50 protein-coding genes and 1 tRNA gene (1 of these 51 only partly in view) are annotated in these 56,712 nt (G+C 64.5%); 33 read left to right on the top strand and 18 right to left on the bottom strand.

The window, feature by feature from the left end:
- From ASE39_RS07175 to ASE39_RS07150, 6 genes are all read right to left on the bottom strand, one after another.
- On the bottom strand, positions 1–3 hold the start of the coding sequence (locus ASE39_RS07175) for an ABC transporter ATP-binding protein (protein ID WP_057270672.1). The gene continues 711 nt to the left of window position 1, outside the view; only the first 3 of its 714 coding nucleotides appear in the window; it begins with the start codon at positions 1–3; the stop codon falls past the left edge of the window.
- Between the two features lies 1 nt (position 4).
- A complete protein-coding gene (locus ASE39_RS07170) occupies positions 5–778 on the bottom strand; it encodes an ABC transporter ATP-binding protein (RefSeq protein ID WP_057270671.1) in 774 nt (257 codons plus the stop codon).
- Positions 771–1,769, bottom strand: a complete 999-nt coding sequence (locus tag ASE39_RS07165) for a branched-chain amino acid ABC transporter permease (protein ID WP_057270670.1) — start codon at positions 1,767–1,769, stop codon at positions 771–773. Before ASE39_RS07165 ends, ASE39_RS07170 begins: the two co-directional genes overlap by 8 nt.
- 58 nt (positions 1,770–1,827) lie before the next feature.
- Positions 1,828–2,691 carry a branched-chain amino acid ABC transporter permease gene (locus ASE39_RS07160; RefSeq protein ID WP_010465652.1) on the bottom strand — a complete coding sequence of 288 codons (864 nt, stop codon included), beginning with the start codon at positions 2,689–2,691 and terminating at the stop codon, positions 1,828–1,830.
- A 21-nt stretch (positions 2,692–2,712) separates the two neighbouring features.
- On the bottom strand, positions 2,713–3,354 hold the full coding sequence (locus ASE39_RS07155) for a LysE family translocator (protein WP_010465650.1): 642 nt from the start codon (positions 3,352–3,354) through the stop codon (positions 2,713–2,715).
- A 157-nt stretch (positions 3,355–3,511) separates the two neighbouring features.
- The gene (locus ASE39_RS07150) at positions 3,512–4,699 is read right to left on the bottom strand and encodes an ABC transporter substrate-binding protein (protein WP_057224798.1); all 1,188 of its coding nucleotides are present in this window, start codon (positions 4,697–4,699) and stop codon (positions 3,512–3,514) included.
- Positions 4,700–5,424: 725 nt separating this feature from the next.
- Between ASE39_RS07150 and ASE39_RS07145 the strand changes: the two genes are divergently transcribed.
- The 4 genes from ASE39_RS07145 to ASE39_RS07130 all read left to right on the top strand — a co-directional run bounded on the left by ASE39_RS07145 (position 5,425) and on the right by ASE39_RS07130 (position 8,185).
- A complete protein-coding gene (locus tag ASE39_RS07145; protein WP_140426709.1) occupies positions 5,425–6,450 on the top strand; it encodes an HPP family protein in 1,026 nt (341 codons plus the stop codon).
- 228 nt (positions 6,451–6,678) lie between these two features.
- Positions 6,679–6,930: a translation initiation factor IF-1 gene (gene infA, locus ASE39_RS07140; protein ID WP_010465645.1), complete on the top strand. Its 252-nt coding sequence runs from the start codon at positions 6,679–6,681 to the stop codon at positions 6,928–6,930.
- A gap of 208 nt (positions 6,931–7,138) precedes the next feature.
- Positions 7,139–7,215 (top strand) — tRNA-Pro (locus ASE39_RS07135).
- A gap of 175 nt (positions 7,216–7,390) precedes the next feature.
- On the top strand, positions 7,391–8,185 hold the full coding sequence (locus tag ASE39_RS07130) for a heparan-alpha-glucosaminide N-acetyltransferase (protein ID WP_057270708.1): 795 nt from the start codon (positions 7,391–7,393) through the stop codon (positions 8,183–8,185).
- 146 nt (positions 8,186–8,331) lie between these two features.
- Here the strand turns inward: ASE39_RS07130 and ASE39_RS07125 are convergent, their stop codons facing one another.
- The 6 genes from ASE39_RS07125 to ASE39_RS07100 form a co-directional block, all read right to left on the bottom strand.
- Positions 8,332–9,117: a peptidylprolyl isomerase gene (locus ASE39_RS07125; RefSeq protein WP_029414250.1), complete on the bottom strand. Its 786-nt coding sequence runs from the start codon at positions 9,115–9,117 to the stop codon at positions 8,332–8,334.
- A 67-nt stretch (positions 9,118–9,184) separates the two neighbouring features.
- Positions 9,185–9,445 (bottom strand): BolA family protein, encoded by a 261-nt coding sequence (locus ASE39_RS07120; protein ID WP_057224794.1) that lies wholly within the window; start codon positions 9,443–9,445, stop codon positions 9,185–9,187.
- Between the two features lie 13 nt (positions 9,446–9,458).
- Positions 9,459–10,007, bottom strand: a complete 549-nt coding sequence (locus ASE39_RS07115) for a septation protein A (RefSeq protein WP_010465636.1) — start codon at positions 10,005–10,007, stop codon at positions 9,459–9,461.
- 24 nt (positions 10,008–10,031) lie between these two features.
- The gene (msrB, locus tag ASE39_RS07110; protein WP_010465633.1) at positions 10,032–10,445 is read right to left on the bottom strand and encodes a peptide-methionine (R)-S-oxide reductase MsrB; all 414 of its coding nucleotides are present in this window, start codon (positions 10,443–10,445) and stop codon (positions 10,032–10,034) included.
- On the bottom strand, positions 10,442–11,926 hold the full coding sequence (locus ASE39_RS07105; RefSeq protein WP_057270668.1) for a protein adenylyltransferase SelO: 1,485 nt from the start codon (positions 11,924–11,926) through the stop codon (positions 10,442–10,444). The genes msrB and ASE39_RS07105 overlap by 4 nt, the downstream gene beginning before the upstream one ends.
- A gap of 62 nt (positions 11,927–11,988) precedes the next feature.
- Positions 11,989–13,038 (bottom strand): AraC family transcriptional regulator, encoded by a 1,050-nt coding sequence (locus ASE39_RS07100; RefSeq protein WP_057270667.1) that lies wholly within the window; start codon positions 13,036–13,038, stop codon positions 11,989–11,991.
- A gap of 183 nt (positions 13,039–13,221) precedes the next feature.
- Here ASE39_RS07100 and ASE39_RS07095 point away from each other — a divergent pair, with 183 nt between their 5' ends.
- Positions 13,222–14,928, top strand: coding sequence for a carboxylesterase family protein (locus ASE39_RS07095; protein WP_057270666.1), 1,707 nt, complete (start codon positions 13,222–13,224; stop codon positions 14,926–14,928).
- Between the two features lie 40 nt (positions 14,929–14,968).
- Here the strand turns inward: ASE39_RS07095 and ASE39_RS07090 are convergent, their stop codons facing one another.
- Positions 14,969–15,655 (bottom strand): Crp/Fnr family transcriptional regulator, encoded by a 687-nt coding sequence (locus tag ASE39_RS07090; protein ID WP_010465625.1) that lies wholly within the window; start codon positions 15,653–15,655, stop codon positions 14,969–14,971.
- A gap of 222 nt (positions 15,656–15,877) precedes the next feature.
- On the opposite strand from ASE39_RS07090, the gene ASE39_RS07085 reads away from it, so the two are divergent.
- The 20 genes from ASE39_RS07085 to ASE39_RS06990 all read left to right on the top strand — a co-directional run bounded on the left by ASE39_RS07085 (position 15,878) and on the right by ASE39_RS06990 (position 37,478).
- Positions 15,878–17,521 carry a 3-(methylthio)propionyl-CoA ligase gene (locus ASE39_RS07085; protein ID WP_057270665.1) on the top strand — a complete coding sequence of 548 codons (1,644 nt, stop codon included), beginning with the start codon at positions 15,878–15,880 and terminating at the stop codon, positions 17,519–17,521.
- 268 nt (positions 17,522–17,789) lie between these two features.
- Positions 17,790–19,022 carry a branched-chain amino acid ABC transporter substrate-binding protein gene (locus ASE39_RS07080; protein ID WP_010465621.1) on the top strand — a complete coding sequence of 411 codons (1,233 nt, stop codon included), beginning with the start codon at positions 17,790–17,792 and terminating at the stop codon, positions 19,020–19,022.
- 74 nt (positions 19,023–19,096) lie between these two features.
- Positions 19,097–20,050, top strand: coding sequence for a branched-chain amino acid ABC transporter permease (locus tag ASE39_RS07075; protein ID WP_010465619.1), 954 nt, complete (start codon positions 19,097–19,099; stop codon positions 20,048–20,050).
- A 4-nt stretch (positions 20,051–20,054) separates the two neighbouring features.
- Positions 20,055–21,383 carry a branched-chain amino acid ABC transporter permease gene (locus ASE39_RS07070; protein ID WP_057224784.1) on the top strand — a complete coding sequence of 443 codons (1,329 nt, stop codon included), beginning with the start codon at positions 20,055–20,057 and terminating at the stop codon, positions 21,381–21,383.
- 2 nt (positions 21,384–21,385) lie between these two features.
- Positions 21,386–22,177, top strand: coding sequence for an ABC transporter ATP-binding protein (locus tag ASE39_RS07065; RefSeq protein WP_057224782.1), 792 nt, complete (start codon positions 21,386–21,388; stop codon positions 22,175–22,177).
- Between the two features lies 1 nt (position 22,178).
- A complete protein-coding gene (locus ASE39_RS07060) occupies positions 22,179–22,874 on the top strand; it encodes an ABC transporter ATP-binding protein (RefSeq protein ID WP_010465614.1) in 696 nt (231 codons plus the stop codon).
- Between the two features lie 440 nt (positions 22,875–23,314).
- A complete protein-coding gene (locus ASE39_RS07055; protein WP_057224779.1) occupies positions 23,315–25,414 on the top strand; it encodes a 3-hydroxyacyl-CoA dehydrogenase NAD-binding domain-containing protein in 2,100 nt (699 codons plus the stop codon).
- 77 nt (positions 25,415–25,491) lie between these two features.
- Positions 25,492–26,667: an acetyl-CoA C-acyltransferase gene (locus tag ASE39_RS07050; RefSeq protein WP_057270664.1), complete on the top strand. Its 1,176-nt coding sequence runs from the start codon at positions 25,492–25,494 to the stop codon at positions 26,665–26,667.
- A 27-nt stretch (positions 26,668–26,694) separates the two neighbouring features.
- Entirely contained in the window at positions 26,695–27,162 is a 468-nt protein-coding gene (locus ASE39_RS07045; RefSeq protein WP_010465608.1) for a PaaI family thioesterase, read from the top strand.
- Between the two features lie 184 nt (positions 27,163–27,346).
- Positions 27,347–27,829 (top strand): hypothetical protein, encoded by a 483-nt coding sequence (locus tag ASE39_RS07040; RefSeq protein ID WP_010465606.1) that lies wholly within the window; start codon positions 27,347–27,349, stop codon positions 27,827–27,829.
- Between the two features lie 55 nt (positions 27,830–27,884).
- Entirely contained in the window at positions 27,885–29,750 is a 1,866-nt protein-coding gene (locus tag ASE39_RS07035; RefSeq protein WP_057270663.1) for an acyl-CoA dehydrogenase, read from the top strand.
- Positions 29,750–29,959, top strand: coding sequence for a hypothetical protein (locus ASE39_RS07030; protein ID WP_010465603.1), 210 nt, complete (start codon positions 29,750–29,752; stop codon positions 29,957–29,959). Before ASE39_RS07035 ends, ASE39_RS07030 begins: the two co-directional genes overlap by 1 nt.
- 114 nt (positions 29,960–30,073) lie before the next feature.
- Entirely contained in the window at positions 30,074–30,865 is a 792-nt protein-coding gene (locus tag ASE39_RS07025; protein ID WP_057270662.1) for an SDR family oxidoreductase, read from the top strand.
- Between the two features lie 153 nt (positions 30,866–31,018).
- Entirely contained in the window at positions 31,019–31,450 is a 432-nt protein-coding gene (locus tag ASE39_RS07020) for a PaaI family thioesterase (protein ID WP_057270661.1), read from the top strand.
- Positions 31,451–31,545: 95 nt separating this feature from the next.
- Positions 31,546–32,562 (top strand): NADP-dependent oxidoreductase, encoded by a 1,017-nt coding sequence (locus ASE39_RS07015; RefSeq protein WP_057270660.1) that lies wholly within the window; start codon positions 31,546–31,548, stop codon positions 32,560–32,562.
- Positions 32,563–32,830: 268 nt separating this feature from the next.
- Positions 32,831–33,277: a GNAT family N-acetyltransferase gene (locus ASE39_RS07010; protein WP_010465597.1), complete on the top strand. Its 447-nt coding sequence runs from the start codon at positions 32,831–32,833 to the stop codon at positions 33,275–33,277.
- Positions 33,274–34,965, top strand: a complete 1,692-nt coding sequence (locus tag ASE39_RS07005; protein ID WP_057270659.1) for an isovaleryl-CoA dehydrogenase — start codon at positions 33,274–33,276, stop codon at positions 34,963–34,965. The genes ASE39_RS07010 and ASE39_RS07005 overlap by 4 nt, the downstream gene beginning before the upstream one ends.
- Before the next feature lie 30 nt (positions 34,966–34,995).
- Complete coding sequence (locus ASE39_RS07000) at positions 34,996–35,931, top strand: glutathione S-transferase family protein (RefSeq protein WP_057224773.1); 936 nt, start codon at positions 34,996–34,998, stop codon at positions 35,929–35,931.
- On the top strand, positions 35,932–36,837 hold the full coding sequence (locus ASE39_RS06995) for an SDR family oxidoreductase (protein WP_010465594.1): 906 nt from the start codon (positions 35,932–35,934) through the stop codon (positions 36,835–36,837). It abuts the gene before it with no gap.
- Positions 36,838–36,887: 50 nt separating this feature from the next.
- Positions 36,888–37,478: a methylated-DNA--[protein]-cysteine S-methyltransferase gene (locus ASE39_RS06990; RefSeq protein ID WP_057270658.1), complete on the top strand. Its 591-nt coding sequence runs from the start codon at positions 36,888–36,890 to the stop codon at positions 37,476–37,478.
- 5 nt (positions 37,479–37,483) lie between these two features.
- Here the strand turns inward: ASE39_RS06990 and ASE39_RS06985 are convergent, their stop codons facing one another.
- On the bottom strand, positions 37,484–38,266 hold the full coding sequence (locus ASE39_RS06985) for an IclR family transcriptional regulator (RefSeq protein WP_057270657.1): 783 nt from the start codon (positions 38,264–38,266) through the stop codon (positions 37,484–37,486).
- A gap of 242 nt (positions 38,267–38,508) precedes the next feature.
- Here ASE39_RS06985 and ASE39_RS06980 point away from each other — a divergent pair, with 242 nt between their 5' ends.
- The 6 genes from ASE39_RS06980 to ASE39_RS06955 all read left to right on the top strand — a co-directional run bounded on the left by ASE39_RS06980 (position 38,509) and on the right by ASE39_RS06955 (position 51,015).
- Entirely contained in the window at positions 38,509–39,462 is a 954-nt protein-coding gene (locus tag ASE39_RS06980) for a TRAP transporter substrate-binding protein (protein ID WP_050812563.1), read from the top strand.
- A gap of 19 nt (positions 39,463–39,481) precedes the next feature.
- Positions 39,482–39,931, top strand: coding sequence for a type II 3-dehydroquinate dehydratase (locus ASE39_RS06975; protein ID WP_057270656.1), 450 nt, complete (start codon positions 39,482–39,484; stop codon positions 39,929–39,931).
- A gap of 383 nt (positions 39,932–40,314) precedes the next feature.
- Positions 40,315–40,557, top strand: coding sequence for a hypothetical protein (locus ASE39_RS06970; RefSeq protein WP_010465589.1), 243 nt, complete (start codon positions 40,315–40,317; stop codon positions 40,555–40,557).
- 59 nt (positions 40,558–40,616) lie between these two features.
- On the top strand, positions 40,617–49,301 hold the full coding sequence (locus ASE39_RS06965) for a glucoamylase family protein (RefSeq protein WP_057270707.1): 8,685 nt from the start codon (positions 40,617–40,619) through the stop codon (positions 49,299–49,301).
- A 165-nt stretch (positions 49,302–49,466) separates the two neighbouring features.
- Positions 49,467–50,141 (top strand): Crp/Fnr family transcriptional regulator, encoded by a 675-nt coding sequence (locus ASE39_RS06960; protein WP_010465587.1) that lies wholly within the window; start codon positions 49,467–49,469, stop codon positions 50,139–50,141.
- Between the two features lie 172 nt (positions 50,142–50,313).
- The gene (locus ASE39_RS06955) at positions 50,314–51,015 is read left to right on the top strand and encodes a Crp/Fnr family transcriptional regulator (RefSeq protein ID WP_057224766.1); all 702 of its coding nucleotides are present in this window, start codon (positions 50,314–50,316) and stop codon (positions 51,013–51,015) included.
- A gap of 56 nt (positions 51,016–51,071) precedes the next feature.
- Here ASE39_RS06955 and ASE39_RS06950 read toward each other — a convergent pair whose 3' ends face one another.
- Positions 51,072–51,689 carry a BON domain-containing protein gene (locus ASE39_RS06950; RefSeq protein WP_241776935.1) on the bottom strand — a complete coding sequence of 206 codons (618 nt, stop codon included), beginning with the start codon at positions 51,687–51,689 and terminating at the stop codon, positions 51,072–51,074.
- 132 nt (positions 51,690–51,821) lie between these two features.
- Positions 51,822–52,676: a GGDEF domain-containing protein gene (locus ASE39_RS06945; RefSeq protein ID WP_057224763.1), complete on the bottom strand. Its 855-nt coding sequence runs from the start codon at positions 52,674–52,676 to the stop codon at positions 51,822–51,824.
- Between the two features lie 364 nt (positions 52,677–53,040).
- On the opposite strand from ASE39_RS06945, the gene ASE39_RS06940 reads away from it, so the two are divergent.
- Together ASE39_RS06940 and ASE39_RS06935 are read left to right on the top strand one after the other, a co-directional pair.
- Positions 53,041–54,063: a diguanylate cyclase gene (locus ASE39_RS06940; protein ID WP_057224762.1), complete on the top strand. Its 1,023-nt coding sequence runs from the start codon at positions 53,041–53,043 to the stop codon at positions 54,061–54,063.
- A gap of 111 nt (positions 54,064–54,174) precedes the next feature.
- Positions 54,175–55,377: a multidrug effflux MFS transporter gene (locus tag ASE39_RS06935; RefSeq protein WP_057270655.1), complete on the top strand. Its 1,203-nt coding sequence runs from the start codon at positions 54,175–54,177 to the stop codon at positions 55,375–55,377.
- 67 nt (positions 55,378–55,444) lie between these two features.
- On the opposite strand, the gene ASE39_RS06930 is transcribed toward ASE39_RS06935, so the two are convergent.
- Positions 55,445–55,828, bottom strand: coding sequence for a sugar-binding protein (locus ASE39_RS06930; RefSeq protein WP_242421375.1), 384 nt, complete (start codon positions 55,826–55,828; stop codon positions 55,445–55,447).
- Positions 55,829–56,011: 183 nt separating this feature from the next.
- Positions 56,012–56,338, bottom strand: a complete 327-nt coding sequence (locus ASE39_RS06925; protein WP_198928066.1) for a hypothetical protein — start codon at positions 56,336–56,338, stop codon at positions 56,012–56,014.
- Between the last annotated feature and the right edge of the window lie 374 nt (positions 56,339–56,712).

Raw genomic sequence — 56,712 nt, 5'->3', positions numbered from 1 at the left:
CATCTCAGTGATCCTCCCCCAGGTAGGCGGCTTGCACCGTGGCATCGGCGCGCACCTCGGGCGGTGTGCCATGGGCGATCACTTCACCATTGACCATCACGGTGAGGAGGTCGGCCAGTGCAAACACGGCGTCCATGTCGTGCTCCACCAGCATGATGGCGTGGGCGGGCTTGAGGCGCTGCAGCAGCTCCACCATGCGTTCCGCCTCAGCCACGCCCATGCCGGCCAGTGGCTCGTCGAGCAGCAACACCTGCGGCTCGGTGGCCAGGGTCATCGCAATTTCGAGCTGGCGCTGCTCGCCGTGGCTCATGGCGCCGGCAATGGCTGTGCGCCGGTCTTTCAAGCCGGAAAGCTCGATAGCGCTTTCCAGTCTTGCGTTGGTAGCTCTGTTTTTGATAGTGTTTGCACGCGTGTCCTGCCACCAGCGCAGCGGGTTCCAGGGCTGCTGTGGGTCTCGGGACTGCGCGGCCAGGCGCACGTTTTCATGCACGGTAAGCGGCAAGAAGATGTTGGTCTTCTGGTAGCTGCGGCCCAGTCCCTGGCGCGAGATGCGTTCGGGTGCCAAGCCGGTCACGTCGGAGCTCCCAAGCTGCACCTGCCCCGAACTGGGTGGAAGGTCGCCCGATAGCAGGTTGGTCAGCGTGGACTTGCCCGCGCCGTTGGGGCCGATCACGGCATGGATCTGACCACGCCACAGGTCCAGCGATACGCCGTTGACGGCGGCCAGGCCTCCGAAGCGTTTGGTGAGCTGGCGGGCCGAGAGCAGGGCGTCAGCCATGGTGTGGGTCCTCCTGCGCCTTGGCGGCCCGGCGCTGCCCCAGCATGCCCAGCAGCCCGCGCGGCGCGGCCACCACCACTAGCACGATGAAGCTGCCCATCAGCAGTTGCCAGTGTTTGGTGATGTCCTTGAATACATGCAACAGATACTCGAAGGCAAAGGCGCCCACGATCGCCCCGGCAAAATTGCCCATGCCGCCCAGGATGATCATCATGATGGCGTGGGCGCTCATGTGAAAGCCCATCAGCTCCGGGTTCACATAGCCCGTCTGCGCGCCCCACAGGTAGCCCGCCAGCCCCGCGAGCGCACCCGCCACGGTGAAGGCGGTGAGCTTGTAGCCGCGTGTGCCAAAGCCCATGGCCCGCATGCGGTGCTCGTTGATGCGGATGCCTGACAGTGCGCGGCCCAGCGGGCTCCAGAGCAGGCGGCGCAGCAGCACATAGACGATCACCACCAGCGCAAGCGTGAAGTAGTAGAAGGTCTTGCGGCCTTCCAGGTCGAACGGTAGCCAGCCGAAGATGGACGCATCGGGCCGGAAGTTGATGTACAGACCGTCCGAGCCGCCCAGCACCTTGTTGTCGAAGAACAGATAGAACACCATCTGCGCGAACGCCATGGTGACCATGATGAAGTAGATGCCGTGCGTGCGCACCACGAAGAAACCGATGATCAGCGCCACCAGCCCGGCGCCTGCCACCGCCAGGGGCAGCGACCACCAAAGGCTGACCGGCGTATCGGCGGGCGTGAGAAAGGCCAGCGCATAGCCCGCCACGCCAAAGTAAGCGGCATGGCCCAGCGAAACCAGGCCGGTCACGCCCTGCAGCAGATCGAGGCTCATCGCGAAGATGGCCATGATCATCATGCGCGTGACCATCTGCACGTAGAAGTCGCTGCCGACCACCGGGAACAGCAGCAGCGCCGCCAGCCCCAGTGCCAGGGAAAACTGCACGCTGCGCGGCAGCACCTCGATATTGGCGCGCGGGGTGCTCATAGGTGGCCGCCGGGCTGCGAAGCGTGTGGTGCGCGCGAAGTGACAAGCATCGGGGTCATCATTGTTTAAAAAGGCCTTCGGGTTTCCACAGCAGCACGGCCGCCATCAGCATATAGACCAGCATCCCGGCCATCGATGGCAGCAACACCTTGCCAAAGGTATCCACCAGCCCCACGAGCAGGGCGGAGATCAGCGCACCACGCACGGAACCGATGCCCCCGATCACCACCACCACAAAACACATGATGAGCACGGACGACCCCATGTTGGGATAGACGCTGGACACCGGCGCGGCCACCATGCCTGCGACGGCCGCCAAGCCCACGCCCAGGGCAAAGACAATGGCGTGGATCAGCTTGATGTTCACCCCCAGCGACTCGGCCATGTCGCGGTTGAAGGCTCCGGCACGGATCTTCATGCCCAGCCGTGTTTTGGAGATCAGCAGATACAGGCCCAGCGCCAGTGCCATGCACACGCCTGAGATGAACAGCCGGTAGACCGGGTAGGAGAGGGTGTCGGTAAGCGGAATGGACCAGTCCAGCATCGCGGGGATCGGGACGCCGTGCACGTCGTCGCCCCAGAGGATGGAGCGCAGTTCCTCGAAGATGTAGATGAGACCGAAGGTCAGCAGCACCTGATCCAGGTGGTCACGATGGTAGAAGTGGCGAAACAGCAGCCATTCCAGCGCGAGGCCAAACACCACTGCCAGCACAGCCCCGCCCAGGATGGCGAGCGTGAGGCTGCCAAAGTGGCCCGACAGCGAATAGCCCAGGTAGGCCCCCAGCATATAGAAGCTGCCGTGTGCCAGGTTCACCACGCCCATGATCCCGAAGATCAGCGTAAGGCCGGCAGCCAGCATGAACAACAGCAGCCCGTATTGCACGCTGTTGAGCAGCTGGATCAGGAATGTGGCGAAGTCCATGGTGGGCAAACAGACAGTGGATCAGGTGGCGCGGCGCGTGGCCAGCAGCAGGGTGCCCATCAGCGTGAACAGGCCGCCCGAGATGCGGTTGAACCAGCGCATGCGTGCGCCGGAGCGCAGCACGGGTGCCAAGCGCGCCACGCCCAGCGCACACAGCGTGAGCACCGTGAATTCAAAGGCCACGAAGGTGCTTGCCAGCACGGCAAACTGCGGCGCCCATGCGGCGGTCGGGTCCAGAAACTGGGGAAAAAATGCCGTGAAGAACAGCAGAGCCTTGGGGTTGCTGCCGCCCACGATCAGACCCTGGATGTAGAGCTTGCGTGCGGGCACCACGGCCTTGGCTGGCGTGCCGCTGGCGGGCATCTCGTCAAACACTGTGGTCTTGCTGCGAAACGTCTTGATGCCAAGCCAGATCAGATACGCTGCGCCCGCCGCCTTGAGTACCCAGAAGGCAGTTTCCGATGCCGCCAGCAGCGCCCCCAGGCCCAGGGCCGAGAGCAGCATGGTACCGAGGACTGCTGTCACGCTGCCCGCAGCAGCGGCCAGGGCCTTGCGCGGGCCGTGCTGGAGGGAATTGGTCATGCACATGAGCATCGTCGGGCCGGGCGAAAGAACCAGCAGGGCCACTGCGGCGAGGTAGAGCAGGTAGGTACTGAGCGACATAGGAGGGGATGGGGAAAGCAAGGTGGCCGCAAAGTCCGGGCGCACAGCAGACAGGCCTGCCGTGGCGGCAGTCCATCAGTGCATTGTGTCAAAACCGCGGAGCGAACCGGACCCAAGGTCCAGTGCACGCCGTGGCCCGGTCAGTGGGGTGGGCGCGTCAGCCCATGCGGCACCCGGCACCGCTGTCGGCCAGGGCCTTGGCGGCAATGCCGATCACCTTGTTTTCCTTGTTTTCTACACGGCGCAGGTAGATGTCCTGCACGGGGTTGTGGGCCTTGCTCATGGTCCACTTGCCGCGTGGGCTGTCGATGGTGGCGCTCTCCATGGCCTTGATGATGGCGGGCTTGGCGGACAGGTCGCCCTTGACGGCGTTGGCCCCTTGCACCAGCAGCAGGCCCGTGTCGTAGCCCTGCACCGCATAGACATCGGGCTGGCTGCGGAAAGCCTTGGCGTACTCGAGGCGGAACTGCTTGTTGCGTGGCGTGTCGAGCGAGTCGCTGTAGTGCATCGTCGTGATGATCCCGTCGGCGGCGGGGCCTGCAGCGTCCAGCACGCCTTCGGTGAGGAAGCCCGAGCCATACAGCGGAATCTTGTCCTTGAGGCCTGCGGCTGCATAGTCGCGGATGAATTTGGCAGCCCCCCCGCCCGCGAAGAAGCAGGCGACGGCGTCAGGCTTGAGGGCGGCGATTTCGGTCAGCAGCGCCTGGAACTCCACGTTGGGGAAGGGCAGGCCCAGTTCCTTCACGATGGTACCGCCCGCTGCGGTGTAGCTTTGCTTGAAGCCTTCGAAGGCCTCGTCCCCTGCTGCGTATTTCCAGGTGATCCACACCGCCTTCTTGTGGCCCTTTTCGACCATGGCCTTGCCCAGGGCCAGCGTGGGCTGGGAATTGCTGAACGAGGTGCGGAACACGTTGGGGGCACACAGTGCGCGCGTGGCGGCATGCACGCCGGCGTTGGGAATCAGATTGAGCACGCCGGTGTCGCGCGCCACCTTCTGGATGCCCATCTGCACGCCCGAATGTACGGTGCCAATCAGCACATCCACCTTGTCGCGCTGCACCAGCTTGCTGGCATTCTCGACCCCCTTGCTGGGCTCGGATTCGTCATCCACCTTGAACCACTCGATCTCGCGTCCCCCGAGTTTTCCACCCTGCTGGTCGATGGCCAGGCGTACGCCGTTCTCGATGGCTACGCCCAGTTGGGCAAAGGTGCCGGTGTAGGGCAGCATGAAGCCCACGCGCACCTTGCCGCTTTGCGCACGCACGATGGAGGGCAGCAACAGCCCTGTGGATGCGGCGCCCACAAGGGCGGCGCTGCGGCTGATGACGAGGCGGCGGGTGGTCATTGGGCTTGTCTCCTTTGTTTAGGCTTAAAGTAATTTACTGCAAGCATTCGGTGGTGAATACCTATGGGTTACCCGTACCGCAAGGAACGGAGCCCCTGCGTTGAGCGCTGGTTCAAGGCTGCAACCGCGACCTCGTGTGCAGGCGGGTCTGCGAAGACCGGCTCAGACGCAACCGGGCGGGTGCGAAGCTTCGGCAGCGGGTTTTGCAAAAGCGTGTGCATGGATGAGTGTTTTATGAATTAAAGTGCATTTTTTGTATTTTTGTGCAGTATAGATCATGCATTTTTGGCTGTGGGAAGCTATTTAAGCCTTCGATATAAGTAGTTTCGAGCATAGACCGCACCTTGACGGGACAGCGAATGCCATCCGAGCTGAGGGTTTTATTGGGGGAATAGGAGATGTTGCTCCAGGAAAAATGGTGGCTTGGGTGACACTGGAGGCCTGTGGTGCCCCCGGGGAGTCTGCGTATCGCCCTGTTCCAGAGCTGGCGGGCCGCCATGGCCCGTTGCCTCATGCCCCTTTCATCGTCCTCTTCCTCATCGACTCCGTCGTCTTCCCCGTCCGTGCGCGTGCGCCTAGCCCGATGGTTGCGTCATTTTTGGCCGGCACCACTGGGTATTGATGGTCGCGAAAGGCTGCGTTTCATCGTAGGTGCGGTGACCGGTGTGTTGCTGACCGCATTGCTTAGCCGTTGGTGGGCTGGGGGGAGTGACTCGGGTCCCTGGATGGTGGCATCGCTGGGTGCCAGTGCGGTGCTGGTATTTGGCATGCCGTCCAGTCCACTGGCCCAGCCTTGGCCGGTGCTAGGGGGGAGTACCTTGTCGGCGCTGGTGGGCGCCGTCTGCTCCGCCATCATTCCTGATCCGGCGCTTGCAGGGGCGGTGGCTGTGGGGCTGGCCATTGCGCTGATGGTGCCCTTGCGCTGCCTGCATCCACCGGGAGGGGCAATGGCGCTGTATGTGGTGCTGACGGCGGGCGATGGCTGGCACCTTGCAGCGTTTCCCATCCTGTTCAATGTGGTCGTTCTTTTGGTCGCCGCCATGGTCTACAACGGCCTGACGGGGCGCCGGTACCCCCATCCACAACGTGTGGCCGCCAGGACCGACGTCGTCCAGGGAGCTTTTACCGCCTCGGACGTGGATGCAGCGCTCGCACACTACAACCAGGTGCTGGACGTGAGCCGTGCCGATCTGGAGGGGCTGTTGCATCTCGCAGGTCGTGCCGCCTTTCAGAGGACGCTGGGGGACGTGCGCTGCTCGGACATCATGTCCAAGCCGCCGTTTGCGGTGGAGGCCGGGGTTTCTCTCAAAGATGCCTGGGCGCTCATGCGGGCCCAGCAGATCAAGGCACTGCCTGTGGTGGATGCTCAACGCTTGGTGGTTGGCATTGTGACAGTGGCGGATTTCATGCGGCTGGCCAACCTGGATATGCACGAAGGTCTGGGGCAGCGCCTGCGCACGCTGGTCATGGGGCGCGCTGGCCAGCCCCAGGCGGTGGGTGAAATCATGTCGCATCCAGTCCAGGTGGCCCACATGGCGCAGCACGCCATGGATCTCGTGCCCCTGTTTTCTCAAGGTGGACACCACCATATCCCCATCGTGGACGGCGAGGACCGTCTGGTGGGGGTGATCACTCAGACAGATCTCGTGCGGACCTTGGCCGCAGCCGTTCAAGGGCGTGATGAGCGCGATTCTGCGGGTGCTGCTTTGGTGCAAGGGCGCGCGCCGTCGGACACCGCCGCCATCCCATAGGCAAGACCGGGTACATCGCGGTACAATCGACAGGCTTTGCACAGTGCTTATGCCTGTCCATTGTGAAGCCGTCTCCCCCGGCCCTCTGCCTGATCTGCGCCCCGGGTGCAGCGACTCCCACCGCCCGCAATGCACCGTGTGTCGAGCACCGACCGCGCCGTAGCTGCCGTGGTGGATGCACAAGCGTCAGGCGCCGATCACAGAATATTTGTTTTGAAAAGATAGAACATGGCCAAAGAAGAACTCATTGAAATGCAAGGCTCCGTGACGGAAGTCTTGCCTGACTCACGCTTTCGCGTGACGCTGGACAACGGTCACCAACTGATCGCCTACACCGGCGGCAAGATGCGCAAGCATCACATCCGCATTCTGGCGGGTGACAAGGTGTCGCTGGAAATGTCGCCCTATGACTTGTCCAAAGGACGCATCACCTTCCGCCATCTGGCCGGTCGCGGCCCAGGCCCCTCGGGCAACCGCTGATCTTCGGACCTGAGGGATTTCCGGGCTGGCGCGTGCTTGTTCCGGCTCTTGGGTCCAACTGTTTCTTGTGTTCTTTCATTCGCGCACTGTTTCCCCCTGAGGTGGTGCTTTCCTGGTTCTGGGCTTCGCAAATCGCTTTGTGAAAAAATCATAAAAAGCGTGTGTTGAGCCAAAAACAGGGAAATTGTCGGGTTAGAATACGAGCTGTCGGAGCGTAGCGCAGCCTGGTAGCGCATCTGCTTTGGGAGCAGAGGGTCGCGAGTTCGAATCCCGCCGCTCCGACCAATGTTTGAAGGCCTTGCAGCATATGCTGCAAGGCCTTTTTTCTTGCCTCTTCTTCTTCTTTCCCTCTGTGGGGATTTGAGGTTCGACCTGCGTGGCGAGACGGAGCTGGATTTCCGTACCATCGGGTCTGGATGGCGGGCCAATGCCCGCGCTGACACCTTCCGCTGGTATTGCCATGAACCGTGCGCTTCCCTTGCCGCCTGTACCGTTCGCCTCGCCCGCGCCACTGCAGCGCTATGACAGCGTGGATGCCCTGCGCGGCCTGGCGATGGTGTGGATGACAGTCTTTCACTTCTGCTTCGACCTCAGCCATCTGGGCTTCTGGCCGCAAAATTTTCGCGTGGATCCGTTCTGGACCTCGCAGCGCACGGTCATCGTGAGCCTGTTTCTGTTTTGCGCGGGACTGGGGCAGGCCATTGCACTGCACCAAGGGCAGGGGTGGCCACGGTTTGGTCGGCGGTGGTTGCAGATCGCTGGCTGCGCGTTGCTGGTGTCCGCGGGGTCGTTCGTGATGTTTCCCCACAGCTTTATCCATTTTGGCGTGCTGCATGGCATGGCCGTAATGCTGCTCATCGCCCGTTGTACGGCTGGCTGGGGGCGGTGGTTATGGCTGGCAGGGCTGGTGGCGGTGGCGCTTCCACCGGTGGCGCACCAGCTTCTGGCGGGCGCCTGGGCGGAGGCTGCGCCCTGGTTCAACGGGCGCGCGCTCAACTGGCTGGGCCTGGTATCGCGCAAGCCTTTTACCGAAGACTACGTGCCGGTGCTGCCCTGGCTGGGCGTGTTGTGGTGGGGGCTGGCTGCCGGCCAATGGGCCATGGCCGCGGGGCGGGAGCGGTGGGTGCAATGGCCGCTTCCGCGCGGCCTGCGGCCCCTGGCTCTGCTGGGGCAATGGAGCCTGAGCTACTACATGCTCCATCAGCCGGTGATGATCGGGGTGCTCACGGCGGTGGCTTGGGTGTCGAAGGGTTAGTCAGATCGTTGTTGGGCCTGCGCCCGCTGATTTCGCTGCCAGGGTCAGCTGTTGTGGCGTGGGGCGCTTTTCATCCGTCCATAAAAAAACGCGGCCTGGGCCGCGTTTTTTTGGGTGCATCGCCGGGGCGGATGCGGGTTCGCTAGTTATTCGACCTTGGCCTTTGCACGCAGGTCTTCCTGGAACTTGGCCAGTTTTTGCTGTTGCAGCTGTTGGGCCACCTGGGGCTTCACTTCTTCCAGCTTGGGCAGTTCTGCCTGGCGCACATCGTCCAGGCGGATGACGTGCCAGCCGAACTGGCTCTTCACCGGAGCGTCGGTCATCTTGCCCTTCTCGAGCTTCACCAGGGCTGTCGTGAACTCGCTCACATAGCTGGAGGGGTTGGCCCAATCGAGATCGCCACCCTTGGCACCAGAACCTGGGTCCTTGGATTGCTTCTTGGCGATGTCTTCAAACTTGGCGCCCTTCTTGATGGAGGCGATGATGGCCTTGGCATCCGCTTCCTTTTCCACCAGGATGTGGCTGGCCTTGTATTCCTTGCCGCCGTTGGCTGCCACGAACTTGTCGTACTCGGCCTTGATCTCGGCGTCAGTCACGGGGTTGTTCTTCTGGTAGTCGGCGAACAGTTCGCGGATCAGGATGGTCTGGCGGGCCAGATCCATTTGCGCCTTGTAGTCTGCCGAGCCTTCCAGGCCGCGCTTTTGCGCTTCCTGCATGAAGATTTCGCGGGTGATGACTTCGTCCTTGATCTGGCCTTCGATGTCAGGCGTCACGGGGCGGCCCGAGCGTTCCACTTGCTGCTTGAGCGCTTCAACGCGCTCTTTTGGCACGGCCTTGCCGTTGACGATGGCAACGTTTTGGGCGGAAACGGGCAGGGCCAACGTGCCCAGCACGGCAGCGGCTACGAGGCCGGACAGGAGCTGTTTCTTCATGCGGAATCCAAAAAATGAGAGGTTGTTTGCCAGCTGAGTTCCGGCAACAAAGGACATGGGGGCCGGTTCAGAGAACTTCAATGGCGAGGGCGTGAACGCCTTGGTCAATAAATTCTTGCAGCGCATCATACACAAGGCGGTGCTGTGCGACGCGGGGCTTGCCTGTAAACAAAGGTGACGAAATGCGGACCCGGAAATGGGTGCCAAAACCGGTGCCGTTGGCCCCGGCATGCCCTGCATGGGCGGCGCTTTCGTCAAGCACTTCCAATGCCGTGGGCGTAAGCCGGTCCGCCAAGGTCTGGTGCATTTGCTGAGCGAGGGTGGTCATGGCAGGTGGTCCTTCAGGCGGCGGGCTCGTCGCCTTCGTCGCCCTTGATGTGGGGCGCCACATAGATGCCCTGGCCGACCAGGAAGACCAGCGGGAAGGCGTAGCCCCAGAGCTTGAAATCCACCCAGGCTTCGGTGCTGAAATTGACGACCACGTATGCGTTGATGGCCGACATGAAAGCGCAGTACACGATCCAGGCGACGTTCAGGCGGTGCCACACGCCCTCCGGCAGGGTCAGCTGGCTGCCGAGCAGCATCTTGAGGAAGTTCTTCTTCATGCCCCACACCGCCACTGCGAGGGCGATGGACATGGCACCGTACAGCACCGTGGGCTTCCACTTGATGAAGCGATCGTCCTGCAGCACCAGCGTGAGCGTGCCGAACAGCAGGATCAGCACCAGGGTGACCTTGTGCATGGTCTGCAGGCGCCGGTCGATGGCGTAGATCAGCGCCATCTGCGCGACGGTGGCGCCCATGAGCACGGCCGTGCCGACATAGATGCCATAGAACTTGTAGGCCCCGAAGAACAGCAGGATGGGGAAGAAGTCGATCAGAATTTTCATGGAGTCAAGGGCAGGTCTCGGGGCTCAGTCCTTGCCGGATTCGAAATCCAGCGAGGCCGAGTTCATGCAGTAGCGCAGGCCGGTGGGGGTGGGGCCATCTTCAAAGACGTGGCCCAGGTGGGCCCCGCATTGTGCACATACCGTCTCTGTGCGGACCATGCCATGGCTGCGGTCCACGATCTCGGTGATGGCGCCTGGGATCGCTTCTGCGAAGCTGGGCCAGCCACAGCCGGCGTCGAACTTGGTCACGGAATCGAACAATTTCGCACCACAGCAGATGCAGTGGTAGCTGCCATCGGCCCAGTGGGCTTCGTATTTGCCGGTAAAAGGGCGCTCGGTGGCGGCATGGCGCGTCACCTGCAGGGCGACGGGCTCCGCTCCCTTGTCCTTCAGGATGGCTTGCCATTCGGCATCGGATTTCTGGACGGGGTAGGTCATGATGAACAGCTGATCTCGATGGAAGAGGCCCAGTCGGGCGGGAAGGCTGCGTAGGCGTCGTGCCCGGGGTGCTCGTCGAAGGGGTGCTCCAGCAGCCGCTGCAGGGTTTGGAGTTCGCTGAAGTCGCCAAGTTTCGCGGCACGTATGGCCTGCTCGCCCAGGTGGTTGCGCAAAACGAACTTGGGATTGGTTTTTAGCATCAAATTGGCCGCTAGCGCTTTATTATCAAGCGCCAATAGCTCTGAATATGATAGCAACCAGTTGCCAAAGGCGGTACGGTCGGCGAACAGGTCGCGCACCGGCTCAGAATCGTCCTGTTGCACCGCATGCGACAAGCGGCGCCAGAAGATCGTGTAGTCCACCCCGTTCTGGGCCAGCAGCATCAAGATGCCGTCAATCAGCTCGCCATCGCCTTCGCGGGCGCTCGCAAGACCGAGTTTGGCGCGCATGCGGGCCATGAACGCTTCCGGGAACACGGTCTTGTAGGACTCCAGGGCCCCCTTTGCCAGTTCCTGGTCGCCGATCAGTGGCAGCAAGGCCTGCGCCAGGCAGAACAGGTTCCAGTACGCCACGTTGGGCTGGCGGTTGTAGGCATAGCGACCCTGGTTGTCGCTGTGGTTGCACACGTGGCCGGGCACGAAGGCATCCAGAAACTGGAAAGGGCCGTAGTCGATGGTCAGGCCCAGGATGCTCATGTTGTCGGTGTTCATCACCCCGTGGCAAAAACCCACGGCCTGCCACTGGGCCATGAGGCGTGCCGTGCGTTCACTCACAGCCTGCAGCAGCGCGGCATACGGATTGCCGCCGAAGTCGTGGTTGTCCCGGCATTCAGGGTAGTAGCGGTCGATGACGTAGTCGGCCAGGGTCTTGAGCTGCGGTTGCAGATCGTTGGCCGCAAAGTGCTCGAAATGGCCAAAACGCACAAAGCTGGGGGCCACCCGCGTCACCACGGATGCTGTCTCGACCTCTTCGCGGCGCACGGGCGCGGGCGAACCGGTGATGCACAGCGCGCGCGAGGTCGGAATGCCCAGGCCATGCATGGCCTCGCTGCACAGGAATTCGCGGATGCTGGAGCGCAGCACGGCCCGCCCGTCACCCATGCGGGAGTAGGGGGTGCGACCGGCACCTTTGAGCTGGATTTCCAGGCCCTCTGCCGTCTCTCCCAGCAAGATGGCGCGGCCGTCGCCCAGTTGGCCGGCCCACACGCCGAATTGGTGGCCGCTGTAGACGCTGGCCAGGGGCCGCGAGCCAGCGAGCAGCGTGTTGCCCGTGAAGGCTTGCAGGGCTTCATCGCGCTGCAGCCAGTCTGTGTCCAGGCCGATCAGCTGCGCGACGGCGGTGCTGGTGCCCACCCAGTGGGGGGCGGGCAGCGGGGTGGGGCGCAGTTCGGTGAAAAAATCTGGCCCCAAGGCGGCGAATCCGTGGTTCCAGGCCAGGCCGATGTCGGCGGTGGGGGTCTCGCTTTCGGCGGGCAGGTTCATGGGCCGATTGTCTCGCACCAGGGATGCCCCGGCGCTTGCAGGGCCTTGAAGCGTGGCGCGGCCTATGCGGCCTGGGTAGAGCCTTGGCCTTCGGCCTCCGGGTGCAATACCTGCGCGCGGTACTGGCCCGGTGGCAGGCCAAACCAGCGCTTGCAAGCCCGAAACAGATTGCTCTGGTCGGCAAAGCCCAGCAGGTCCGCCACCTCGGCCAGGCTGCGGCGCTCGTCGCTGAGGTACTGGCGTGCCAGTTCGCAGCGGGTGTCGTCGAGCAACTGCTGGTAGCTCACGGATTCGGCCTGCAGGCGCCGCTGCAGCGTGCGGTCGGTCAGGTGCAGGCGCGCGGCCACGTCCTCGCGGCGGGGTTCGCCCCGATGCAGGATGCGGGCTACCTCGGTGCGCACACGGGTGCTGATCAGAGACTGGCCCAGTTGGTCCAGCTCGGTCTCTACCAGCCGCTCGTGCAGGGCCCACAGGCTGGGGTTGTGGGTGGGGATATCGGCGAGCAGGTCGGCCTCGGCCAGCAGAAACCGGTTGGCTGCCTGCCCGAAGCGGGGCAACATGCCAAACGCCACGTGGTAGGGCGCCTCGTTGGTGGTGGCGGGCTGCGGCGTGACCAGCTCCACCGCCAGAGGCCGGAGCTCGCGGCGCGTGAGCCAGCAGCACAGCGTGAACAGCGTGAGCAGGGCGTATTCGACACGCTGGCGCGGAATGGGGCGGGTGGCGCCGATATGGGCGATGGAGATCCAGTACCCGCGTGCATCGCGCTCCAGCGTGAAAGTGGTGCAGTCCGAGATCACCGCCATGTGGCGCGTGAGGTGCTGAAAACCGGTCAGCAGATTGGTGCCCGATGCCAGCGCATAGCCCACCACGTCCACATTGCCATAGCGGGCGGTGAGTTTCGGGCACAGCCCCAGCGCCACCTTGCCCGAGCGCGCTACCGCCAGCTCCCACAGCCGGCTTATCTTGTCTACGTCCACGCGGGTTTGCGGCAGCTGGAGCGCCGCCAGATCGATGCCCGCTTCAGCACACAACTCGGCAGCGGGCAAGCCTTCCGCAGCCATCATGTCGGTGATTCCGCGTACCCAGGCGGCAGAGCTTGTGCGGGGTGTCATGGGGTGGCCATTCGATTCAGGGTTTACGCGGGGTGGTGGTCTGAAGTCAGTGTTTTGGCAAGGTTGCGATAGTAGCCAAAGGCCACCCAGTTCACACAATCGCTTTCGAGGTTGAGCCCTGGCGGTAGTGTGACTCCAGACAGAGGTTCGACCCATTCCTGAAAACCCCCAAGGAGACAAGACATGGTCGATTCGCGCTGGCGTTTGCAATGGTTGGGAGCAGTGTTTTCCGTGGCGGCGATGGCGGGCTGCGGCGGTGGCGCGGGTTCGTCGCCCGAAGTGCGCGAGACCGCGTACGGCACCTTGCGCGGCGTGGACGACAGCGCAGTGACCGGCACCTACGCGTGGAAGGGGATTCCGTTCGCCAAACCGCCTGTGGGGGAGCTGCGCTGGCAGCCGCCCGTGGCCCCTGCCGCCTGGTCTGGCCAGCGCGACGCCACGCGTTTTGGCAGTGCCTGCCTGCAAATGGGGCGCATCTACGGCCCCGGTGCCAACAACCGTTTTGACAACACCATCGGCGAGACCCTGGGCACGCCGGTGGGCAGCGAGGACTGCCTGACCCTCAACATCTGGCGCCCTGCCACAGCACAGGACAACCTTCCGGTGCTCCTGTTTCTGCATGGCGGCAGTGCCATCTCGGGCTACACGGCCGACCCGGTCTACGACGGTGCAGCTTTGGCGCGGTCTGCCAACGCGGTGGTGGTGACGGCCAACTACCGGCTCGATGTCCTGGGCTATTTCCAGATGCCACCACTGCACGCCGGCACGCAGCCCTACACCGGCAACTACGCGCTGCTCGACAACGTGCAGGCACTTCGCTTCATCCAGAACAATATCGCCAGCTTTGGCGGCAATGTGGGCAATGTCACGCTGATGGGGCAGTCCGCTGGCGCCATCAATGCGCTGGCGCTGCTGGTGGCGCCTCAGGCCGCAGGGCTGTTTCACAAGCTCTTGCCGGTGAGCGGCGGCATTTCGCTGGCGACCAACTTGCCGCCGGGTTCGATTCCCACGCTCAACCCGGCATCGCGGTATGCCACCCAGTCCGGCATGCTGCTGGCGCACCTGGCGCTGGCCGACGGCCTGGCGCCTGCCTTGCCCGCTGCCCAGGCATTGGTGGCGGGCTGGCCTGCCGCGCAGGCGGCCAGCTACCTGCGCGGCAAGGATGCACGGGTGGTTCTGCAGACGGTGCTCAAAAACGGGCTCACGGGCTCCGGCCCCATCCCCGACGGTGTGGTGGTGCCCGCAGACCCGATTGCAGAAATCGGTGCGGGCCGCTATCACAAGGTACCCGTGCTGTCCGGATATACGGCCGAGGAGGGCAAGCTGTTTGCGCCGTTCCTGGCACTGCTGGGCGGAAAGCCGGGCATGAAGATCTCCGATGCCGAGCGCTTTGTGATGATGCAGAACTTCAACCCCGATGCGCCCACCACCCTCACGGCCGGCGACATCCTGGATGCCTCCTACCTGCCGGTCACGGCGCCCAGCACGGGCTACAACGCGCGCACCCGGTTGCTGGGCAGCGTGTTCATCGACCCGAGCCGCGACAGCCTGCTCAATACCCTGCGCAGCCAGCAATCCACGGTATGGAGCTACCAGTTCAACTGGGCCCAGCAACCCGCACCCTGGAACGATGTGTACGGTGCAGCGCATGCGTTTGACCTGCCGTTCGTGTTTGGCAATTTCGGGCCTTCGGTCTTTGCCAAGGCCACCAACAACACGGCCAATCAGCCCGGCCGCCTGGCGCTGTCGCGCGCCATGATGGACAGCGTGCGGGCCTTTGTGCACACGGGCAACCCGAACAACGCAACGGTCAACCAAAGCTGGACACCGTGGCCCAGCCGGCTTGTATTCGACGCAGACCAGAAGGCCGTGCGCCTGAGCGTGCAGTGAGGCGGGTGTTGGTGAACGTGCCTGTGCAATCTGCAGAGTGTCAGCGTGCCGCCGTGGCGGCGAGGTACGCGTTCAACGCCTCGTCGTCCACGATGGCCACACGCCCGAAGTCCAGCGAAACGATGCCCCTGTCTTCCAGCACGCGCAACACCTTGTTCACCGTCTGGCGCGACAGGCCCACCAATTGGCCCAGCTCGTCCTGCGTGAGATTCAACCGCCGTGTGCTGCGCCAGAACAGGCGGCTCAGATACAGCGCCACACGGTGCTCGGGGGATTGTGTGCGCCCGGCCTCGATGATCGTCATGGCCTGGCCCAGGCGCATGTTGAGATGTAGCACCAGAAACTGGTTGAACGCCAAGTGCGTCTCGCGCAGCACATCAAACAGCGGCAGCGGCAGGCACAGCAAGGTGGTGGGCCGCAGCGCGACCACGTTGTACTTGCGCGGCTCGGGCTTCATGGCCGAGCCCTCGCCAAACCACTCGCCGTCGGGCACGCCGATGAAGGCCGACGACCGGCCCTTGCTGGCCGGGCTTTGCAGCATCACCAGGCCTGACAGCACGGCATGCCAGCCCTGCACGGGGCTGCCGGCGGGCATCATCACGGCGCCCTTGTCGCCCTGGGTGGAGAGCACCTCCCCCCGCAGCCGCTCCTGCAGGGCCGCGGGCACGCTGGCGAACCAGGGCTGGGCTTCGATGAATCGCTGGGCGGTGGGCGCAAAGCAGAGCATGCGCCGCATTGTCCTTGCTCCGCACGCCATGCAGGGTAATCCCTGTGCGTTTGTCAACGGGACGACAGGTGTTGGCAAGCCCGCGCCTGCGGCGCACACTGCCCTCGCACTGATGGAGCGCACGCCACAGGATGCGGGTTTTCACCACCGGCGTGACACCCCCGAAAGCCTGTGCCGCGCTACGATGATCTTTCCATTCACCACAACATCCAAGGAGCACCCATGCTGGGTCTGATGCAGAGCCAACCGCTCTTGATTTCGTCGCTGATCGAGTTCGCCGAGCGCCACCATGGCGACGCTGAAATCGTGTCGCGCCGGGTCGAGGGCGACATCCACCGCTACACCTACCGCGACCTGGGTACGCGGGCGCGCCGGCTGGCCAATGCACTGGATGAGCTCAAGCTCCAGTTCAGCGACCGCGTGGCCACGCTGGCCTGGAACGGCTATCGCCACATGGAGATGTACTTCGGCGTCTCCGGCTCGGGCAGAGTGCTGCACACCGTCAATCCGCGTCTGCACCCCGACCAGATCGCCTGGATCATGAACCACGCCGAAGACCAGGTGCTGTGTTTTGACCTGACCTTCCTGCCGCTGGTGCAGGCCGTGCATGCCAGGTGCCCCACGGTGAAGAAGTGGGTGGCGCTGTGCGACGCCGACAAGCTGCCTGCGGATTCCGGTATCCCTGGCCTCACCAGCTACGAAGCCTGGATTGGTGCGCAGTCGCCCGACTACGCCTGGCCCGAATTCGACGAGAACTCGGCGTCGAGCATGTGCTACACCAGTGGCACCACGGGCAACCCCAAGGCTGCGCTGTACAGCCACCGCTCCACCACGCTGCATGCCTACGCCGCGGCGCTGCCCGATGTGATGTGCCTGTCGGCGCGCGACTCGGTGCTGCCCGTGGTGCCCATGTTCCACGTCAACGCCTGGGGCATTCCGTACTCGGCGGCACTCACCGGCTGCAAGCTGGTGTTCCCCGGCCCGGCCATGGACGGCAAGTCGATCTACGAACTGATCGAGTCCGAGAAGGTGACCTACGCCGCGGGCGTGCCCACCGTGTGGCAGATGATGCTGGGCCATATGAAACCTGCGGGCCTGAAGTTCTCGACACTCAGGCGCACCGTCATCGGCGGTTCGGCCTGCCCACCCGCCATGATCCATGCCTTCAAGGAAGACTACGGCGTCGAGGTGCTGCACGCCTGGGGCATGACCGAGATGAGCCCGCTGGGCACGCTGTGCACGTTGAAGAACAAGCACCTGGCGCTGCCGAAGGACGAGCAGATGAAGGTCCTGCAAAAGCAGGGCCGCGCGATCTACGGCGTGGACATGAAGATCGTGGGCGGCGACGGCGGCGAGCTGCCGTGGGATGGCAAGACCTACGGCGACCTGCTGGTCAAAGGCCCGTGGATCGTGGACAGCTACTTCAAGGGCGAGGGCGGTCACCCGCTCGTCAAGGACGCGCAGGGCCGCGGCTGGTTCCCCACGGGTGACGTGGCCACCATCGACGCCGATGGTTTCATGCAGATCACCGACCGCAGCAAGGACGTGATCAAGTCCGGCGGCGAGTGGATCAGCTCCATCGACATCGAGAACATCGCGATGGCGCATCCTGCGATCGCCATGGCCGCCTGCGTGGGCATGCCGCACCCCAAGTGGGACGAGCGCCCCATCGTGGCCGTGGTCAAGCGGCCCGGCACCGAGGTCACGCGCGAAGCGCTGCTGGCTTTCTACGAGGGCAAGACCGCCAAGTGGCAGATCCCCGATGACGTGGTGTTCGTCGATGCGATTCCGCTGGGGGCGACCGGCAAGATGCTCAAGACCAAACTGCGCGAGCAATTGAAGGATTACAAGCTTCCGGGCCTCTGAAAGCATGACGGTGGTGGCCTCAATGCATAGCCATCGTCGTGGCCGCCGAATCTGGCGCAGACCAGGCCAGTGCACCCGTGGAACCGGCTTTGCCGGGCCACCGGGTGCATCCCCCTCCCGCGCAGCGAGAGAGGGGGAAGGCGCGCAGCGCCACAGGGGGTGACACCGAGTCCAGTCACGTGTGCGACGCTGGTAGGGGCAATCCCTGAGCATCGCTTTGTTGCAACGCGGTACGCTGCGTTGTGTTGATTTACAAGGAGACAAGACCATGAAATTTGCTATTAAGGCTGTAGCGGCATCGGTAATACTGGCAAGCGCTGGCGGGGCATTCGCTCAAAAGGGTGAGACTGTGAAGATCGCCTGGCTCGACCCGCTCTCCGGCCTGATGGCGGCAGTGGGAACGAACCAGCTCAAGAGCTTCCAGTTCATCTCCGAAGAGTTCAACAAGAAGAATGCGGCCGGCGTCAAATTCGAGATCATCGGCATCGACAACAAGCTGAGCCCGCAAGAGACCACCAGCGCGTTGCGCTCGGCCATGGACCAGGGAGCACGCTATGTGGTGCAGGGCAACGGCTCCGGCCCTGCCTTGGCCATCATGGATGCGCTGGAAAAGCACAACGCGCGAAACCCCGGCAAGGAAGTCCTGTTCCTGAACTACGCTGCCGTGGACCCGGATCTGACCAACAGCAAGTGCAGCTACTGGCACTTCCGTCTGGACGCCGACACCTCCATGAAGATGGAAGCGCTGACCACGTACATGAAGGACCTGCCCGAGGTCAAGAAGGTCTACCTGATCAACCAGAACTATTCGCACGGCCACCAGGTCTCGAAGTTCGCCAAGGAAATGATGCAGCGCAAGCGCCCTGACGTGCAGTTCGTCGGCGACGACCTGCACCCTCTGGCCCAGGTGCGCGATTTCTCTCCCTACATCGCCAAGATCAAGCAGTCGGGTGCCGACAGTGTGATCACCGGCAACTGGGGTTCCGACCTGGCGCTGCTCATCAAGGCGGCCAACGATGCGGGCTTGAACAACGTCAACTTCTACACCTACTACGGCTCGGTCACTGGCAGCCCCACCGCCATGGGCTCTGCGGCTGCGGGCCGTGTGTACATGGTGGCCTATGCGCACATCAACTTGCCGGGCGAAATCAACAAGATCGTGGTGGACTACAAGAAGAAGTTCAACGACGACATGTACACCGGTGCCGTGTACCACGCCTTCACCATGTTGTCCGAGGGTTTCGTCAAGGCCAAGTCCACCGACCCCGTCAAGGTGGCTGCAGTGTTTGAAGGCATGAAGTTCAAGAGCTTCAACGGTGAAGTCGAGATGCGCAAGACCGACCACCAGCTGCAGCAAGGCCTGTTCATCTCCAAGTGGGAAAAGGCGGGTGGCAAGTTCCCTATCGACTCTGAGAACACCGGCTACACCTTTGTGCCAGTGAAGTACTACGAGCCCTATGTGGCGAGCACGCCCACCTCGTGCCAGATGAAGCGCCCGTAAGCGTAAGCCCTGCGCAATCGCTTCGAGGCCCGACCACTCGGGCCTTTTTTTTACCCCTGCAGTGAAAAATTCCAATGAATCCTGAGTTTTTCGTGATCTCGCTGCTGAATGGAGTGAGCTATGGGCTCCTGCTGTTCATGCTGAGCTCTGGCCTCACGCTGATTTTCAGCATGATGGGCGTGCTCAACTTCGCACACACCAGCTTCTACATGCTGGGTGCCTATTTTGCGTTCACCATCTCCGGGGTGGTGGGCTTCTGGCCAGCGCTGGTGCTGGCGCCCCTCGTCGTATTTGTGCTGGGGGCTGCGTTTGAGCGCTACTGTTTGCGCCGGGTGCACAAATTCGGGCATGTGCCGGAACTGTTGGTGACCTTCGGCCTGTCTTACCTGATCCTTGAGCTGGTGCAACTGGTGTGGGGCCGCTCTACGGTGCCTTATGGCCTGCCGGAGCAACTGCAAGGCCCGCTGTTCTCTCTGTACGGAACACAGTTTCCCAAGTCGCGCTCCTTTGTGATGCTGGTGGCGCTGGTCATGCTGGTGTCGGTGTGGTTGCTGCTGACGCGCACCCGCATTGGTCTCGTGATCCAGGCAGCGCTGAAATACCCAGAGATGGTGGAGGCGCTGGGCCATAACGTGCCGCGTGTGTTCATGCTGGTGTTTGGCGGTGGCGCAGCCCTCGCGGGGCTGGCGGGTGTGATCGGCGGTAACACCTACATCACAGAGCCTGCGATGGCCGCCTCTGTGGGCTCCATCATCTTCGTGGTGGTGGTGGTGGGTGGCATGGGCTCGCTGGCAGGGGCCTTCCTGGCATCGCTGCTGATCGGCCTGGTCCAGACCTTTGCCGTGGCACTGGACTATTCGCTGATCCATGTCTTCAAGGCCGTGGGCGTGGCGGTGACCGACCAGACCTTCGGCTACCCCTTGCTCAAACTCACGATTTCCCAGGTGGCTCCCATCCTGCCGTACCTGTTCCTCGTGCTGATCCTGATCTTCCGCCCCAAGGGCTTGCTGGGCACGCGGGAGGACTGATGCCATGAATTCCACAACAACAACCACTGCCATTTCCAGCGCCACGTCGCACTACCGGTTCAAGCCCTGGAACGTGGGGCGGTTCATCATCTGGACCCTGTTCGCGGTCATGCTGGTCGTCGCACCCATGCTGTTTCGCAGCAGCCTGGCGCTGACCATGCTCTCGCAGATCGGCTACCTCATCATCATCTGCCTGTCCTACAACATGCTGCTGGGCCAAGGGGGCATGCTGAGCTTTGGCCATGCGGTGTACACCGGGCTGGGCTCGTTCATTGCCATCCATGCGATGAACATGGCGACCAAGGGCACCGTCAACATTCCTCTGGTGCTCATCCCGCTGGTGGGTGGCTTGGCCGGCGCATTTTTTGCCATCCTGCTTGGTTTTGTCACCACCAAGAAGTCGGGCACCACCTTCGCCATGATCACGCTGGGCATCGGCGAACTGGTCGCCTCCATGGCCTTGATGTTCCCGGAGTTCTTTGGCGGAGAGGGCGGCATCACCACCGACCGTGTGTATGGCAAGGCCTTCTTCGGCCTGAACTTCGGCTCGGGCATGCAGGTGTACTACCTGATCGCGGCCTATTGCTTCGTCTGCACTGCCGCCATGTTTGCCTTCACCGGCACGCCACTGGGCCGCATTTTGAACGCGGTGCGCGACAACCCTGAGCGCGTGGAGTTCATCGGCTACAACACGCAGCGGGTGCGCTACTTCGCCTTCATCATTGCGGGCTTCTTCGCGGGCATCGGCGGGGGTCTGGCCACCATCAACTTCGAGATCATCACGGGTGCCGACAGCCTGAGTGTGATCCGCTCAGGTGGCTATCTGCTGTTCACCTTCCTGGGTGGAGCCACGTTCTTCTTCGGCCCCATCATTGGTGCGGTGTTGCTGGTGCTGGCGTCGGTGCTGCTGTCCGAGCTGTCCAAGGCCTGGCTGCTGTACCTGGGCCTCGTGTTCCTGTTCATGGTGATGTATGCCCCTGGCGGCATTGCCAGCCTGATCATGATGAACCTCCGGCTGGCCAAGTACGGCAAGCTGCGCCAGCTCTGGAGTTCGTACCTGGCGCTGGCCGGTACCGCGCTGGTGGGCGTGATGGGTGCGGCCTGCATGATCGAGATGACCTACCACCTCCAGCTCAACGCAGCCCTGGGGCCAGAGCTCACGTTCCTGGGGGCCACGCTCAACGCCGCAGGCTTCACGAGCTGGTTTGGTGCCATTTTCGTGATGGTCACGGGCTTCGGGCTCTTTGAACTCTGCCGCCGCCAGTTTGTGCGGCAGTGGAGCACGATTCAGGAAGAGATCGAACATGAAATCAAGCGTGGGGAGGCGCTGTAAACATGGCAGCTGACAACCCAACCAATGCCTATGCCCTGGAACTGCGCGACCTGCGCAAGAGCTTTGGCAAGACAGAAATCATCCGTGGCGCGAACCTGGCAGTAGCCCCTGGCGAACGTGTGGCCATCATCGGCCCCAATGGCGCGGGCAAGTCCACGCTCTTCAACCTGATCAGCGGGCGGTTTGCGCCCACCAGTGGGGATGTGATCCTCAACGGCCAGCGCATCAATGGGCTGGCGCCGTACGAGATCAACCGCAAGGGGCTGTCGCGCAGCTTCCAGATCACGAACATCTTTCCCAAGCTCTCGGTGTTCGAGAACCTGCGCTGCGGCGTGCTCTGGAGCATGGGCTACAAGTACACGTTCCTGCGCTTCCTGTCGAACCTGCACGATGCCAACGAGCGCGCCAAGCAACTCATGGAGATGATCAAGCTCGACAAGAAACGCGACACGCTGGCCATGAACCTCACGTATGCCGAGCAGCGTGCGCTGGAGATTGGCATCACCATCGCCGGTGGCGCCAACGTGATCCTGCTCGACGAGCCCACGGCCGGCATGAGCAAGACCGAGACCACGCGCTTCATCCACCTCATCAAGGAGGTGACCGAGGGTCGCACCCTGCTGACGGTGGAGCATGACATGGGCGTGGTGTTTGGTCTGGCCGACAAGATCGCCGTGGTGGTCTATGGCGAGGTGATCGCTTTTGACACACCCGACAAGGTGCGCGCCAACCAGCGTGTGCAGGAGGCCTATCTGGGCTCGGTGGTTGCGGACGAGCAGGGGGCGGGACACTGATATGCTGAAAATCGAAAACCTCCACGCTTACTACGGCAAGAGCCATGTGCTGCATGGCGTGACCTTTGACGTGCAACCCGGCGAAATTGTGGCGCTGCTGGGGCGCAACGGCTCGGGCCGCTCCACCACCGCCAAGGCCATCATGGGCCTGGTGGACTGGGAGGGCACACTCAACTTCAAGGGGCAGGACCTTAATGGCAAGAAGGCCTATGAGATTGCCCACCTCGGTCTGGGCTATGTGCCTGAAAGCCGCGATGTGTTTCCCAATCTCACCGTGCACCAGAACCTGCTGCTTGGCCAGAAGGGCAATGGCAAGGGCAGCCGCTGGTCGTTCGATGACATGTACGAGATGTTCCCGCGCCTCAAGGAACGCCAGCACACCGAGGCGGGCGTGATGTCGGGCGGTGAGCAGCAGATGCTGACGCTGTGCCGCACGTTGATGGGCGATCCGGACCTCATCATCATCGACGAGCCCACCGAGGGCCTCGCGCCCAAGATCGTCGAACTGGTGGGACAGTACCTGCAGACCATCAAGGCGCGCGGTATCTCGGTACTGCTGATCGAGCAGAAGCTGACCATCGCCATGAAAATCTCGGACCGCGCGCTGGTGATGGGCCATGGCTCCATCGTCTTTCAGGGCACGCCCGACAGCCTGCGGGCGGACAACTACATCCGTAAAGAGTGGCTTGAAGTCTAGAAGGGCGATTCCCCTGAGGCGCTGCGCGCCTCGGTGCAGCCGCCAGAGGCGGCAGCCCTTTGTGCCGTCCAAGCCTGCGCAGGCAGGTTTGGACGGCACTCAGCCCCTTCTCTCAAATCGCTGCGCGATTCGGGAAGGGGGACGCAGCCAGCGCGGCGGGGCGGCCCTTGCGCAGCTGCCCTGGCCTTGGGGCGCGCCAGTTTCAAAGATTCGGGGCAGGGCGGATGCGTTGGAAGGCATGCCGCTCGCCTTGATCCACAGAGGTGCCCGGTCTTCGGTGGCGCCTCTTTTTTTGCCAGCCGGAATGTGCTCCTCAGGGGATGTCCGAAACCCCCTTGTCCCGCCCGGGACAAATTGACACGCCAAACGGGTTTGAAATCTCTACAATAAAAACGCACGACCGTTCTTTTTCACTTTCCCAGCACGCAAGGAACACCAGCATGACCGCTGAATACAAAGTCCACGGCTCCGTTGCCGTGATCACCATGGCCAACCCTCCTGTCAACGGACTCGGGTTGGCGACCCGGCAAGGCATCGTGGACGGCCTCAGCCGTGCCAATGCCGATCCAGCGGTCACCTCCATCATCATCACCGGGGCTGGCGGCGCCTTCTCTGGCGGTGCGGACATCAAGGAGTTCGGCACGGACAAGTCCCTGCAAGAACCCAACCTGCTGTCGGTGATTGCCGCCATCGAAAACTCGGCCAAGCCCGTCGTGGCCGCCATGCACAGCGTCGCCATGGGTGGCGGGCTGGAACTGGCCCTGGGTTGCCACTACCGCATTGCGGCGCCTGGCTGCTCGATTGCACTGCCTGAAGTCAAGCTGGGCCTGATTCCTGGCGCGGGTGGTACACAGCGCCTGCCACGCGTGATTGGTGTGGAGGCTGCGCTCAACCTCATCGTGAGCGGCGAGCCCGTCAAGAGCGAAATGATTGCCGGCGTCCCCGGCCAGAAGTTGTTCGACAAGCTGGCCGCATCGGCTGAGTCGCTGGCGGCTGAAGCCCTGGCCTTTGCCCAAAGCGTGGCCGATGCCCGTCCGTTGCCGCTGGTCCGCAACTTCCCTTGCAAGCACCCCGAAGGCGATGCCTACTTCCAGTTCGCGCGCAACATGGTCAAGGGCATGGCCAAGAACTTCCCGGCGCCCGCCAAGTGCGTGGACGCGGTCGAAGCTGCCACCAAGAAGAAGTTTGCCGAAGGCATGCTGGTCGAGCGCGAGATTTTCATCAACCTGATGTGGACGCCAGAATCGCGTGCCTTGCGCCATCTGTTCATGGCCGAGCGTGCCGCAAGCAAGATCCCTGATGTGGCCTCCGACACCCCCAAGCGCGACATCAAGCTGGTGGGCGTGATTGGCGCAGGCACCATGGGCGGCGGAATTTCCATGAACTTCCTGAACGCCGGCATCCCCGTCAAGATCCTGGAAATGAAGCAGGAAGCCCTGGATCGCGGCATCGCCACGATCAAGAAGAACTACGAAGCCCAGGTCAAGAAGGGCAAGCTCAAGCAGGACAAGTACGAGCAGCGCATGGCCCTGCTGTCCACCACGCTGAGCTACGACGACTTCAAGGACTGCGATCTCATCATCGAGGCCGTGTTCGAGGAGATGGGCGTCAAGGAAGCCGTGTTCAAGCAGCTGGATGCCGTGGCCAAGCCCGGCGCCATCCTGGCGTCCAACACTTCCACGCTCGACGTGGACAAGATCGCAGCGTTTACCAAGCGTCCGCAGGACGTGGTGGGCATGCACTTCTTCAGCCCTGCCAACGTGATGAAGTTGCTCGAAGTGGTGCGCGGCAAAGAAACCGCCAAGGACGTGCTCGCCACGGTGATGGCGATTGGCAAGAAGATCAAGAAGACCTCGGTGGTCTCCGGCGTGTGCGACGGCTTCATCGGCAACCGCATGATCGAGCAGTACAGCCGCCAGGCAGGATTTCTGCTGGACGAGGGCTGCACGCCCCAGCAGGTGGACAAGGCCGTAGAAAAATTCGGTTTTGCCATGGGCCCGTTCCGCATGGGCGACCTGGCCGGCAACGATATTGGCTGGGCGATCCGCAAGCGCCGTTCCGTCGAACGCGCCGACATGAAATACAGCCGCACGGCCGACAAGCTGTGTGAGCTGGGCCGCTTTGGCCAGAAGACCGGCGCAGGCTGGTACGACTACCAGGCCGGCAAGCGCGATGCGATCCCTAGCGACCTGGTCAACAAGATGATCGAAGACCACCGCAAGGAACTGGGCATCACGCCCCGCAAGATTTCAGACGAAGAAATCGTGCAGCGCCTGGTGTTCGCCCTGGTCAACGAAGGCGCGCACATCCTGGAAGACGGCATCGCCAGCAAGTCCGGCGACATCGACATGGTGTACCTCACGGGTTATGGCTTCCCCATCCACCGTGGCGGCCCCATGCACTACGCCAGCGAAGTGGGTCTTTTCAACGTGGTGCAGGCCATGGACCGTTTTGCCAAGAACCCCAACGACGATGCGACGTTCTGGAAGCCCGCTCCTCTGCTGGCCAAACTCGCAGCCGAAGGCAAGGCGTTCAACTGACATTGATGCGAAGCTGCACCGCGTGCGCAGGCCCCAGGCCGCCACGGGTGCGTTCCACCCCCTGAAAGGATTCCCCCATGACCTCCGCAGTGATTGTTTCCACCGCCCGCACCCCGCTCGCCAAGAGCTGGAAGGGTTCTTTCAACATGACGCATGGCGCCACGCTGGGCGGCCATGCCGTGCAGCAGGCTGTGCTGCGCGCAGGCATTGATGGCGCTGACGTGGACGACGTCATCATGGGCTGCGCCACGCCCGAAGGCGCCACCGGCAGCAACATCGCCCGCCAGATCGCGCTGAAAGCTGGCCTGCCCATCACAGCCTCCGGTGTCACCGTCAACCGTTTCTGCTCATCGGGCCTGCAGACCATTGCATTGGCCGCGCAGCGCATCATCGCCGGCGAAGCCGACGTGTATGTGGCCGGTGGTGTGGAAAGCATCTCCTGCGTCCAGCAGGAGATGAACCTGCACATGATCCAGGACCTGGCGCTGGCCAAGCAAAAGCCCGAGATCTACTGGAGCATGCTGCAGACCGCCGAGCAAGTGGCCAAGCGCTACAACATCGGTCGCGAAGCCATGGACGAATACGGTGCAGCCAGCCAGCAGAAGGCCTGCGCTGCGCAAGCGGCCGGTCTGTTCGATGCCGAAATCGCCCCCATCACCGTCACAGCCGGTGTGGCCGACAAGACGCTGGGCCTGATCACCAAGCAAGTGACCGTAAGCCGTGACGAAGGCACGCGTGAAGGTACGACGGTGGAAGCCATCAGCGGTTTGCGCTCGGCATTGCCTGGCGGTTTGATCTCGGCGGGCAACGCCAGCCAGTTCTCCGACGGCGCGGGCGCCTGCGTGGTGACCAGCGAAGAGTACGCCAGCAAGAAGGGCCTCAAGCCGCTGGGCCGCTTCCTGGGTTTCGCTGTGGCAGGGTGCGAGCCGGATGAAATGGGCATCGGCCCCGTGTTTGCCGTTCCCAAGGTGCTCAAGAAGCTGGGCCTCACGGTCGACGACATCGACCTGTGGGAGTTGAACGAAGCGTTCGCCGTGCAGGTGCTGTATTGCCGTGACAAGCTGGGCATTCCCGCTGATCGCCTGAACGTCAATGGTGGCGCCATCGCCGTGGGTCACCCCTATGGTGTGTCGGGCCAGCGCCTCACGGGCCACGCTCTTATCGAAGGCAAGCGCCGTGGCGCGAAGCGCGTGTGCGTGACCATGTGTATTGGCGGTGGCATGGGCGCTGCAGGCATCTTCGAAGTGCTGTAACCCGTGGCCGCAGACCGTCCCACTGACATGCATTCCAGGACGGCCTCGCCCGAGGCTTTTCTGGCGCTGGGGCGGCAGGTGCTTGCCAACCAGCCCTTCAGTGTGTTGTTGGGCGCGGAACTTGTGGCGCTGGCGCCGGGGAGGTGCGAGCTGTCGCTAGCCATCACACCGCAGCTGCGCCAGCAGCACGGTTTTGCCCATGGCGGAGTGGTGAGCTACCTGGCAGACAACGCGCTGACCTACGCCGGGGGCACGGCGATGCAGGTGCCGGTAGTCACCTCCGAGTTCAAGATCAACTACCTGCGGCCCGCCGTGGGCGAGCGCCTGCTGGCCCGCGCTGAGGCGGTGCACCATGGCAAGCGCCAGGCGGTATGCCGGTGTGAGGTGCTGGTGATCCAGGACGGACAAGAGAAGCTTTGCGCCGTGGCGCAGGGCACGATTGCCGCGCTGGGTGCTGCTCAGACGGAGAGCGATGCTGCCGATGCGGCAGCCTGATGTGATGGATGGATACGCCAACGGATGCGAGGAGGGGATGCGGGGGCACGCTACAAATTGTTGCTTTGTCGGGGCGTGAAGCACCCGCTGGTGCGGTTGGCACGGGCAGAATCCGCCGCGACCACCGGTTTGCCGGTGGTCTTGAAGCTGTCTCTTTTTCTCCATCCCGAACCCGGTACCTTCCATGCGTTGTCTGCTTCCCTCCTTTCGCCAGTTTTTCGCCCTCTCGGCCTTTGCCGTCGCATGTGGTGCCCACGCCCAGAGCCAGACCTACAAGCTTCAGCTGCCGCTGGAATCTGACCCGGATGTGGTCCTGCAGGACATCGTGGTGGACGCCAAACAGACACGGGTAACGCTGCTGGTCAAGAACACCTCCGACGAGGCGATTGAGGCCTGTGCACAGCCCACCGGATCGGCCGATGCGTTCACGCTCAAGGACCTGGGCAGCGGCGCCGTGCTGCAGCAACAGTCGATTGGAGGCCTGACGTTCTGCAACGTGAAGATGGACGTGGTCAAGCCCGGCCGCACCAAGCTCGTCAAGATCACATTCCCGCCACTGCCTGCACGCGCCACGCGCCTGCAGCTCGGAGAAGCCAATTGCCAGCCCAAGCCCGATTCGGACATGGAGTTCTGGTGTTTCAAGAACATCGTGCTGCCTGCACGCTGAACCCCATCGGGTGAGGGCACATCGGGCATGCACGCAGCCACAAGGAGACCTTCTGATGACCCTGCGTTCCACGCTCGACTTTCTGCTGTATGAATGGCTCGAGGCCCAGTCCCTCACGGCCCGTGCGCGTTTTACAGACCACTCGCGCGAAACTTTCGATGCGGTGCTCGACACCTGTGAGCGCATCGCCCGTGAGAAGTACGCTCCCTTCAACCGAACGGTGGACATCGAGGAGCCGCATTTCGACGGTGAAAAGGTCATCCTGCCCCAGGCGACCTACGAGGCGCGCAAGGCCTACGCCGAATCCGGCCTTCTGTCCGCAGCGCAGGACTATGAGGTCGGTGGCATGCAGCTGCCCTACACCGTGGAGGCGGCCGCCAACAGCTTCTTTGCAGTGGCGTCCATCAGCATCGGCTCGAATCTGCTCACCTCGGGCAATGCCAACCTGCTCATGGTGCATGGCACCGAGTCGCAAAAGCAGGTGTTCGCACTCAATGAATTCAACGGCCGCTGGTCGGGCACCATGTGCCTGTCCGAGCCTCAGGCGGGTTCCTCGCTGTCGGATGTGGCCACGCGCGCCGTGCCCGATGGCGACGGCTTTGAGGCCGACCCGCTGGGCGCGCGGTATCGCCTGACGGGCAACAAGATGTGGATCAGCTCGGGCGACCACGAGCTCACCGAAAACATCGTGCACCTGGTGCTGGCCAAGATCCCGGGGCCGGACGGCAAGCTGGTGCCTGGCACCAAGGGCATCTCGCTGTTCATCGTGCCCAAGAAGCTCGTGGACACCGATGGCAAGCTCACCGACGTGCGCAACGACGTGGCGCTGGCGGGCCTGAACCACAAGCTGGGCTGGCGTGGCACCACCAACACGCTGCTCAACTTTGGTGAAGGCAAGTTCCCGGTGGATGGGCGTGCAGGGGCCGTGGGTTACCTGGTGGGGCAGCCCGGCAAGGGCCTGCACTGCATGTTCCACATGATGAACGAGGCGCGCATCGGCATCGGCATGGCGGCCACCATGCTGGGGCTGGCGGGCTACTACGCCAGCCTGGACTATGCCAAGAACCGGCCGCAAGGGCGCCCGGTGCAGGGCCCCAAGGACGCTGCAGGCGCGGGTGCGGCTGCCGTGGTCAAGGACGCCGCCCAGCCCCAGGTGCGCATCATTGAACACGCCGACGTCAAGCGCATGCTGCTGGCCCAGAAGTCGTATGGCGAAGGCGCACTGGCGCTCAACCTGTTTTGCGCCAAGCTGGTGGACGAGCAGCACACGGGCGACGCTGCAGCCGCCGATGAAGCGCGCCTGTTGCTCGAAGTGCTCACCCCCATCGCCAAGAGCTGGCCCAGCGAGTGGTGCCTGGAGGCCAACAGCCTGGCCATCCAGATCCATGGCGGATACGGGTACACGCGCGATTTTCCGGTGGAGCAGTACTGGCGCGACAACCGCCTGAACATGATCCACGAAGGCACGCATGGCATCCAGGCCATGGACTTGCTGGGCCGCAAGGTGCTCATGGAAGGCGGGCGCGGCCTGCAGCTGCTGGCCGGCCGCATCAACGCCACCATCGAGCGCGCGATCCAGGTGCCCACGCTGGCCGCGCATGCCAATGCACTGGGTGCCGCGCTGCAGCAGGTGGGGGCCGCCACCAAGGCGGCCTGGGCCACAGGCCAACCGGCTGACGCGCTGGCCAATGCGGTGCCCTACATGCAGGCCTTTGGCCACATGGTGCTGGCCTGGGTGTGGCTGGACGTGGCCCTGGCCACGCTGGCCCAGGATGCCAATCTGGCCCAGCCCGCGAGCGTGGGGCGCATGGGCGGCATGCGGTTTTTCTTTCACTACGAACTGCCGAAAATCGGCGCCTGGCTGCAGGTGGTCAGCACACGCGATGCCACCTGCGCGGCCTTCCCTGAAGAGGCGTTTTGATGGCGGCGCAGCAAACCCTGCAACGCCTGCACAAGCTCATCTGGGTGTTGATCTACGGCGGCTTGCTCACGCTGATCCTGGGCATCGCCACGGCACGCACCAACGACGCCCTGGGCTGGAGCTTCATCGTGGTCGGTGGGGCGTTGGCTGCAGCGGGTGTGGCGCTGATTGCGGTGCGGGCCCGGTTGCACGCCGACCCCGGCCCGTAGCTGGACGCCCGACACCACCGCGACACAAAGTGCCCGCATTGCGCCGCACAATCATCGGCGCGTGGGGCCAACACCCATCAATAGATCCATCCAACACCGAAGGAGACTTTCAGCATGACCCGTACCATCCAACAACTGTTCGACCTCACTGGCAAAACCGCGCTGGTCACCGGCGGCTCGCGTGGCCTGGGGCTGCAACTGGCCCATTCGCTGGGCGAGGCGGGCGCCAAGATCCTGCTCAGCTCACGCAAGGCGTCCGACCTGGAAGAGGCCACGGCCGAGCTGCAGGCCGCGGGCATCGATGCCCGCTGGATCGCCGCCGATTGCGCGAAGGAAGAGGACATCCGCCGCCTGGCCGATGAAACGCTGGAGCGACTGGGCCACGTGGACATCCTGGTGAACAATGCCGGCGCTGCCTGGGGGGCCCCCGCCGAAGACCACCCCGTGGACGCGTGGGACAAGGTGATGAACCTCAACGTGCGTGGCTACTTCATCCTGTCTCAGCACATCGCCAAGCACAGCATGATCGCGCGCCGCAGCGGCAGCATCATCAACGTGGCGTCCATTGCCGGCCTCGGTGGCAACCCCAAGGGCATGAACACCATTGCCTATAACACTTCCAAGGGCGCGGTGATCAATTTCACCCGTGCGCTGGCGGCAGAATGGGGCCAGTACAACATTCGTGTCAACGCCATCTGCCCCGGTTTCTTCCCGAGCCGGATGACAGTGGGCACCCTGAAGGCCATGGGTGAGGAAGCACTGGCGGCCCACGCGCCCCTGGGCCGCCTGGGCGACGACGAGGACCTGAAGGGCCTGTGCGCGCTGTATGCGTCCGATGCGGGCAAGCACATCACCGGCCAGTGGCTGGCGGTGGATGGCGGCGTGAGCATCGTTACGGGAGGTTAGGCAGGGTACTTCCCCCTGAGCCGCTTCGCGGCTTCCCCCTTCTCTCGGCTTCGCCGGGAAGGGGGACGCAGCCCTCGCTGCGGGGCGGCCCTTGCTAGGCTGCCCTGGCCTGGGCCGCGCCAGTATTTGAGGTTTGTGTAGTGAGGAAATGCCGTGAAAAGTTTTGGTGTCGAAATCCCCTTTGTCAGCCACCTTGGCTTCACGCTGCACCGGATGGAGGGCGGCGAGTCCGAGCTGCATTACGAGGCGAAGCCCGAGCACCTGAACTCCTTTGATGTGACCCACGGCGGCGCGTCGATGACGCTGCTGGACGTGACCATGGCCACGGCTGCGCGCAGCGACACGCCCGACATGGGCGTGGTCACCATCGAGATGAATACCAGCTTCATGCAGCCCGCGCGCGGGCCGCTGGTGGCCAAGGGGCGGCTCATTCATCGCACGGCCACCATGGCTTTTACCGAAGGCACGGTGGTCGACGCGCAAGGCAAGGTGTGTTGCCATGCCACCGGCACGTTCAAGTACGTGCGGCGCCTGCCGTTGGACAGCCGCAGCGCCAACGGGCTCAAGGTGATTTCCACCGATTGAGCAAAATTTTTAGATCAAATTGGCCTCTGGCGCTTTATCCATAAGCGCTAGTAGCTATTGAATTCATAGTGATAGACATTCTGAAGGAGCCTCTCATGCCCCGCAACCAACAAATCGTTCTCGACAACCGTCCCCAGGGCGAAGCCGTGGCCAGCAACTTCAAGCTGGTGGCCGCAGACACGCCTGCGCTGCAGGACGGCCAGGTGCTGGTGCGCCACCACTTCCTGAGCCTGGACCCGTACATGCGCGGCCGCATGAACGAGAGCAAGAGCTACGCCGCCTCTCAAGGCCTGGGCGAGGTCATGATCGGTGGCACCGTGGGCGAGGTGGCCGAGAGCAAGCACCCCAAGTACGCCGTGGGCGACAAGGTGGTGGGCATGGGTGGCTGGCAGGAATACAGCGTGGTGGACGGCAATGCCGTGGGCGCGCTGCGCAAGGTGGACACCACGCACGTGCCGCTGTCGCACTACCTGGGCGCCGTGGGCATGCCCGGCGTGACGGCCTGGTACGGCCTGGTCAAGATCATCGCCCCCAAGGAGGGTGACACCGTGGTGGTGAGCGCCGCCACCGGCGCCGTGGGCAGCGCCTTTGCCGCGCTGGCCAAGGCGCGTGGCTGCCGCGCCGTGGGCATTGCCGGTGGTGCCGACAAGTGCAAGTATGCGGTGGAAGAACTGGGCTTTGACGCCTGCATCGACTACAAGGAACACAGCGATGTGAAGGCCATGTCCAAGGCCTTGAAGGAAGCCTGCCCCAACGGCATCGACGGCTACTTCGAGAACGTGGGCGGCTGGATCATGGACGCCGTGATGCTGCGCATGAACGCCTTCAGCCGCATTGCCCTGTGCGGCATGATCGCCGGCTACGATGGCGCGCCGCTGCCCATGGCCAACCCCGCGCTCATGCTCATCAACCGCATGAAGGTCGAAGGCTTCATCGTCAGCGAGCACATGGAAGTCTGGCCCGAGGCGCTCAAGGAGCTGGGCACGCTGGTGGGCACCGGCAAGCTGCGCCCACGCGAGACGGTTGCCCAGGGCATTGCCGCCGCGCCCGAGGCCTTCCTCGGTTTGCTCAAGGGCAAGAACTTCGGCAAGCAACTGGTGAAGCTGATCTAAGAACCTGCTCCCGGCTTTTTCATGGGGTGCGCATGGCAGCAAACAGTCACGATCTAGGCGTCCGCCGCAGCCCATGCTGGCGGCCTGGGCAAGGTGGGCAACGACGAGCGTGGCTGTTTGCTGCCATGCCCTTCGGGTTGCCCCGCAAAGGCAGCGCCTGCGGCGTTGCCCATCCTCGCCGCACATCAGTGCGGCTTGCGGTGGGCGCCTTGCATCCACTGCCTTTGTGGGGCAACGCACCCCATGAAAAAGCCGGGAGCAGGTTCTAGTGCGCTGGATCTGGGCCCGCTTCGACGACTTGGGCGTGCACGCGCTGCACGACACGCTCGCTCTGCGCTGCAAGGTCTTCATCCTGGAGCAGGGGCCCTACCAGGACCCCGATGGCGCCGACAAAAAGTCGCACCACCTGCTGGGCTATGACGAGGTCGGTGCGCTCCAGGCCAGCCTGCGCGTGGTGGACCCGGGCGTGAACTACCCCGAGCCTTCCATCGGGCGTGTGGTCACCGCCAAGGAGGCACGTGGCAACGGCACGGGCCGTGCGCTGATGGTGGAGGGCATAACCCGCTGCAGCCAGGCGTGGCCCGGCCGAAGCATCCGCATCAGCGCGCAGGCTCACCTGCAGCGGTTTTACGGCAGCCTGGGCTTTGTGGCCGTGTCCGACGAATACCTGGAAGACGACATTCCCCATATCGAGATGTTGTGGAGTCCCCCATGACCACTGCGACCGCCCCAACTGCCAGCCTGGCACGCACCCACGACGTGTTCAATCAGAGCACGCCCTGGGCCGATGTGAACCTGTTCACCACCAACCAGTCCCTGCAGGACGCGCTGCGCATGCACGCTCCCGACCTGCCGTTGGCGGGCCTCACGGCGCTGGGGGCAGAGATGGGGTCGGCGGAGATGTTGACCCACGCGCGCCTGGCCAACACCCACAAGCCGCAGCTGCACACGCACGACCGCTTTGGCCACCGCACCGATGTGGTCGAGTTTCACCCCAGCTACCACGCGCTGATCGGCGCGGCGCTGCGCCACGGCCTGCACGCCACGCCCTGGTCGCGCACCGGCGGTGCTGCGGCGTACGCACACACCGAGCGCGCCGCCGGCTTCATGCTGTTCACCGAGGCCGAGCCCTCGGTGCTGTGTCCCGTGTCGATGAGCTACGCCGTCACGCCGGCATTGCGCGGCAACGCCGCGGTGTGGGCCGACTGGAGCGCGGGCCTGGCCAGCACCCGGTACGACCCGCGCCTGGCCTTGTTCTCGCAAAAATCCGCGCTCACCATGGGCATGGGCATGACCGAGAAGCAGGGCGGGTCGGACGTGCGCGCCAACACCACCCAGGCCGTGCCCGATGGCGAGGATGCCTGGGGCCCGCGCTACCGGCTGACGGGCCACAAGTGGTTCTTCTCGGCCCCCATGTGCGATGCCTTCCTGGTGCTGGCGCAGGCGCCCGGCGGGCTGACCTGCTTCTTCCTGCCACGCGTGCTGCCGGACGACCACAACGGCACGCTCAACACGATTCGCATCCAGCGCCTGAAGGACAAGCTTGGCAACCATGCCAACGCGAGCTCCGAGGTCGAGTTCATCGACGCGACCGCCTGGCGTGTGGGCGAAGAGGGCCGCGGCGTGGCGCAGATCCTGGAGATGGGCACCATGACGCGGCTGGACTGCGCCCTGGGCACCAGCGGCCTCATGCGCCAGGCGCTGACCATCGCGCTGCACCACACGCGACAGCGCTCGGCCTTTGGCAAGAAGCTCATCGAGCAGCCCCTCATGCGCAACGTGCTGGCCGATCTTGCTCTGGAAAGTGAAGCGGCTACCGCTCTTTCCATAAGGCTTGCGAGCGCTTTCGATCACAAGGATAAGAGCGAGCACGAGGCCGTGATGGCCCGTTTGCTGACGCCCGTGGCCAAGTTCTGGGTGTGCAAGCGCGGCAGCGTGTTTGCGCAAGAAGCCATGGAATGCCTGGGCGGCAACGGCTATGTGGAAGAGGGCGGCGAAGGCACCATGGCCCGCATCTACCGCGAGATGCCGCTCAACTCCATCTGGGAAGGCGCCGGCAACATCATGGCGCTGGACCTGCTGCGCGCCGTGCGCCGCGCCGACACCGCCGCGGCCCTGGCCGACGAACTGGCCCCCGCGCGTGGCGCCCACCCGGAGCTCGACCGCCTGGCCAGCGCGCTGCCCCTGCGCGTGGACGCGATGACCACCGAGGCCGAGGCCCGCCGCCTGGCGCAGGACGTGGCCCTGGCCGTGCAGGCCGCGCTGCTGTACCGCAGTGCACCCGGCGCCGTGTTCAGTGCCTTCTGCGATTCGCGCCTGGGCGGCGACTGGGGCTACAGCTTCGGCACGCTGGGCGCGGGCGTGAACCTTGACGCCATCTTGGCCCGCGCGCTTCCGATCTGATTCACCCCACAGAATTTTGCGGAGAAATCCATGTCTCATCTCATCCTGCACCACTACCCCTCGTCGCCGTTTTCCGAAAAGATCCGCCTGGTGCTGGGCTTCAAGAAGCTGGCCTGGAAGTCCGTGATCATCCCCAGCATCGCGCCCAAGCCCGATGTGGTGGCGCTCACGGGCGGCTACCGCAAAACGCCGTTCCTGCAGGTGGGTGCCGACATCTACTGCGACTCTGCGTTGATCTGCGACGTGCTGGAGCACGAGCAGCCCGAGCCCGTGCTGTACCCGCCGCACCTGAAGGGCGTGGCACGGGTGTTCGCGCAGTGGGCCGACAGCAGCCTGTTCTGGGCGGCCATGGCCTACAACCTGCAGCCCAAGGGCGCGTCGGCCATGTTCGCCAACCTGCCGCCCAACGTGGCCCAGGCCTTCAGCGAAGACCGCCGTGAGATGAGTGCCGGCATGCAGCGCCTGCGCCCGGCAGACGCCACGGCCGCTTACCGCTCGTACCTGCGCCGCATCGCGCACATGGCCGAGGAGCATGACTTCCTGTTTGGCGCCGAGCCCTGCCTGGCCGACTTTTCCACCTACCACCCGCTGTGGTTCACGCGCCAGTGCGTGCCGGTGATGGCCGACATCTTCGCGGCCACCCCCGCCGTGCTCGAATGGATGGACCGCATCGCGGCCCTGGGCCACGGGCGCATGGAGAAGTTCACCGCGCAGGACGCCATTACCGTGGCCGCTGGCGCTGAGCCGCTGCCGCTGATGGATGACGTGTTCCAGGACGAGCACGGCATCCCCCTGGGCACGCAGGTCGCTATTGCCGCCGAAAGCTTTGGCACCGAGCCGACCGAGGGCGAACTGATCGCCGCCACCCGCACCCGCTACACCCTGCGCCGCACCGACCCGCGCGCAGGCACCGTGCAGGTGCATTTCCCCCGCATTGGATACACGTTGCGAAAGGTTGAGAAATAAATGATTGACGACTTCAAAGGCAAGACCGCCGTCCTGACCGGCGCCGGCTCGGGCTTCGGCCTCGAATGCGCGCGCATCGGCGCCCGCCTGGGCATGAACCTGGTGCTGGTGGACGTGCAGCAGGATGCACTCGATGCCGCTGCCGCCGAGATGCAGGCCGCGGGCGTGCAGGTGCTGGCGCGCAAGGTCGACGTGTCGAACGCCGCGCAGATGGAGCAACTGGCCGCCGATGTGCAGCAGCGCTTTGGCGCGCCGCACCTCGTTTTCAATAACGCCGGCGTGGGCGCGGGCGGCCTGGTGTGGGAGAACTCCATCAAGGACTGGGAATGGGTGCTGGGCGTGAACCTCTGGGGTGTGGTGCACGGTGTGCGCCTGTTCACACCGATGATGCTGGCCGCCGCCAAGAAGGACCCCGCCTGGCGCGGCCACATCGTCAACACTGCCAGCATGGCGGGCCTGGTGGACGCTCCCAACATGGGCATCTACAACGTCAGCAAGCACGCCGTGGTGAGCCTGTCGGAAACGCTGTACCAGGACCTGTCGCTGGTGACCGACCAGATCAAGGCCAGCGTGTTGTGTCCGTTCTTCGTGCCCACCGGCATCAGCCAGAGCCACCGCAACCGGCCCGAAGACATGCCGGCCGAGAGGCCCACCAAGAGCCAGCTCATCGGCCAGGCCATGAGCGACAAGGCGGTGGGCAGCGGCAAGGTGACGGCCGCTGAGGTGGCGCAGAAGGTGTTTGACGCGGCGGCCCAGGGCCAGTTCTACATCTACAGCCATCCCAAGGCCATCGCCTCGGTGCAGACGCGGATGGAAGACATCATGCTGGGCCGCAACCCCACTGATCCGTTTGCCAGCAAGCCTGAGGTCGGCGAGCAGTTGCGTGCCGCATTGAGGGCTGAATAAGCCCCTGGCGCTTGATATAGAAGCGTGAATAGCTATTAAAAATATAGCAAATGTCTGCTGAGCCACACACCCTCGAAACGGCGCAAGGTTTCACAAGCGGCTATGCGCTGTTTCCAACCGCCATTGGCCACTGCGGCATTGCGTGGCAGGGTGCACGGCTGGTGGGTGTGCAGCTGCCGGAAGATGCTGGCGAGGTGCCAACGCGTGCCCGCATGCAGCGCCGGTTTCCGCAGCTCGCTGAAAGCGGGATGCCACCCGAGGTGGCAGCCTGGGCAGCGCGTGTGGTGGCCTTGCTCGAAGGAGCGCACGACGACCTGTGTGATGTGCCCTTGGCGCTGGACACCGTGGCCCCCTTCAACGCCCGCGTGTATGAACTGGCCCGCCGCATCCCACCCGGAAAAACCATGACCTATGGCGAGATGGCTGCCGCGTTGGGCGAGCCGGGTGCCGCGCGTGCCGTGGGCCAGGCGTTGGGCCACAACCCGTTTGCGCCCGTGGTGCCGTGCCACCGCATCCTGGCGGTGAACGGCAAGACAGGCGGTTTTTCGGCCGGTGGCGGCGCCACCACCAAGATGCGCATGCTGGAGATCGAGGGCGCGTTTGCGCACGAGACCCTGGCGCTGTTTGCACCCAGAGGCTGAACGGATCAACCGCGCTTTTTGAGCAGGGGCGACCCCGCGCTGGCCATGGCCAGCTCGTGCGTGGTGTTCAGCAGGGCAGGGCCCAGGGCCTGCATGCGCTCGGGCGTCAGGCGTACCAGCGGGCCCGCAATGGTTACCACCCCGATCACCGGGCCGTTGCCTTGCCGGATGGGTGCGGCCATGGCCGCCATGGCCGGTGCAAACACCTCGACGATGGTGCTGAAGCCCTGCTGCCGCGCGGTGCGCAGGTAGGCCAGCAGGGCCTTCACGGTGGTGGGGGCGTTGGGGCCGTAGTCCTCGGGCTTGCCAAAGCCCTGGCGCGACACCAGAGCCAGGGCCTCTTCGTCGCTCATCGTGGACAGCCAGGCGTGGCCGGCCGAGCTGCACGACAGGTTGACCGACAGGCCCATGTCCGGGTCGTAGCGAAGGCCGCGCACGGCCCCTTGCGCCTTGGCCACAAAGGTCAGCGCATCACCGTCCACCACGGCCAGACGCACCAGCTCGCCAGATTCGGCGGCCAGCCGGTCCAGCAGGGGCTGGGCAATGTCCACCACGCCCGTGGCGCTCAGATAGCCCAGGCCTAGCGACACCAGCTTGATGGTGAGCATGTAGTTGCCCTGGCTCTGGTCCTGCCGCACGTAGCCGCAACGGATCAACTCGGCCAGCAGGCGGTGCGTGGCGCTCAGTGGCATGTCCAGTTCCGAGGCCAGTCTCGACAGGGCCTTGCCTTCCGGATGCGGAGCAAGGTGCTCCAGGACTTTGAAACTGCGTTCAAGGATGCTGCTCATGGCGGGGCTTTTTGTAATCGTGAACCGGTTTTTCCAGGATACCCAAGCGCTGGTTCTTCCGGCGCAATGTATCAAAAATTGTTAAAGGGTTTCTACTGTGGAAACGATTTCCACTTTATTCATACGATGCAGTCCCAGATGCACCCCGGGCCTGGGGTGCACAACCCTGGTCTCTTTTTGTTGGAGAAGTCCCTGTGAAAAAAACTGCTTGCCTCCTGGCGGCCGCTGGCCTGTCCTTCTTGATGGCGCTGCCCGCCGCCGCGCAGCAGGAGCGCGTGATCCGCTTCGGACACCTGAACAATGCCGACCATCCCGTGAGCTTTGGCGTCAAGCGTTTTAGCGAGCTGCTGGCGGCCAAGAGCGGCGGCAAGATGAAGGTGATGGAGTTCCCCGCCTCGCAGCTGGGCAACGAGATGCAGCAGCAGTCGGCGCTGCAGGGCGGTGTGCAGCAGATGTCGGCCCCGGCCACCACCTCGCTGGCCGGCATCGTCAAGGAATTCGGGTTGGTGGACTTCCCCTTCTCGGTGGCCAACTTTGCGCAGGCCGATGCGCTGCTCGACGGCCCGCTGGGCCAGGCGTTGATCGCCAGGTTGCCCGAGAAGGGCCTGGTGGCCCTGGGCTACTGGGACCTCGGTTTTCGCAACGTGACCAACAGCAGGCGCCCCATCACCAAGGCCGATGATTTTGATGGCCTCAAGCTGCGCGTGATTCCCAACCCGGTGTTCCTGGAGACCTTCAAGGCCTTCAAGGCCAACCCCGTGCCCATGCCGTTTGCCGAGCTGTATGGCGCGCTGGAAGCCAAGGCCGTGGACGGACAGGAGAACCCCTATGCGGTGATCCTGTCGAACAAGATGTTCGAGGTGCAGAAGTACGTGAGCGCCACCAACCACGTGTACGCCGCCAACATCGTGCTGGTGAGCAAGAAGTTCTGGGACCAGCTCACCCCCGCCGAGCAGAAGATGATGCACGACGCGGCCAGCGAGTCGCGTGGCTACCAGCGCCAGGTGAGCCGCGCTGCAGCACAGCGTTCGGTGGGTGACCTGCAGGCCAAAGGCATGGCCTACAACGAGATCACGCCCGCCGAGCTGGCGCGCATGCAGCAGATCGCCAAGCCCGTGATCGAGAAGTTCGCGGCCACCTATGACCCGGCGATCGTCAAGCTCTACAACGACGAACTCGCCCGCATCCGCAAGTAAGCCACCTCGTCCGAAACCTATGAAAATTCTCATCCTCCACGGCCCCAACCTCAACCTGTTCGGGCGCCGCGAACCCCATATCTATGGCACCACCACGCTGGCCCAGATCAACGAGCGTTTGCTCAAGCTCGCTGCGCAGCTGGGTGTGGAGCTCGACATCGTGCAGTCCAACCACGAAGGCGCGCTCATCGACTTCCTGCACGCCAACATCGATGTAGCGCAGGGCGCACTCGTGAATCCTGCGGGCCTCACGCAGCACGGCGTGCCGCTGCACGACGCTATCAAGGCCATGCCTTTCCCGGTGATCGAAGTGCACATGTCCAACATCGCCGCGCGCGAGGCCTGGCGCGCGCATTCCATCATCTCGCCCGCCGTCAAGGCCACGGTGCAGGGCTTCGGTCCCCACTCCTACCTGGCCGGGCTGCGGGCGTTGGTGGACAGCCTGCGCGAGGCCGCCCAGGTTGCCTGAGCGGTGTGGGATGTACGGTGATGTGCGTTCAACATCTCCTCTGAAAAGCCACAGGCCCCCGATGGACCGGCTCTGCCCTCTGCCGTGCTGCTAGTGAGCGGTGGTTGATTCGATATTTTTGGGTCAAATAGGCCGCTAGCGCTTTGGTGGATTGCGCGATATGCTATAAAAATAGTAGCATGTGAGGCGACGTCAACACAGCCCGCTTCGCCAAAAGCTGTGTGGGCAAGGCCAGGCATCAGGTGGTGAGGTGCCTGGGCAAAAAAAAGGCCCGCTGGGGTCTGTTCGACAGCGCACAGACGCGCAGTATCTGCCCCTTGTACAAGAGGATCGGAGCGTACCCGCCACGCGGTTGCGCCATTCACTTGTACCAGGAGCCGCCCATGTCCCATCCATCCACCCTTGCCTCAGCGTGGGACACGTCTTCCGTGGGGCAGCCGGCAGACATCTCGCTGCTGGAACTCTCCCACCTGGGTGAACATCTGGTGCATTGCGGCGCGTTGCGGGGGCCGCTGGACCAGTTTCTCGCTGGCGCTGCATGGCTGCAGGCCTTGGTTGCAGAACATGTGGTGACTGTTGCACTCCTGGTCACGTTGCTGGTGGGGGCCGTATCGCTGGTGCGATAGGGGGCGCGCGCATGGGCTTACGCACACCATGGCCCTGGGTTCCTTCCGCGATGGACCGCATGCTAGATGCCCGGGCAGGCCCGGTGCTGGAACCCCTGCGGGCCGAAGTGTTTGGCGCGGCCCGCTTCGAGGAGCATGGCCGGCACCTCGGTTCCTCCCACGACGCGGGCAAGGCACCCTTTGGCCGCACCACGTTTTACCCGCGTCTGCAGAGCAACATCCGCGCGTTGCGGGCTGCGCACCGCTACCTGTTCGACGCGCCCCACGACGAGCATGCCATCAGCCCCGCCGCTGAATGGCTGTTTGACAACTTCCATCTGATCGAAAGCCAGCTCAAGGAGATCCGGGCCGGGCTGCCGCCGCGTTACTACCGCTCGCTGCCGGTGCTCAAAGACGCCCCGTTGGTCGGCCTGCCGCGTGTGTACGGTGTGGCTTGGTCGTTTGTGGCCCACACCGACAGCGCGTTTGATGAATCGCTGCTCGTGCACTACCTGAACGCTTACCAGGAGACCCGCGAGCTGAGCCAGGGGGAGCTGTGGGCGTTGCCCACCACGCTGCGCGTGGTGTTCATCGAAAACCTGCGCCGCCTGGCCGAGCGCCTGGCCAGCCACAAGGCTGCGCAGGAGCTGGCCAGCCTGTGCGCCACCCACTGCGAGGAGCTGACTACCCAGACCCTGGACGCTGCATGCGCTGCCATGGAGCAGCGCGGTGTGGCCCCCGTGTTCCTGGCCCATCTGGCGCAATCCATGGCGGGGCGCAGAACGCCTGGAGGGCATACACCGGCGCAGCCCTTGTTGCCGGTGCAGCAGTGGTTGTTGACCGCTGTGCCTGACCTGGTGGCGCTGCAGGCCCAGCAGCAGATCAACCAGGCGGCGGACCAGCTGAGCATGGGCAATGCCGTCACGGCGCTGCGGCGGGTGGGCGCGGCCGACTGGTCCGACATCATCAGCCAGACCAGCCTGGTGCTGCGCGCCATGCTGCAGTCGCCCGTGTTTGCAGCCGAAGACGAGGCCACGCGCAACACCACCTTGCACGGCATTGAAAACCTGTCGGCCCGCAGCGGGCAGGGTGAGGCCGCCGTGGCACAGGCGCTGCTGGTGCTGATGTCGGGCGGCCACGGCGAGCCTCAGGATGAGCCTGAAGGCGCGCAGGCGTTGGCAGGCTATTGGCTGCAAGGCGCCGGGCGCAGCCAGCTGGAGCACACCCTCGGTACACGCCGCCATGCTACCGATGCGGTGGCCCTGTGGCGTTCTGCGGTGGGTCTGTCGCGTGTGCCGCTGTACCTGGGCGCCTTGCTGCTGGGCTCGCTCGGCCTGCTGGCCTGGCTGATGGCGCCCCTGTGGGGCATGCCACCAGGGCCCTCGGCCAGTGCAGCCCATCTTGCGGGCCTGGCGCTGGTGGCCGCCTTGTTGCTGCTGCCCGTGTCCGAGATCGTGGTGGCCGTGGTGAACCGGCTCATTGGCGAATCCGTCCGGCCCACGTACATGCCCCGCTACCTGCTGCCAGCGGGCATTCCGGCATCGGCACGTGTGCTGGTGGCGATCCCGGCCCTGCTCAGCAGCACCGGCACCATCGACCGGCTGGTGCACCGCCTGCACCTGCATTACCTGGCCAACCCCGAGCCCTGTGCGCAATTTGCGCTGCTGACCGACGGTGTGGATGCCGATGTGCAAGACCTGCCCGAAGACGGCCCGCTGCTGGCCCATGCCCAGAGCCAGATGCAGGCCCTGAACCAGCAGCACCCCGTCACTCCAGGCAGTGCCCCGCGTTTTGTGCTGCTGCACCGCGCGCGCACCTACAGCCCCACACAGCAGCAGTGGATTGGCTGGGAGCGAAAGCGCGGAAAGCTCGAACAGCTGGTGGCCGCACTCGCCACCGGGGGGCAGGGCGCCTTCCTGGACCTGGACGAACTCTCGCACCTGGCACCGCAGACCCGCTATGTGCTCACGCTGGACAGCGATACGCAGCTGCCCCCGGGCCGCCTGCGCAGCCTGGTGGGCGTGGCCGAGCACCCCGAGAACCAACCCCGGCTGGATGCCACAGGCCAGCGCGTGGTGCAGGGCTACGGCATCCTGCAGCCCCGGGTGCTCGCGCCACTGCCCACGTCTGCCACCACCTCGTTGTGGCAGTGGCTGTTTGCGGGCCAGCAGGGGCTGGACCCGTACAGCGCCATGACCTCCGACGTGTACCAGGATTTTTTTGCCGAAGGCAGTTTCACCGGCAAGGGTCTGCTGCATGTGGCCACCGTGCACGCCGTGCTGGGCGGGCGCCTGCCCGCCGACCAGGTGCTGAGCCACGACCTGCTTGAAGGCGCGCTGGCACGCTGCGCCGTGGTGAGCGATGTGACGCTGGTGGAGTCCGAGCCCGACCACAGCGACACCGCCGCCGCCCGCCTGCACCGCTGGACGCGGGGCGACTGGCAGCTGTGGCCCTTTCTGGCCCAAGCCCATCGCTGGGGCCTCTCACCCACCAACCGCTGGAAGCTGCTGGACAACTTGCGCCGTTCGCTCGTGGCACCCGTATCACTGGTGCTGGTGGTGTTGGCCCTGGCGGGGCTGGGCCTGCCTTTGGCCAGTACGCTCGCGCTGGTGGTGGCGGCCTATGTGGCTGCGCCGCTGATGGGTGCACTGGCGGGCTGGGTGCCCAGCCGTTTTGGGCTGGTCGGCATGCGTTTTGTGCACGAAGCCTCAGGCGACCTGCTGCGTGCCCTGGCCAGCGGCGTGTGGCACCTGGCCCTGCTGCCGCAGCAGGCTCTGTTGCTGGGCGATGCCGTGGTGCGCACCGTGCACCGGCAGGCCGTGAGCCGTTGGCACCTGCTTGAGTGGACCACGGCCGAGGCCGCACAGAACACCTTGACCACAAGCCTTCACGCCACGCTGCGCAGGCACAAGGCGGCGCCTTTGCTGGCGCTGGGCTGCGGCGTGGCGCTCTGGGCCGGGGGCTCCCTGGACCCCTCGGCGCCCTGGGCCTTGGTGGGGGCGCTGCTGGCGCTGTGGGCGCTGTCGCCGCTGCTGGTGTGGCTGGCGAACAGGGTCCCGTCTGGCCGTGGCAGCCCAACGCTGTCGGCACAAGACCAGGATCTGCTGCACGGCGTGGCGCGCGACACCTGGCGTTTGTTCGAGCGCTGTGTGGATGCACACAACCACTACCTGCCGCCCGACAACCTGCAGACCGCCCCGTATGAAATGGTGGCGCACCGCACCTCGCCCACCAACATCGGGCTGTACCTGCTGAGTGCCAGTTGTGCACGCCAGTTCGGCTGGATCGGCACGTTGGAGCTGCTCGACCGGCTCGAAGCCACACTGGCGACCCTGCAAGCGATGGAGCGGCACCGGGGCCACTTCCTGAACTGGTACGACACCGAAACCCTGCAGCCCCTGCACCCGCGTTATGTGTCCACGGTGGACAGCGGCAACCTCTGCGCCCATCTGGTGGCCGTGGCGCAGGCCTGCAGCGCGCTGGCGGCGCAGCCGCTGTCGCCGCAGGCGGGTGAGCAGGCCATTCGCGCATCGCTGGCGCGGCTGCAGCCCCGGCTGGGCATCCACCACCTGGGTATGCGCGGGTTGCAGCACCCCTCCGCGCTGAGCCGCCTGCTGGGCCTGCGCCCGCCCGACCCCGCTCACCTGCCTGAGGCCACGGCGTTTCGCGCGCTGCTGGCGCAGGCGCAGGACGAGCTGCGCAGCATGGCCCAGCCACGCCACCCGGCCATCGTGCACAGCCCGCCCACGGCGCAGGACGAACTGCTCTGGCTGCTGGCCGACCACCTGGCCACGCTGCAGTCGGTGGACCGTGACCAGCAGGCCGCGCACAGTGGCGGCGCGCCCGAGTCCACGCGGCGCCTGATGGCCTTGGCCGAGGCGCTGGATGCACTGGCCTGGCAGGCTGACTTCCGGTTTCTGTACCACCCGCGGCGGCACCTGCTGCACATCGGCTACCGGGTGGACGAGCAGCAGCTGGACAACTCGTTCTACGATCTGCTCGCGTCCGAATCGCGCACCACCAGCCTGCTGGCCGTGGCCAAGGGCGACCTGCCCGTGCGGCACTGGGCGGCCCTGGGACGGCCGTTTTTTGCCAACGGCCACCATGCGGTGCTGCGCTCGTGGTCGGGCTCGATGTTCGAGTACCTCATGCCCACACTGGTCATGGACGAGCCGTATCACAGCGCCCTGGGTGAGGCAGGGCGGTCGGCCCTGCGTGAGCACGTGGCGCTGGTGCAGGGCCTGGGCAAGGACATGCCCTGGGGCATTTCCGAATGTGCCTATTCCGGACGCGACCACACCCTGGCGTACCAATACGCCCCGCAGGGCGTGCCCCGCCTGGCCTTGCGCCGCGCGCCCGTGGGCGAGCTGGTGATTGCACCCTATGCCACGGCGCTGGCTACGCAGGTGGATGCCCGCGCGGCCTGCGCGAACTTCCGCACCCTGGCTGCACTGTCGGCGCGTGGGCGCTACGGCTTTTACGAGGCACTGGACTTCACGCCCGAACGCCAGACCCATGGCGAGCGGCTCACGCTGGTCAGCACCTACATGGCCCACCACCAGGGCATGACCATCGTGGCGCTGGCCAATGTGCTGCTGCGTGGAGTGGCCCAGCGCTGGGGCACGGCGCATGCACGCATCGAGGCCGTGCTGCCGCTGCTGCAGGAGCGCGCCCCGCGCGAGCTGCCCACCTTGCAAGCGACGCCGCCGCGCCTGCCGCCGCATGCGCGCCAGCAAAAGACGCCCGACCATGTGCGCTCTGTCACCCCGGGTGCCCACGCGCTGGAGCCGACACACCTGCTGGGCAACGGGCGCTACAGCGTCACCTTGCGTGCCAATGGGGCGGGCTGGAGCCGCTGGCACCAGACGGGCATCACCCGCTGGCGCGACGATGCGCTGCGGGATGCGCACGGCAGTTTTCTGTATGTGCGGCAGATGGGCTCCAGCGTGCCCGCGTCCGTCACCAGCCACCCCGCTCCCGATGCGCGAGCGGTGTACGGCAGCATCTTCCACACCGACCGCGTGTGTTTTGACGCACTGTGGCCGGGGCTGCGCGTGCACGCCACGGTGTGGGTGAGTCCCGAGGACGATATCGAGCTGCGCAAGGTGGTGGTGAGCAACCTGGGCGACGAGGTGGTCGAGCTGGAACTGATCTCGGCCCTGGACATCACCCTGGCCACCCATGCGGCCGACGAGGCGCACCCGGCGTTCTCCAACCTTTTCATTGCCGCCGACTGGCTGCCCGAACAGCAGGCGCTGCGGTTCATCAGAACGCCCCGCCTGCAGACCGAGACCACGCTGCAGGCCACCCACTTTGTGGCCGAGACGCAAGGCCATGTACTGGGCCTGCGCTGCCAGACCGACCGCCAGCTCTGGCTGGGGCGCAACCACACGCCCGGCCAGCCGTTGGCCCTGCTGAGCCGTGTGCCGGAGGCGCCCGCCGCGCTGGACACGGGGCTGGACCCCGTGGCCGCCCTGGGGGTGATGCTCCGCATTGCGCCAGGCGCGCAAGCCTGCGTCACATTTGCCACAGCGGCATCGCCAGACCCGGCCACGCTGCTGGCCATCATCGACAAGTACCGCCAGCCCACCTATGTGGAGCGCGCCTCGGCCATGTCGGCCACGCTGGCCAGCATCCAGTGGGCGTCGCACCGCCCGCACCGCGACTACCTGCCCGCACTGCAGGCATTGACCACGGCGCTGGTGTTCACGCTGCCCAAGATCCATGCCGTGCCTGCGGGCCTGTTGACAGAGCCCCAGGTGGTCCACCGCGTGTGCGACCGCCGCGTGTTGTGGCAACTGGGCCTGTCGGGCGACCGGCCTATCGTGCTGGTGATGGCCGGATCGCCCCAGGGCATGGGCCTGCTGCGCACGCTGGCCCAGGCGCTGCGCGAATGGGCGCATGGTGGTGTGGCCTGCGACCTGGTGGTGCTCAGCAGTGAATCCCATTCGTACCACATGCCCCTGCAGCGCGAGCTGACGCTGCTGCGCGAGCACCACGATGCCGATCTCGCCACACACACCGGTCCGGCCGTGACCAGCTTGCGTGTACTGCGGATCGATGAGCTGTCGGCACCGCAACTGGGCACGTTGGCGAGCCTGGCCCGCATCACCCTGCAGGCCGATGGCCATGCACTGATGCACCAGGTGAAGGCCTGGGTGGCGGCCCATGGCGCATCCATGGCCAGCCCCTGGCGCGGCGGTGCCACCGACGAAGTGCCCACGCACCAGGGCAGCACGCGGGTGCCCGCACCGGTGGGCGGCTTTGCACCGGTCACCGGCACCTTCGGGTTCGATGTGTCGGCTGTGTTGCGGCCAGCCAAACCCTGGGTCAATGTGCTGGCCAATGCCCAGCTGGGGGCCATGGTGTCTGAAAGTGGCGCAGGCAACACCTGGGCGCTTAACAGCCGCCTGAACCAGCTCACGGCTTGGTCGAACGACCCGGTGGGCGACCCGCCCGCCGAATGGCTGCTGCTGCAGGACCGCCGCACGCGCGAGGTGTGGAGCCTGACGCCCTCGGCCTGGGGCGCAGCCGATGTGGTGTACGGCGTGGAACATGCCCAGGGCACCACCACCATCCGCCACCGCCGAGGCTCGCTGGATGTAGCGGTGCGCTGGTGTGTGGACCCCATCACTGCCATCAAACAGGTGCATGTGCAGGTGCGCAACCTGGGCAATCGGCGCGAGCATCTGCGCCTGGTGGGCATGGTGGAATGGATGATGGGTGAAAAACGCGGCGACCGCGCCACGCTGGCCACCGCACCGTGTTTTGCACCGCTGCCCGACGGCCGCTTGCTGGGCTTGTTGTGCACGCAGACCGAGGCGGCCGCAGGCTTTGGGGGGGGCACGGCCTTTTTCTGCGAGGCCTCGGCCGGGCCGGGCACGGACGACCGTGCCAATGACAGCCTGGACTGGACCTGCGACCGCCGCGAGTTTTTCGATGCGCAGGGCGATCTGGTGGTGCCCTTGCAACTGGGGCAGCGCAGCGGGTTCGGGCTGGACCCTTGTGCAGCGCTGTCGCGCATGGTGACCTTGCGGGCCGGGGCGGCGTTCGAGCGCGTGTACCTGATGGGCTACGCGCCCACCGAGGCAGCGGCGCGCACGCTGGGCGCTGAGGCCATGGCCGTGGCGGCCCGTGTGCGGGAGAAAGCGACCCTCGATGGATGGAACCTGCTGCTGGGCGCAACGCAGGTGGCCACGCCCGATCCACTGTTCGATGTGCTGGTCAACCGCTGGCTGCTGTACCAGACGGTGTCCTCGCGCCTGTATGCCAAGGCGGGCTTTTACCAGGCGGGTGGTGCCACGGGCTACCGCGACCAGTTGCAGGACGCGATGGCGCTGGCCTGGGCGCAGCCGGGCACCTTGCGCGCGCAGATCGTGCTGTGCGCGTCGCGCCAGTTTGAGGCGGGCGATGTGCAGCATTGGTGGCACACGCCGGGCGGGGCAGGGGTGCGCACCCATTTCTCGGACGACCTGCTGTGGCTGCCCTTTGCTTGCGCGCATTATCTGGAGCGCACCGCCGACAAAAGTTTGCTGGAGGAGCAGGTGGCGTTCCTTGAAGGCTCCGCCATTCCTGAGGGCGCTGAGGACATCTACGAATCCCCCGGCGCCAGCACCACCACAGCCAGTGTGTATGAGCATGCCGCACGCACCATCGACCGCAGCCTGCGCACCGGCGCACACGGTCTGCCGCTGATGGGCGGTGGCGACTGGAACGACGGCATGAACCGCGTGGGCGACGGCGGGCGCGGCGAATCGGTGTGGCTGGCGTGGTTTTTGTGCGCCATCGTCACCGACTGGATTCCGCTGGCCCGCGATCAGGGCGATCTGGACCGCGTGCAGCGCTGGGACACCGCATTGATCGGCTGGCGGGCTGCATTGGAAAACCAGGCGTGGGACGGCGGCTGGTACCAGCGCGCCTTTTTTGACGACGGCACGGCACTGGGCAGCCACACGCGGGACGAGGGTCGCATTGACCTGATCGCCCAGGCCTGGGCGGTGCTTTCGGGCGCCGCAGCGCCTGAGCGGCAGCGCGGCGCGATGGACGCGGTCGAGGCGCATCTGGTCAACCCCGCAGCGGGGTTGATCCAGCTGCTGGCGCCCTCGCTGCGCCATGCCTCACCCAGCGCCGGCTACATCCAGGCCTACCCACCCGGCGTGCGCGAGAACGGCGGGCAGTATGCCCATGGCGGTGTGTGGGCCCTGATGGCCGCCGCAGAACTGGCCGTGCAGAGGCTTGATGAGCACCCCGGTGCGTTCGATGTGCCCTACCGCTACTTCACCTATCTGAGCCCGGCGCACCGGGCCCAGCACCCCGTGTGGGGGCCGGTGTATGCCGTGGAGCCCTATGTGATGGCGGCCGACATCTACAGCCAGCCGCCCTATGTGGGGCGGGGCGGCTGGAGCTGGTACACCGGCGCGGCGGGCTGGCTGCACCGGGCGGCGGTGGAGTCCATCGTGGGGCTGCAGATGCGGGCACAGGAGCTGTTTTTCACGCCTTGCCTGCCGTCGCACTGGCCGGGTGCCGAACTGACCCTGGTGCGCGGTGGGCGCACGCTGCGGTTCATTCTGGTGCGGATGGCCCCGGGGGCTGGGCCACCCAGCCTGCCCGTGAATGCCCCGGCTGGTGCGTGCTGGCTTCAGGTGGGTGAACGGTTGCGATGGGTCGATCTGTCTTCGGACCTGTGTTGTGTGATTCCCCTTCCGGTGCATGCGGACACGGTTTCTGGCGCTGTGCAGTACCCACGGATGGGCGCCATTTGGTAAATGTGTGTATGTGCGATACCGTACAGACCAGAAGGGTTCAGCCCCGCAAACTGGCTGCTTGCCCAGCGTGGCAGGCCCAACCGCGACGGCCGTGCGCCTCGCGTTACCAAAGGTGCCACCATCAAAAGATCCAATTCGCCCCTTCAGAATCAGCTGCTGGCCGCCTTGCCGGAGCTGGAGCTGCAGCGCTGGCTGCCGCAACTGGAGTCGGTGGAGCTGCCGTTGGGGCAGGTGTTGTATGAATCCGGTGCGGCCATGCCGTATGTGTATTTCCCTACCAACGCCATCGTGTCCCTGCTTTATGTGCTGGAGGACGGGGCCTCGGCCGAGATTGCGGTGGTCGGTTTTGAAGGACTGGTGGGCGTCTCCATCTTCATGGGTGGTGGCTCCACACCCAGCCGGGCGGTGGTGCAAAGCGCGGGTTCGGGTTACCGCATGCGCGCCGATGCCATGAAGCAGGAGTTTGCCCGCTCGGGGCCCGTCATGCACCTGCTGCTGCGCTACACGCAGGCACTCATCACCCAGATGGCGCAGACCGCCGTGTGCAACCGCCACCATTCGCTGGACCAGCAGCTGTGCCGCTGGCTGCTGCTGAGCCTGGACCGCCTGAAAAGCAACCAGCTGGTGATGACGCAGGAACTGATCGCCAACATGCTGGGCGTGCGGCGCGAGGGGGTGACCGAAGCGGCCCTCAAGCTGCAGCGGGCCGGGCTGATCAGCTACGCCCGGGGGCACATCAATGTGCTGGATCGCCCGGGCCTGGAGGGCCGCACCTGCGAGTGCTACGAAGTCGTCAAAAAGGAATACGACCGGTTGCTGCCCAAGGGTGTTGCCAGTTAGCACGCCTTCCCACTGATGGGAGGGCCGGGCGGGGCGTGCTGTGTGCGCTGGCAGACAGTCAGGGTGCCAAGGGGCGCCCACACTGGCCGAAGACCTGCGCGGGGAAAGCCTCCGCGCGGTTGTCATGATGCCGCTTCTTTGAGCGGCGCTGGCCGACCCGTGAGACACCTGGATGCACCGCCCCGAAAACGCCCTTCTTCACCGGCTGCCCCCGGCTGCGCGCCAGCAACTGCTGGACCATTGCGAGCCGTTCGAACTCGTGCTTTCCGCAGAATTGAGCGTGCGGGGCAAGCCGCTCGAATATGCCCACTTCCCCATTGAAGGTTTTTTGTCCCTGGTGATCGATGTGGACAGCCACCCCCCGCTGGAAGTCGGCATGGTGGGGGCCGAGGCCATGCTCGGGTCAGAGCTGATCTTGGGATTGGCCGCCACACCCTGGCGTGCCTTGGTGCAGGGGGCTGGGTCCAGCTGGCGCATTGGCGCCCACGAACTCCGGGCACAGATCACAGAGATTCCGGCACTGGAAACCCTGCTCCAGGCCTGTCTGCTGGCGCGCCTGCACCAGCAGACGCTGGCGGCGGCGTGCCAGCGCTATCACCTGATTGCGCCGCGCCTGGCGCGCTGGCTGCTGATGAGCCAGGACCGGTCGCAGTCAGAGCACTTTCATGTCACCCAGGAATTCATGGCGCTGATGCTCGGCGTGCGAAGGGTGGGGGTGACCGAGGCGGCGAGCCACTTTCAGGACGATGGGCTTATTACCTACCACCGGGGCGAACTCACCGTGCTCGACCGCCCGGCGCTGGAGGCCGAGGCCTGCAGTTGCTATGCCGCCGACAAGCAGATCTACCAGCGGTTGATGAAGGCCCAGCGCTGAGGCACGCTGCGCCCGTTGGCAGGTCCCGGCGCCCCTGTGATGGGGCCAGGTGGGGCTTACTGCTTGATCAACAGTTCGTCCTGAATGCTGCGAACGCCTAACACGCTGTGGGCCAGGCTCACCCAGCGGCTCTGCTTGGGGGTATTGTCTGCGGACTGATCGGTTTCCAGCGCCAGGGGATCGCTCAATGGCACCACGGCGGGGGGCGGGACCGAAGGCGGCTCCTCAGGATGGGTGGCTTCAGGGTGGGGGGCATGGCCCAGAAGGCGCTGGGTGCGCAGGGCTGTCGGGCTGGGGGTGTAGTTCTTGCCGATGGCCAGAGCGGGGGGTATGCCCGTGGAAAACATGAAGCTGTCCACCGAGCTCACGCCGGGCACGGTTTGCGCCACAAACACCGCCAGATCAATCTGTGTGGGGTCTGCCGCCATGCCGCTGAGCAGCACCACGCCCCGGTGCGATTCGACACCGATGTGAAAGCTGTTCACCACCGGCGAGAGGATGAGTGCGGCCCGAACCCGGGAGGTCAGCACACTGTCCTCCAGGTACGCGGTAGGTGAGGGGCTGGCAGGTGCCCAGTCGGTGACCATGTCGATGCGCTTGCAGCCCTGCAGCGACATGACAGCAAGCGCCCCCAGAAGGGCGCCAGAAAATTGGCGGGGTGTGGGATGGCGCATGAAACAGTCCTTTGGAAAGGCGGCCACCATGGTGGTGGCTGTTGTTTGCACTGTCCCATGGTGCGCAGCGGCCGTCTGTTCGTAACCGTACCCACGGGGGTGTATTACTTTGTGCGAAAAGCGCTCACTGGATCAGCTCGCTTCACCATAAAACGCGAATCCACGCCGGTCTCGCTTGGCCGCGTACATCGCCGCGTCGGCGCATGCCAGCAGGTCTTCGGCCGCCGTGCCGTGCTGCGGGCAGATGGCAACGCCAATGCTTGGGCACACCCGCAATTGCAGGCTGGCGACTTTCATGGGGCGGGACACAGCGTCCAGCAACTTGCTGCACAGCTGGCGCAACGGTCCCGTGTCGGCAATACCTTGCAGCAGGCAGGCAAATTCGTCACCACCCAGGCGCACCACGAGGTCGCCATGGCGTACCGCCGCACTCAGGCGGGCGGCCGCTATGCGCAGCACCTCGTCACCTACGCCATGCCCATGGGTGTCGTTGACGGCCTTGAAGTGGTCGAGGTCGATGTAGATCACCGTGGGCCCTGGGTGGCCGGGGCGGCGCTGCGCCAGGGCATGGCCCAGCTGCTGCAGCAGGTGCCGGCGGTTGGGCAGCGCCGTCAGTTCGTCATGCAGTGCCTGGTGGCGCGCCCGCCGTTCACCGCTGCGCACGCAGGCCAGGTCGGCCTCGGCTTGAATGAGCGCTAGGTGGGTGCCTTGGTAGGTGCGCTCCAGCTCCTGCCGCTGCGCAGTCTCTCGTTCGAGTGCCTGGTGCATCTCCTCCAGGGCAGCAACACACTCGCGCAGATTGAAGTCCGGCCCTGGTTTGGCGGTGGGTGTGGGCGCCAGTCCATTCGGGATGGTATCGCCAGAGGGATTGAGAAGGCGCGCGCGCAGCGTCCCCAGCACCTGGGTCCAGTGTTGAATCTGTATTGCGCTGGGCCACGATGTGGTGAGCGTCTTGCCGAACAGGAATTGTCGTTGGTGGATACCCATGCGCCGCTCCTTTTTGGAGACGCTGCCTTGGCCTGAGAAAGATCTGGGCAGCGCGGAACTGGGACCAAACCACCGCCATCAGAACAACGTCCTTACTCGTGACACAGTCTGACGGCTTGAAAGGGCGTTCACTGTCTGCCAGCGCACATAGGCTGAACGCGGGGTCGGGGTGGTGGGTGAAAGTGTCTTGCGCGGTACGGGCTGGATCGGCGTGGCCGAGTTCGGTTGGCAGGCTGGATGTTGCGCGCAGCCACCACAGCCTTTACAGAAGGGCGTTGAGTGCTACATTCATCAGAGCGCCCGGCCGCAGTTTGCGCTGCGGGTTGCGCGCACCACCCCACCGCTGCTCCAGAGGAACCCGCCCATGTCACCGGAACGCCAGCGACTGATCCGCCTGTTGTTCGATGAGTACATCGAGATGTATGCCGCGCGGGATGCACGTCTGGTCACGCGCTTTAGCGATAACTTCAGCGGCTTTGCGGGCAGCAGCGACCAGCTGATCAAGAGCCGCAGCGAGTGGGTCGAGGTCACGCTGCAGGACTTTGCCCAGGTGCCAGGCCGCATCGGCATTGACGTGGTGGACCTTTTCCCCCAGGAGCTGAGTGATGACGTGGTGGCCGTCACCGCGTTCTTTCATATCCAGCTGCCCATCCCCGACGCATTGTTTGCACGCGAGACCGCGCGGCTGGTGCTGGTGTTTCGCCACGAGGGCGATGACTGGAAGATTGCGCACAGCAGCATCTCCATCCCGTTTGGTGTGGCCCGTGCGGGCGAGGTGTACCCGGTGGACCGGCTGCAGGAGCACAACCGCGAGTTGCAGGCGCTGGTTGACGAGCGCACCCAGGCCCTGGCCCAGGCCAACCAACAGCTGCAATGGATCAGCAACACCGACGGGCTCACCGGCATCGCCAACCGGCGCCACTTTGACCAGGCCCTGGCGCACGAATGGGCGCGTGCCCAGCGCGCCCAGGCCCCCCTGTCGCTGATCATGCTGGACGTGGACGTGTTCAAGCATTTCAACGACCACTACGGCCATCTGGCGGGCGATGCCTGCCTGCAGGCGCTGGCCCTGACCCTGGCGCAAACCGGCGGGCGCCGCGAGGGGGACCTGGCAGCACGCTTTGGCGGCGAGGAATTCGTGGTGCTGTTGCCCGCGTCGGATGCCCAGGCCGCCATGGACGTGGCCCACCAGATCCAGCACGCCATCCAGGCGCTGGCCCTGCCGCATGAGGGCGCACCCTCTGGCATCGTGACCGTGAGTTTTGGCGTGGCCACCGTGGTGCCCCAGCGCGACCAGGCCCCCGAAGAACTGGTGCGCCGCGCCGACCGCGCCATGTACCGCGCAAAGCAGGGCGGGCGCAATCGCATCGAGCAGGCTCCAGACTGAGGGGTTGGGCTTTGGTGCGACCACTGCCCGCAGTGGCATGGCCGCACTCTTATGCCGTCCATGCAGGGTTTACCCGAAATGCATGCACCGAAATGGTGACAATGGGCGGCTATGCATTTCTCCCGCTTCTACAAAATGGCCCTCATCCTGGGCCTGCTCTCGGCCATTGGGCCGTTTGCCATCGATATGTACCTGCCCGCGCTGCCAGACATTGGCGCCAGCCTGGGGGCGTCGGTGGGTGCCGTGCAGTGGAGCCTGACGGCTTTTTTCCTGGCGCTGGGGGCGGGCCAGCTGTTCTATGGCCCCGTCTCCGACATGGTGGGGCGCAAGCCACCGCTGTACTTGGGCCTGGGCCTTTTCACGCTGACCAGCGTGGGCTGCGCGCTGGCGACGGACATCGAAACCCTGGTGGCCCTGCGTTTCCTGCAGGGCCTGGGCGCGGCGGCGGGCATGGCCATACCGCGTGCCGTGGTGCGTGACCTGCACACGGGCACCGATGCAGCGCGGCTGATGTCGTTGCTGATCCTGGTGTTCAGCGTGTCGCCCATCCTGGCGCCGCTGGCGGGCAGTGGGGTGATTGCGCTCACGGGCTGGCGTGGTGTGTTTTGGGTGGTGGCCGTGGCCGCCGTGGCGGGGCTGGCGCTGGTGTACGGCGGCCTGCACGAGACACGCCCTGCGTCCGACCGCGTGGAAAGCAGCCTGGGCGGCGCCCTGCGCGCCTATGCGCTGCTGCTGCGCGACTGGCACTACCTGGGCCTGGTGTTCATTGGTGGCTGTGCCATGGCCGGGTTTTTTGTGTACCTGGCGAGCTCGCCTTTTGTGCTCATCAACCACTACGGCCTGTCGCCCACGCAGTACAGCGTGGCGTTCGGGGTCAACGCGGCGGCGTTCATCGGCGCCTCCCAGTTCACCGCCACGCTCGGCGAGCGTTTTGGCATGGCGCGGGTGGTGAAGGTGGCGGCCACGGCGTCGGGCGCGGTGATGGCGTCCTTGCTGCTGTATTACCTGGCCGGGGGTGATGACCTGGCCGTGCTGATCGGCTTGTACTTTGTGGCCAGCGCGCTCATGGGGCTGGTGATCCCCACCACCTCGGTGCTGGCGCTGGAGAAACACGGCGCCATCGCCGGCACGGCGTCGGCCCTTCTGGGCACACTGCAGATGCTGACCGGCGCCCTGGCCATGGGCGTGGTGGGCCTGTTTGCCACCGGCAAGCCCTTGCCCATGGTGATCGGCATGGCCACCGGCGCACTGGTGGGCGTGGCGCTGGCGTGGATCACGCTGGGTGGCAAGCGCGGCGCGCTGGTACATGCCTAGCTGTGCAGCAACTCTTGTAAAAACATGGAAAAAATACTGCTAGCGCTTAATGGGTAAGCGCTAACAGCTATGAATATAGGAGTAATTGGCCGCGATGAGACGGCCACTGTGCGGACTCTTTCTGTGCTACGCGCTCGCCGTTCAGATAGATGTACTGAACCAGCCTGCGGGAGCCAGGGGAGTAATCGGCCAGCAGGTTGCCGTGGGCGCCGTGGAACTCATGCGTTGTGATGCCTCCCTGAATGACCTGGGTGCGCTTCTGGTCACCGTCGTAGACGTATTGCACCCGAGTGGCGGCGGTTGAGCAGTTGATGCACTTGAGATTGGGAACGCTGTCGTACTCGAAAGTCCGAGGGCCGCGCACGATGATGTTTCCCATGGCGTCGTAGGATTGATTGGCTTTCCTGGTCGATAAAAACCGGCCAGTGCCCACCATGGTTTTTTGCGACACCTCTGTAGCTCGAGTTCAAAGCCATTAGATCCAGCCCCGAGTCACAGACGTCATCTGCATCCGAACCTTCGCATGCCAGCCAGTATTGTGGATGGCCTGTTATCTCCGCAATCGGTGGCTAATGACTGGCTGATATGGACACAAGTCCAAAAGGCTACAGCTGACTTGGCCTCTGAGAAAACGTTATTGGCACAAATTTTCAGCAGCGCTTTTGAGATTCGCAATGAACTCTGAAAGAAGAATGCGTTGTCCCAACTTCCCATCATTCTTTGGGAATGCAATGCATACTGAATCGCGCCCTTGCTCGCGATCCAACAGCAGCAAGAACTGTCCCTCATAGCTCACCTCAGCAATAAGATGCTCATATCCAGGTTCACTCAAAACTACCGTCTGCCATTTGACATCTCTCATATGCTGCCTCTTATGGTTCAAGGAACCCTGTGAATTTCCCATCCGGCCCAAACCGAGCGCCACGCCCACCAGGGCTTTCGCGAACGTCAACGCCTCCATGACGGTTTGGTCCGTCAACGCGCTCCGGGGAATTCACAATGCCGTCCAACGTTCGTTGACCTTGAGTATTTTTATCCTCTGGAGTGCCTTTCACCGGATCGAAGGCGCTACCTACTCGATCCCCGTGCTTTTGTTGCGCTCGTCCAGCCTTGGTTAGTCCTCCCCTGTCAGGTTCGCTTCCCGACGCAGGATCCGGCGGGATCGACGCGGCACCTCCCCCCTCATTAAAAACCAACCCAGAAGCCCGATCCAGCAATTCACTCGTGCGCTGCTGAAGCAAAGCCCCAGCCTGTTCCATCCGCGCTCGCTGCTCCGGTGTCAGGTGGTTCGCCGCTCCAACAAGTACTGCTGCAGTCACCAAGACTTTCAGAGCC

This window comes from Acidovorax sp. Root267 (genome assembly GCF_001429215.1).
Classification (GTDB): Bacteria; Pseudomonadota; Gammaproteobacteria; order Burkholderiales; family Burkholderiaceae_C; genus Acidovorax; species Acidovorax radicis.
The sequence above is the reverse complement of the archived record's forward strand: the minus strand, read 5'-3'. Positions and strand labels throughout refer to the sequence as shown.

What these genes read in the sequence shown, in the direction of transcription:
- ASE39_RS06975 (WP_057270656.1), top strand. Translation starts at nt 39,482, where the DNA reads ATGAAAATTCTCATCCTCCACGGCCCCAACCTCAACCTGTTCGGGCGC.
- ASE39_RS07005 (WP_057270659.1), top strand. Translation starts at nt 33,274, where the DNA reads ATGACCACTGCGACCGCCCCAACTGCCAGCCTGGCACGCACCCACGAC.
- ASE39_RS06980 (WP_050812563.1), top strand. Translation starts at nt 38,509, where the DNA reads ATGGCGCTGCCCGCCGCCGCGCAGCAGGAGCGCGTGATCCGCTTCGGA.
- ASE39_RS06925 (WP_198928066.1), bottom strand. Translation starts at nt 56,338, where the DNA reads ATGGAGGCGTTGACGTTCGCGAAAGCCCTGGTGGGCGTGGCGCTCGGT.
- ASE39_RS06945 (WP_057224763.1), bottom strand. Translation starts at nt 52,676, where the DNA reads ATGGGTATCCACCAACGACAATTCCTGTTCGGCAAGACGCTCACCACA.
- ASE39_RS07070 (WP_057224784.1), top strand. Translation starts at nt 20,055, where the DNA reads ATGAATTCCACAACAACAACCACTGCCATTTCCAGCGCCACGTCGCAC.
- ASE39_RS07150 (WP_057224798.1), bottom strand. Translation starts at nt 4,699, where the DNA reads ATGACCACCCGCCGCCTCGTCATCAGCCGCAGCGCCGCCCTTGTGGGC.
- ASE39_RS07120 (WP_057224794.1), bottom strand. Translation starts at nt 9,445, where the DNA reads ATGACCACCCTCGCTCAGCAAATGCACCAGACCTTGGCGGACCGGCTT.
- ASE39_RS07055 (WP_057224779.1), top strand. Translation starts at nt 23,315, where the DNA reads ATGACCGCTGAATACAAAGTCCACGGCTCCGTTGCCGTGATCACCATG.
- ASE39_RS07015 (WP_057270660.1), top strand. Translation starts at nt 31,546, where the DNA reads ATGCCCCGCAACCAACAAATCGTTCTCGACAACCGTCCCCAGGGCGAA.
- ASE39_RS07155 (WP_010465650.1), bottom strand. Translation starts at nt 3,354, where the DNA reads ATGTCGCTCAGTACCTACCTGCTCTACCTCGCCGCAGTGGCCCTGCTG.
- ASE39_RS07125 (WP_029414250.1), bottom strand. Translation starts at nt 9,117, where the DNA reads ATGAAGAAACAGCTCCTGTCCGGCCTCGTAGCCGCTGCCGTGCTGGGC.
- ASE39_RS06970 (WP_010465589.1), top strand. Translation starts at nt 40,315, where the DNA reads ATGTCCCATCCATCCACCCTTGCCTCAGCGTGGGACACGTCTTCCGTG.
- ASE39_RS07115 (WP_010465636.1), bottom strand. Translation starts at nt 10,007, where the DNA reads ATGAAAATTCTGATCGACTTCTTCCCCATCCTGCTGTTCTTCGGGGCC.
- ASE39_RS07065 (WP_057224782.1), top strand. Translation starts at nt 21,386, where the DNA reads ATGGCAGCTGACAACCCAACCAATGCCTATGCCCTGGAACTGCGCGAC.
- ASE39_RS07025 (WP_057270662.1), top strand. Translation starts at nt 30,074, where the DNA reads ATGACCCGTACCATCCAACAACTGTTCGACCTCACTGGCAAAACCGCG.
- ASE39_RS07165 (WP_057270670.1), bottom strand. Translation starts at nt 1,769, where the DNA reads ATGAGCACCCCGCGCGCCAATATCGAGGTGCTGCCGCGCAGCGTGCAG.
- ASE39_RS07030 (WP_010465603.1), top strand. Translation starts at nt 29,750, where the DNA reads ATGGCGGCGCAGCAAACCCTGCAACGCCTGCACAAGCTCATCTGGGTG.
- ASE39_RS07100 (WP_057270667.1), bottom strand. Translation starts at nt 13,038, where the DNA reads ATGACACCCCGCACAAGCTCTGCCGCCTGGGTACGCGGAATCACCGAC.
- ASE39_RS06995 (WP_010465594.1), top strand. Translation starts at nt 35,932, where the DNA reads ATGATTGACGACTTCAAAGGCAAGACCGCCGTCCTGACCGGCGCCGGC.
- infA (WP_010465645.1), top strand. Translation starts at nt 6,679, where the DNA reads ATGGCCAAAGAAGAACTCATTGAAATGCAAGGCTCCGTGACGGAAGTC.
- ASE39_RS07095 (WP_057270666.1), top strand. Translation starts at nt 13,222, where the DNA reads ATGGTCGATTCGCGCTGGCGTTTGCAATGGTTGGGAGCAGTGTTTTCC.
- msrB (WP_010465633.1), bottom strand. Translation starts at nt 10,445, where the DNA reads ATGACCTACCCCGTCCAGAAATCCGATGCCGAATGGCAAGCCATCCTG.
- ASE39_RS07075 (WP_010465619.1), top strand. Translation starts at nt 19,097, where the DNA reads ATGAATCCTGAGTTTTTCGTGATCTCGCTGCTGAATGGAGTGAGCTAT.
- ASE39_RS07170 (WP_057270671.1), bottom strand. Translation starts at nt 778, where the DNA reads ATGGCTGACGCCCTGCTCTCGGCCCGCCAGCTCACCAAACGCTTCGGA.
- ASE39_RS07090 (WP_010465625.1), bottom strand. Translation starts at nt 15,655, where the DNA reads ATGCTCTGCTTTGCGCCCACCGCCCAGCGATTCATCGAAGCCCAGCCC.
- ASE39_RS07085 (WP_057270665.1), top strand. Translation starts at nt 15,878, where the DNA reads ATGCTGGGTCTGATGCAGAGCCAACCGCTCTTGATTTCGTCGCTGATC.
- ASE39_RS07035 (WP_057270663.1), top strand. Translation starts at nt 27,885, where the DNA reads ATGACCCTGCGTTCCACGCTCGACTTTCTGCTGTATGAATGGCTCGAG.
- ASE39_RS06950 (WP_241776935.1), bottom strand. Translation starts at nt 51,689, where the DNA reads ATGCGCCATCCCACACCCCGCCAATTTTCTGGCGCCCTTCTGGGGGCG.
- ASE39_RS07130 (WP_057270708.1), top strand. Translation starts at nt 7,391, where the DNA reads ATGAACCGTGCGCTTCCCTTGCCGCCTGTACCGTTCGCCTCGCCCGCG.
- ASE39_RS07105 (WP_057270668.1), bottom strand. Translation starts at nt 11,926, where the DNA reads ATGAACCTGCCCGCCGAAAGCGAGACCCCCACCGCCGACATCGGCCTG.
- ASE39_RS07080 (WP_010465621.1), top strand. Translation starts at nt 17,790, where the DNA reads ATGAAATTTGCTATTAAGGCTGTAGCGGCATCGGTAATACTGGCAAGC.
- ASE39_RS07040 (WP_010465606.1), top strand. Translation starts at nt 27,347, where the DNA reads ATGCGTTGTCTGCTTCCCTCCTTTCGCCAGTTTTTCGCCCTCTCGGCC.
- ASE39_RS06955 (WP_057224766.1), top strand. Translation starts at nt 50,314, where the DNA reads ATGCACCGCCCCGAAAACGCCCTTCTTCACCGGCTGCCCCCGGCTGCG.
- ASE39_RS07045 (WP_010465608.1), top strand. Translation starts at nt 26,695, where the DNA reads ATGCATTCCAGGACGGCCTCGCCCGAGGCTTTTCTGGCGCTGGGGCGG.
- ASE39_RS07050 (WP_057270664.1), top strand. Translation starts at nt 25,492, where the DNA reads ATGACCTCCGCAGTGATTGTTTCCACCGCCCGCACCCCGCTCGCCAAG.
- ASE39_RS06965 (WP_057270707.1), top strand. Translation starts at nt 40,617, where the DNA reads ATGCTAGATGCCCGGGCAGGCCCGGTGCTGGAACCCCTGCGGGCCGAA.
- ASE39_RS07000 (WP_057224773.1), top strand. Translation starts at nt 34,996, where the DNA reads ATGTCTCATCTCATCCTGCACCACTACCCCTCGTCGCCGTTTTCCGAA.
- ASE39_RS06935 (WP_057270655.1), top strand. Translation starts at nt 54,175, where the DNA reads ATGCATTTCTCCCGCTTCTACAAAATGGCCCTCATCCTGGGCCTGCTC.
- ASE39_RS06985 (WP_057270657.1), bottom strand. Translation starts at nt 38,266, where the DNA reads ATGAGCAGCATCCTTGAACGCAGTTTCAAAGTCCTGGAGCACCTTGCT.
- ASE39_RS07145 (WP_140426709.1), top strand. Translation starts at nt 5,425, where the DNA reads ATGGTGGCATCGCTGGGTGCCAGTGCGGTGCTGGTATTTGGCATGCCG.
- ASE39_RS07060 (WP_010465614.1), top strand. Translation starts at nt 22,179, where the DNA reads ATGCTGAAAATCGAAAACCTCCACGCTTACTACGGCAAGAGCCATGTG.
- ASE39_RS06990 (WP_057270658.1), top strand. Translation starts at nt 36,888, where the DNA reads ATGTCTGCTGAGCCACACACCCTCGAAACGGCGCAAGGTTTCACAAGC.
- ASE39_RS06940 (WP_057224762.1), top strand. Translation starts at nt 53,041, where the DNA reads ATGTCACCGGAACGCCAGCGACTGATCCGCCTGTTGTTCGATGAGTAC.
- ASE39_RS07160 (WP_010465652.1), bottom strand. Translation starts at nt 2,691, where the DNA reads ATGGACTTCGCCACATTCCTGATCCAGCTGCTCAACAGCGTGCAATAC.